The following is a 56,458-nucleotide window of genomic DNA, read 5'->3' on the forward strand; positions in this document are numbered from 1 at the left end:
AAGAACGTCCATTACAGTCGAAATTGTCAGCCCGGGACCGTCTCGGGCTACGATTGAGGCGCGCCCAGAACGGGCCGCCGACCGGGCGCCCGCGCACGGCCGAACGTCCCTGCCCCCGAGAGGGCCCGTTGGGTGCTGCCGGCGCGGGACGCGCCGCCCCCGACGGCTGATAGGAAAGTGCCGGGCAGGCGCCGCGGCTGGTAATGTGAGTGCCGAGGGGGAGGCCATCCGGTCGAACGACTACCGGAAGGATACCACCGTGAAAGCGCCATCCACCAGGCCCGCGGCCGTGCTCGGCCTGGACGTCGGCAAGTCATCGCACTGGGCCCGCCTGGTCGACCGCGACGGGGAGGTGCTGGCCAGCGCCCCCGTCCGCAACAGGGAGGCCGAGCTCGACGCGCTGTTCGCCTCCGCGCCCGCCGGCACGCTCGTCGTCGTCGACCAGTTCCGCAACATAGGGTCCCTCGCCGTGAGGCGGGCCCGCGCCGCGGGGCTCGGGGTCGCCCACCTGCCCGGGCTCGCCGCCAGCCGCGCCGCCGGCCTGTTCGCCGGCGAGGCCAAGACCGACGAGCGCGACCGGGTGCCCTACCGGGAGTAGCCCCGACGGTTGACAAAACTATAGGAACACCCAATGACTAGATTGAAAAGCTGTACGTCAGCATCCAAAGATGTCGGAAAATGTCGACTTTGGATGCTGGCGTACATGTTTGGTTCGTATGGGTTCGGCTCGGTTGGCGCGAACTGGCCGCAGTGCGCGTGCTAGAGCAGGTTCTTCTGCACCCACGCGATGATGTCGCTCGACTCGTAGAGCGGTTTACCGTCGATGAACAGGCAAGGAACCTGGCGTTTTCCGCCGACGGCGATGAGCGTCTGCTCGGCATCGGAATCGGTCGAGATATTGCGCTCGGGAATGGTCACGTCGTTATCGGCCAAAAAGCGCTTGACCTTTATGCAATACGGGCAGCCAGTCATAACGTAGAGCGCGAGTTCATGATCAGTAGCCATGGTGTCTCCAATCGGTTGAGGTTTCGATTGAAATACCCAAAGCCGCTGCGGTCTATGCGTGAGCCGACGGCGACTCGATCGCCTGAACCAGAAACGCCGTGGCACCGGCGCCGCAGGGCTTGTCGTAGTAGTCGATAAAGCGCTGATCGGCAAGATAGCCGCGGGCGAGGCCCAGGTATGCTTCGTCTTGGGGTTCGTGTCCCCAGTTAAGGCCAATCCATCGACGGTGCATTGCGACAAGCTTGCGCGCCTCGCTTCCATCCGGTTCGCCGTCGCCCATGGCGATCGAGAGCTGGCCCAGAATAGCGCGTTCAAGTTCCTTCATGTCGTTCCATGTCTTGGGGTCCATGTCCAGCAGTGCCTCGTTTGCTGCATCGACGGCCTCGTCGCCATAGCGCGCTCGCGCCTCGGCACCGTAGCGCTCCTCGTTTTCCTGCACGGTACGCCAGCGCTCCAGTTGCGGCAGCACGGCGCCCATGAGCGAGACGGCTTCGTCGAGCGACATACCGGTGTTTTGTGCCAGGCGCGGGGCGCAATCCTCAATCATGGCCTCCATCGTGGTCTCGTAGGTGTACTTGCCGCGGTCGTAGCACCACTTGCAGTAATGGTCGGTCGTGGCGCCCGCGGCATCGGTGCCGCAGTCGTCGGGCGTGAGCACCATGCCGCAGCTCTGACAATAGTGCTCGGGCATTTCGAGCAGGTGCGACAGTGGCTCTCCGGTAACGGCGGCAATGAGCTTCATCATGTCGATGCCCGGGGTGACTTCGCCGCGCTCCCAACGGCTCACGGCTTGGCGCGTGACGTAGAGCTTGGCGGCGAGCTGCTCTTGGGTAAGGTTGTTGGCGCGGCGGACGGCGATGAGTTTTTCTGCAAAGGCCATGACGGCTCCTTTCTGGTGCTTGTTGGCTTAAGCATACGCGGCAGCCGATGTCCTTCCAAGCAACCGTTGGTTGCACGACGGGGACCGCGGCGAAGAATTGCGCGCAACGCCCCACACCTCCATGCCGTACAATGACCGGCATGGAACCTATCGCACACATATATACCGACCTGCCGCAGAAGTTCGGCATTCCGCGCAACAGCTTTTTGGCGCCTCATCTGCAGGGACGCATCGTCTTTGAGCCGGAATTTGCCTCCAATGCAGCGGTTGAAGGCTTGGACTCCTTCTCTCACCTATGGCTGCTGTGGCGCTTCGAAAACGGAACGCCCGGCGGCACGGCTAAGGACATAGCCGCCGATGCCAAAACGCAGGACAGGTCCGGCACCAACGCAAAATGGTCGAAAACCGTGCGCCCGCCGCGTCTGGGTGGAGCCGAGCGTGTGGGCGTGTTTGCCACACGCAGTCCGTTTCGCCCTAATCCCATCGGGCTCACCTGCGTCAAGCTCAGCCGTGTCGAGCTCACCGACGATGGCCCCATCATTCATGTGCTGGGGGCCGATCTGCGCGACGGCACGCCCATCTACGACATTAAGCCCTACATTCCATTTGCCGACTGTCACCCGGATGCGACGGGCGGCTGGATTGAGGACGCGCCGTGGCAAGAGCTCGACATCGAGTTCCCGCAGACGCTGCAGGATATGGTCCCGCCCACAAAGCTCCCCGGCCTGGTCGAGGTCCTGCGCCAAGACCCACGCCGCGCAGGCAGCAAGCACGAGCCGAACCGCGTCTATCATCTGGCCTTCGCCGGGCTCGACATATCTTTTACGGTTGATGAAACCCAGCTAACCGTAGCCGCCGTCAACGACGCGCGGGGCTAACCTGCCATTCGTCTGCACCCGTCAAATTAAGCGCCAAACCCCGCGCCAAAACCGCTCACGCTGTTGGACAATAACGCCTACCAAAACAATCACTTTGCATGGGAGCTCAGCATGAAATACGACTTTAGCTCGCTAATCGACCGCCATGGCATGGACTCCATCGCCGTTGACTCCTGGGGTGAGATTCCCGGTATGGCTCCGAGCGCACCCGACGAGGGCTTCGACCGCATCCCCATGTGGGTAGCGGACATGAATTTTGCCACGGTGCCCACGGTCCAGGAGTACATCATTCAGCGCGCCCAGCACCCCATGTTTGGCTATTTCGATCCGCGCCCCGAGTACTTCGACCGCATCATCGAATGGCAGAGTCGCCGTAATGGCGTCGAGGGCCTGGCACCTGAGCACATCGGCTACGAAAACGGTGTGCTGGGCGGTGTCGTGTCGACGCTGCGCGCATATGTCCAGCCGGGCGATGCGGTGCTGGTCCACAGTCCCACCTACATCGGCTTTACCAAGTCCATCGAGGCCGCGGGCTATCGCATTGTCCACAGCCCGCTTAAACTCGACGACCAGGGCGTGTGGCGCATGGACTTTGAGGACATGGAGCGCAAGCTCGCCCAAAACCATATCCATGCCGCGGTGTTCTGCTCGCCGCACAATCCCTGCGGCCGCGTATGGGAGCGCGACGAGATCGAGCGCGCCATGGACATCTATCGCCAGCATGATTGCGTGGTGGTCTCGGACGAGATTTGGTCCGATATCATCCTGCCGGGTCACAAGCATATCCCGACGCAGTCGGTGAGCGAGGATGCCCGCATGCGCACGGTTGCCCTCTACGCGCCCAGCAAGACGTTCAACCTGGCGGGCCTGGTCGGCAGCTACCACATCATCTATAACGAGACGCTGCGCGACCGCGTGTGCGCCGTGTCCAACAAGACTCACTACAACGAGATGAACGTCCTTTCGATGCACGCGCTTATCGGCGCCTACCAGCCGCAGGGCTACGAGTGGGTCGATGAGCTCAATCAGGTCATCCAGGGCAACATTGACTACTTCTGCGATTACGTGGACGAGCATTTTGAGGGCGTGGGCTATTCGCGTCCGCAGGGCACGTACATGGTGTTTCTGGACTGCACCGAGTGGTGCCTCGAGCATGGCCGCGATATTCAGTGGCTGCTCGACGAGGGGGCGCGCGTGGGCGTGGGGTATCAGGACGGCCGCCCGTTCCACGGGCCCTGTCACATCCGCGTGAATCTGGCACTGCCGCTTTCGCGGGTAAGGGAGGCGTGTGAGCGCCTGGACCGCTACGTTTTTGGGGTATAGGGGGCGCTCGATTCGAGTGCTGCCCCATGTGCCCACGCCGTCAAAATGCGTGGGCACATGGGGTGCAGAGGGTAGCGAGCGCGTTTTCCGCATTCGCTACTTTTCATGAATCTGCTTTCCGCAAAGATGTTCAATCGAAATCTCGTAGAGTTGGACGCCCTTTATGTCTTTGGCGATCTCCTCCTCGACTTCTTCGGCAGAAGGGTAGTACTTAAGCGCGAGCTGACGGACTTTGTCCTCGATAAACGCGGGCGCTTCATCTACCAGGCGACAACGACCAAAGACAACGGTACTCATAACGTAGGGAGCCCAGTCGCCGTCCTTGTACCACTCGTTGCCGTAAACGGTAAAGCAGACTTTATCATCATGCTTGAGTGAATCGACCTTGTGGCCAGCCTTGGCGCCATGGAAATAAATCTTGTCGTGCTCGGCGTCAAAGAAGTAGTTGACGGGAATGGCATAGGGGTAGCCATCATCGCCGTTGACGGCAAAGACGCCGCGCTTGCAGGTAGCGAGCAGTTCGCGCGCTTTCTCGTCGGTGATGGCGCGTTTCTTTCGACGTAAGGGCCTAAACATCGTTGGCTTCCTTTCTACTGCGCATGGTGGTTGAGCACAAACTATAGCGAAACAGCCCCGTTTTTCTTGATACAGGCGAGTATGTTTTTGAGCTTGCTAAAGTCGAGCGGTTTGGGCAGATGGGCGTTCATGCCGGCGTCGTGTGCCGCCTTGGCGTCTTCGGCAAAGGCGTTGGCGGTGAGCGCGATGATGGGGATGTCGGCCGCATCGGCCTTTTCGCTCAGGCGGATCGCCCGGGTTGCCTCGTAGCCGTCCATGCCCGGCATCATGATGTCCATCAGGATTGCATCGAAGCTGCCGGCGGGACGGCTAACGTATAGGTCGACTGTCTCGTTGCCGTCGGCGGCGCGAGTCACGACGATGCCTTCGCTTTCGAGCAGAGCTTGGGCAATCTCGGCATTGAGTTCGTTATCTTCTGCCAAAAGGACGTTCATGCCGGCGAGCGAGCAGCTGCTTACCTGCGTGTCTGCACATTCTTTTATCTGAGGGTTCTTGTCGATATCGAGCGGAATCCGGACGTCAAACGTACTCCCCACGCCAACCTCACTCGAAATCTCAATCGTGCCGCCCATCATATCGATGAGCGATTTGACGATAGACATGCCAATGCCGGTTCCTTGGAACTTGCTGCGCGCATCGGCGCCTTCCTGGGCAAACGGCTCGTAAATGTGCGTCAAAAACTCGGGCGTCATACCAATGCCGGTATCCGAGACGCTAAAGCAAAACACGGCGTGCTCGTCGTCGACCGGTTTGATGGTCGATGAGAACGTGACGGTGCCTCCGTGCTTGTTGTACTTGATGCTGTTGTCGAGCAGGTTGACAAGGATCTGCCGAATATGGGTGGGGCTGCCGATCATATATTGGTCGACAGCGTAGGGCTCGCTGGTGTCGAGCATGGTTATGCCGCGGTCCGATGCGCGGAGCTTGCACAGTACGAGCGCATTGTCGCACAGCTCTTTAAGGTTGAATGATTCGTGCTCGAGCGTCACTTTGCACTCCTCGATCCTGCCCATCTCGAGGATGTCGTTAATCAGTGACAGCAGGTGATTGGCGGCAACGCGCGCCTTGGCGCGGCTTTCGCGGGCGACCTGCATGTCGCCTTCTCTCAATTCCTCAATTTCGATAAGGCCTAGGATGCCGTTGAGCGGCGTGCGGATGTCGTGGCTCATGCGCGTGAGGAAAGCGGTTTTGGCGGCGTTGGCGGCATCGGCTTTCTGCCGTTCCTCCTGTGCGCGGTAAAGCGACCAGACAAGGATGACGATGCCGGTGAGCAAAATGCAAATGACGACTGCCGCAATGACGATGCGGTTGCGGTAGAGAAGTCGGAACGCATCCGATTCTTGCGCCGAGTACGATGTGGGGAAATAGCTGTTTGCAGAGAGCGATTCACCTGCATTGACGATGCCCTTATTGATGATTCCCAGCAGCTCGGGCTTGCCGCGCGAAATTAAACACGATAGTTGTGCCGTGTTGGTGAGTTCCTGTGTTTCGAAATCCTCGATGTCGTAGATGTCGCGGAGAGTTTCCAGGCGCGTGCTGGGGACAATGATGCAACGTGCCTTCCCCTCATCGAGGGCTTTGAGCACCTCGCCGTCATTCGAATACTCGGTTACCGTTGCGTTCGGAAAGAGACTTTCGAGCTCAAAACGGTTAACGATTGTGCTCTTTGTACAAGCGATGTTCTTAAGGTCGCTGTTCAGGTTTTTGCCACTGTGAATGGCGGTCAGCGAAACCGTTCCCATCGAGTTTGACTGGATGACCCCTGTCTGCTCGGCGAGCCAGTAGTCGCGAAACAACGGCAGGGCGACATCGATGGTTCCGTTGGAAAGGGCTTTGATCATTTGCTTGTTGTTCGAGAGTGCGATTGTTTTGACCGTAATGTCAAACTTGTCGTGCAACGTCGTTGCAAGCGAGGCGAGCGACCCTTCCATCTCGCCGTCGTCATTTTGCGTACAGTAGGGAAGTTGGTTTTTAAGATAGCCGAGCGTGATGGTATTGCCGTTTTCTTTGAGCCAGGTGGTCTCGGTGCCGGTGAGCGATGACGAGCCACTGTTTTGGGTCGAGTAACTCGTTTTGACTTCCTCGTTATAGCGCGGGTTATCGCGGGCGATGGTCGTCATGGCGGCGTTGATGTCGTTCATCAGGTCAGGGCGGCTTTTGGGAACGGCAAAATAGTAGTCGCTCGAGCCTACGTAGAACATGGGTGACGCATCGGGCGACGAAATGGTGTCGTTCATGATGACGGCGTCGACCTCGCCGTCTGCAAGCGCCTCAAAGAGGGCGCTGCCGGTGTCGATTTCTTTATAGGTGCAGGTAACGTCTTCGTTGGCGAGCCACTGCTGGCCGACGATAGTTTGCATAACGCCAGAGTTGCAGCCGATGGTGAGGCCTTGGAGCGCCTGAGGGTCACCCTTGGCCAGATCGTCGCGGTCGGGCCTGGCGTAGATATAGTAGCGCTCGGTGCCCTCGGGATTTGAGGAAAAGAGCAGCTTCTGCTCGCGTTCTGCCGAATACGAGATGTTGGGCATGAGGTCGATTTCGCCCGCCTCGAGCATGTCCATAAGCTCGGAGAAGGTGCCGCTAACGTATTCGTATTGCCAGCCCTTTGTGTAATACGAGAGGGTCTGGAGGTACTCGTAGCCCCATCCCGAGAGGCGCTCGCCCGGCGTGCCTTCCTGGAAGCCTTTGTTGTTGACGAGCCAGCCAACGCGGACCGTCTTGACCTGGTGGTCGGAGTCGGCGGCAAAGGCGGGGGCAGGCATGACGGCGCTCAGTACGGTGAGTACGGCAACCGCAACGGCTAGGGTGCGATATAGAGCCAAACGAAGGATGGCGGAAGGTTTCACATGAAATCCTATCGAGTCGAGACAGTATCACATAAGGATACCAGCTCAACCTGCCCACTCAGCCACCGCACCGCTAAACGGTCAGGTAGTCATTGGGGACGTTCTTGTTTGACTAGTCATTTAAGAACGTCCAATGACTAGTTCCGTTTGCGGGGGAGGCGTGGGACAATACCGAGCGAATGTGATTGGGCGTCTGGGAAAAGGGGTCGCGATGAACAAGTTGAGGACGCTTGCCGACGTGTTGCGCCAGGCTGGCTTTGCGCGCATCACGGGCCTGTTTCTTGTGTTCTATCTGCTGTGCTCGACGGCCGTCTGGCTGTCCGAGCCCACGACCCTCACCTTTGGCGATGGACTTTGGTTTAGCTTTGAGACGGTCTCGACCATCGGCTTTGGTGACATTCCGGCCGAGACACCGGTTGCCCGCGCGATTACCGTCGTCTTGAGCGTCATCAGCATCTTCTACATCGCCATGCTTACGGGCGTGGCGGTGAACTACTGCAATACGCTCATCAAGATGCGCCAAAAGGACACCATGGCGCGCTTTATGGACGATCTTGAGCATTTGGAAGAGCTCGATCGTGACGAGCTCGCCGATCTTTCGCGTCGCGTGCGCGAGTATCGTCGACGCCAGCGCTAGAACGGGCGCCGTGCGTCACGATGAGGGGGACTGAATATGAATATCACCGTGTATCTGGGTGCCAGCGTCGGTAATGACCCGGCGTTTCTGCCCGCGGTGCAGGAGCTGGGCAACTGGATTGGCGCTAACGGACACGCGTTGGTATACGGCGGGTCCAAGTCGGGCTTGATGGGCGCGCTCGCCGATAGCGTGCTCGATGCCGGTGGACACGTGACGGGCGTGGAGCCGAGCTTTTTTATCGAGGCCGAGTTTCAGCACGATGGCATCGACGACCTCATCGTGACGAGCGACATGGCCGAGCGCAAGGCCAAGATGATCGAGCTTGGTGATGCCTTCATTGCCTTTCCCGGCGGGACGGGTACGCTCGAGGAGATTGCCGAGGTCATGTCGGCCGTGTCGCTGGGGCATCTGAGCGCGCCGTGCATCCTGTATAACCTGGACGGTTACTACAACGATCTCAAGGCGCTGCTCGGACGCATGATTGATAAAGGGCTTTCGAGCCCGAGGCGCCAGCACGGCATCTACTTTGCCGACGATTTGCGCGAGATTGCCTCGATTATCAACGGATAAGTCTTGAGCCTGCCCCACTATGACTCCCAATGGTGCCGTTTGCGGCGCAGACGGTTGGCTCGTTCGGGTAACGCTCGCTCTACAATAAAACGTATCCTTGTCGATTTTGACCACGGGAGGCCCCGATGGACAACCTTGCAAAACCCAAAAACCGTGCGCTGTTTTTAGTTAGCGTAGCCGTGACCGGTGCGTTTGCAGGCGCCGCGGTCTGGCTGTTTTTCTTTGCGATGGAGCACGGTATCGACTATCTATGGACCGAGATTCCGCATATGCTGGGCGTCGCTTCGCCCGAGCTCGCGAGCGGTCCGTTCGGTTTTTTGCCGTATCCGTTTTCCGTCTGCCTGCTGGGCGGCCTGCTGATCGGTCTGTACGAAAAGCTTACGGGCACCAAGACCGATGACCTCAACCAAGTGATGGCCAAGGTAAAGCGCGACGGCCGCTACCCGTACGACAACTTGGGCAAGCTTTCGCTTGCGGCATTGCTGCCGCTGCTGTTTGGCGGAAGCATTGGACCGGAGGCCGGCCTGACCGGCGTTATCGCAGGTCTGTGCAGCTGGGTCGGCGACCGCATGCGTCGCTTTGGCGCCGAGTTTAGGCAGCTCACACTGCTGGGTACTCAGGCTGCCCTGACGGCGCTCTTCACCGCGCCCGTGTTTGGCTTTGTGGCGCCGCTCGCCGGTAGCGCCGACGGCCAGGGCGCTAATGACGATGAGTCCGCGTCCGATGAGATCACGATCAAGCTTCCCAAGGCGCAAAAGACCGTGGTCTACGGCATTGCGATTGCCGGCGGTCTGGGTACCTACCTGCTGCTCGGCCAGCTTATGGGCGGCGGCATGGGCATGCCCAGGTTCGAGTCCGCTCAGGTGGGCAACCTGGAACTTGTCTGGCTCATTCCGCTGGCGTTGGTCGGCACCGTATGCGGCTGGCTGTACTTTGTCTCTGAGCATGCAAGCGAGGCACTGTCCCATGCCATAGGGGAGCGCCCTGTCGTCAAGGCCATGCTAGCCGGTCTGGCGCTCGCCATCTGTGGCACGGTCCTGCCCTACACCATGTTTGCCGGCGAGACCCAAGCCGACGTGCTCATGGAGACCTATCTGACCATTCCCGCCGGCGTGCTTATCGCGACCGGTCTGGTCAAGGCCATGCTGACGCCCGCCCTCATCAACCTGGGCTGGCGCGGCGGTCACTTCTTCCCGGTTATCTTTTCGGGCGTGAGCTTGGGCTACGGCTTCGCTATCCTTACCGGCGCCGATCCGGTCTTTTGCGTCGCCGTCTGCACGGCCTCGACGATGGGCGCCGTTATGCGTCAGCCGGTCATGGTTGTGGGCTTGCTGCTCATGTGTTTCCCGCTCAAGGGTATCGTCTGCATGATCATCGCCGCCGTTATCGCCGCTGGCATTCCGCTGCCCAAGCCGCTGCGCAAGTAGCACGGCGGCGCACGGTCAATACAAACATCTCAAGCCCGGTGTGAGGGTGTTCAACTTGAGCTTGTGCCCTTTGACGGGTCGTTATTTTCAAAATGCTGCTGTAATCCACGACACGGGTTGAGCGCCTTCCCAATAATGGGCCACGCCGATCTGTGGCGCATGTCCGATGATACCGCGCCTGCCTACAGGTCGCGTGCTCGATAGACCTTGGTACTGATGGCGCAACTCAGTGCAAAGAGCACGAGGGCCAGTACGGCAATTCCTGCGCACAGGCAGCCGAGGACGGCGGGATCGGGATTTGCTCCGGCAATCGACATAAGCCAGTTGCTAATGGGGTTGGAGGAGCTCAGCGTGGCCATGGCAAAGCACCCGAGCAGGGCAAACAGGCCAACGGATAGGCGCAGCGCCTCCATGTGTCCAAGGCGAAAGAACAGCGGCTGCGCCAAAAACACCATCATGAGGGAGATGAGCATCGATGCTGCCGAGGCTATTGCGATCTCAAAGACCGTCTGTCCCGTCGAAGGAATGCCCGCGCTGTTGAAGAGCGGGATGGCGACGATACTCAAAAGCGTAGCTGCACATGCCATGGCGGCGGAGAAGACAATAACGCTCAGGTAGCGGGCACAAATAATGTCTTTGCGCGAGAAGGGCAGCGTTGCCCGATAACGCTCCCATCCGTTTTGATTGTCGAAGCCGGCCAGCGAGCTCATGACCATGATGGGTGACATGGCGCTGACCGCGCAGGCGCCGGCGCTCATGCCGGAATCGCCGTCCGATGCGTTGGCAAGGGTCAGCAAGACGAATATGAACAAGCCGACACCCGCAATGCTCGGGACAAGTGAGCGAACGATGGCGAGCTCGGACATAAAGGCGCGTTTCATTTCGAAGCCCCTTTCAGCGTGAGGCGCAGATAGTCATCAATGGTTGCCCGGTCGCAGGGAATCTCGGGAAAGGCCTCGAGCGCCTCGCGACGGTTGGGCACGAGCACGTCCACGCTATAGGCGTGGTGGGCGGCGCGAGCGCCTTCGACGCAAGCCATAAGCTCGGCGGCCTGTGCTTGGGTGCAGTGGGCGATGCCGGCGCGGTCGGTAATGTCCTCGCGCGGCAGGTCAAACACAATCGAACCGTTATCGATGCAGATGACGCGGTCGGCGGCGCGATCGAGGTCGGACGTAATGTGGCTCGAGAGCAGCACACTGTGCTGGCCGTCGGCGACAAAGGCGAGCAGCTCATCGAGCAGCTCCTCGCGCGCCATGGGATCGAGGCCCGCAGTGGCTTCGTCCAAAACGAGCAGCTTGGCATTGTGGCTGAGCGCGCAGGCGAGCTGCAGCTTCATGCCCATGCCGCGGGAGAGGTCTTTTACCTTGGCTTTGGGATCAAGGCCAAATCGGTCGATAAATCTGGCGAATGTTTCGCGACTCCATGTGGGGTACGCCGGGCCTACGAGCGTCTCGATCTGGCCCACCTTGAGCGTGGAGGGGAAAGGACACGTGTCCAGGACAAGACCGACGCGGGAGCGCAGGTGACGCTGTGCCTCGCCGGGCGCGTTGGCGTCGCAGTGCTGTCCAAACAGATGCACCTCGCCGGCATCGAGCTTTATAAGCCCGAGCGCGGCGCGAATGGTCGTTGTCTTGCCGGCGCCGTTTGCGCCCACAAAGCCGACAATCTGGCCGGGCTCCACGGTGAGTGTGACATCGCGTAGCGAAAAGCGGTCGCTTACGCGGCGTGAAACGCCTTTGAGTTCTAGCAAGTTTTGCATGGTATAGCCTTTCTTGCAGATGGCTACTGCATGGTCTCGGGGGCTACAAGGTCGAGCATCTCGTGCAATTTGTCGCGCGTGACGCCCAGGGTTTCGGCCTGCGTAGCGGCCTGCGCAAGCAACTCTTCGATATGGCAGAGCTGGTTTTCGCGCAAGAGTTCCTGGTTTCCCTCGGCGACAAAGCAGCCCTTGCCCTGCACGGTGCAGATAAAACCGAGTTGCTCCAGGTCGGCATAGGCGCGCTTGGTGGTGATGACGCTCACGCCCAGGTCGCTCGCCAGCGCGCGGATACTGGGGAGCTTGGCTCCCGCAGCGAGTGAGCCCGAAAGGATCTGGGCTTTGACCTGCGAGGTTATCTGCTCGTAGATGGGCTTGTCGCTCGAATTGGATAGGATGATGTCCACAGCGGCTCCTTAGCTGTTGGGCTACACGTGTATATAACCGGTAAGCACAGTATATATACACTATGCACAGTTGCGCAAGAGGGAAATATGGGCTCGTCTGTCCCTCCGTTCGTTTATCTCGATCTGTAACATCTGAAGTCAATTTTGGCGGCTAGATGTTACAGATCGAGACAGCCTCGATCTTCCTGCTGGTTTATCTCAATCTGTAACACTTAGGCCTGATTTTGATGGCTAGATGTTACAGATTGAGACATTGGCTGCCCGCCTGCCAGTTTGTCTCGATCTGTAACAGGTAGGGGCTCAAAACCCGTCTTACTGTTACAGATCGAGACAATCCTTGAGGCGGCTGCCCGCTACAGAGCGAGCTCAGCTGATGAATTTGTCCTGATAGGCGCCCTAGAGCGGGATTTCGCGGCTACAATAGTACGGTTACATCGACGTAATGCACTCAATGCAAGAAAGGATCCGCATGGCAAGCCTGTCGGATGAAATCTCGTCGCGCCGCACATTCGCGATCATCAGCCACCCGGACGCCGGTAAGACCACACTTACCGAGAAGCTGCTGCTCTATACCGGCAGCATCCAGACTGCCGGTTCGGTCAAGGGCAAGAGCTCGGCCAAGCACGCCGTCTCGGACTGGATGGACATCGAGAAGGAGCGCGGCATTTCCGTTACCTCCTCGGTGCTGCAGTTCACCTATAATGGCGCCTGCGTCAACATCCTCGATACCCCCGGCCACCAGGACTTCTCGGAGGATACCTACCGTACCCTTATGGCCGCCGACGCTGCAGTCATGGTCATCGACGGCGCTAAGGGCGTCGAGGCCCAGACCAAAAAGCTCTTTAAGGTCTGTACGCTGCGCCACATTCCCATCTTCACCTTTGTGAACAAGCTCGACCACGAGGCTCGCGATCCGTTTGAGCTCATGGAAGAGATCGAGAATGTCCTGGGAATCAATACGTATCCCATGAACTGGCCGATCGGCAGCGGCCGCAACTTCCGCGGCGTGTTCGACCGTCAGACCCGTCGCGTTATCGCCTTTGAGGGCGACGGTCATGCCAATGCCACCAAGAAGGTCGCCGAGGTCGAGGCCGAGCTGGGCGATCCTTCCATGGACGAGCTCATCGGCGAGGAGAACCACAAGAACCTGATGGACGACATCGAGCTGCTCGACGGCGCCGGCGACGAGCTCGACTTGGATGCTGTGGCCTGCGGCAAGCTGAGCCCGGCGTTCTTTGGCTCGGCGCTCACCAACTTTGGTGTGGAGCCCTTCCTCAAGGAGTTCCTGCGTCTGGCCCCGACGCCGCGCGCCTATACCGATACGTTCACCAGCGAGCCGGTCGATCCCTGCCGCGACGACTTTAGCGGCTTTGTGTTTAAGATCCAGGCCAATATGGACAAGAACCACCGAGACCGCATCGCCTTTGTGCGCATTTGCTCGGGCAAGTTCGAGCGTGGCATGGACGCCTTCCACGTGCAGGGCAACCGTAAACTCAAGCTTGCCACGGGCACGTCGATGATGGCCGATGACCGCGCCATCGTGGACGAGGCGTACGCTGGCGATATCGTGGGCCTGTTCGATCCGGGTATCTTTAGCATCGGTGACACCGTGTGCTCTGGCAAGCGCCATGTGCAGTATCCGCAGATCCCGACGTTTGCCCCCGAGATGTTCGCCCGCATTACGCAGGTCGATACGCTCAAGCGCAAGCAGTTTGTGAAGGGCATGGAGGAGCTTGCCCAGGAGGGCGCCATCCAGATCTTCCGCGAGCTGGGTGCCGGCATGGAGAGCGTCATCGTGGGCGTGGTCGGCGTACTGCAGTTTGAGGTGCTCGAGCGCCGCCTCAAGGCCGAATATCGTGTTGAGGTTCGTCGCCAGCCGCTGCCCTATACGGACATCCGCTGGATCCAGAACGAGCCCGATACCATCGATATCCCGGGCCTTTCGCTCACGCGCGACACGCTGCGCGTCGAGGACATGCGCGGCGGTAAGCTGCTGCTGTTCACGAGCCCGTGGAACGTGGATTGGGCAACCGATCACAACCCCGATCTTATCCTGTCGGAGTTTGGCAACGTAGCCTTTTAATGCATCGGCGCGGTGGCCCTGTGGGGCTGCCGCGCCGTTTGCTTGCCTGATGCCGTGTGAGCGGCTATTATACCCATCGTCGTCTCAAGACCGTGACGTCCGAGCAGTTCGGGTCCGATATCCTGCTCGTTAAACCTAAAACCAAAGGAGTACATAATGATCAAGAAGGTCATGGAGGACTACAAGGTCCTGTTGCGGAGCATTCCCGCGGCAACGGTTTCGCTGTTTTTCGTGAGCGTCATCATGATGAACCTGCTGGCCAACAAAGAGCTCATCAGCCTGCCGTATCTGGCACTCGATTGCGGCTTTGTGGTGAGCTGGGTTTCGTTTTTGTGCCAGGACATGATCTGCAAGCGCTTTGGCGCCAAGGCATCCATCAAAATCTCTATCCTCGCGCTGCTGGTCAATCTGGCCGTGAGTCTGTGCTTTTGGGCATGCTCGCTCACGCCCGGCATGTGGGGCGCCTACTACGACACGGGTATGATCGAGGTCAACACCGCCCTTAACGCCACCATCGGCGGCACCTGGTACGTGGTGCTGGGCTCTTCGCTGGCAATGCTCGTTTCTGCCGTGGTTAACTCCACACTCAACCAGTCGCTCGGTCGTATGCTCAAAAAGAATAACTTTGCGAGCTTTGCCTTCCGCTCTTATGTGTCCACGGGTGTTGGCCAGTTTATCGACAACTTGGTCTTTGCCATTGTGGTGAGCCACACGTTCTTTGGTTGGACCTGGGTGCAGGTCCTTATGTGCTCGCTGACCGGCGCTGTTGCCGAGCTGCTGTGCGAGGTCTTCCTGAGCCCCGTGGGCTACAAGGTCGTGCGTGGCTGGGAGCGTGAGAATGTGGGCGCCGAGTACCTCGAGCGCCACGCAACCGCCTAAGGAGCAAGTATGCGGGTTTTGATCACGGGCGCTTCGGGCGGTATCGGAGCCGCGTGCGTGCAGCGCTTTTTGGACGAGGGCCACGAGGTCGTGGGCTTTGACCTGCTGCCGACGGCGGTCGAGCACGAGCGCTACCGCCATCTGATCGTTGATGTCCGCGAACCGGACTTGTTTCCAGACGACCTTGAACCCCAGGTAATCGTAAACGTTGCCGGTGCGCAGGATTCGGCCGACGATATCGCCGCCAACCTGTGTGGCACCATCAACGTGACCGAGCGCTACGCCTTTGTGGGAGAGGGGCTTGCCGCCAAGCCGGCGCCGACTATCAAATCCGTGGTCAATGTGGGGTCCGCGAGCGGACATACGGGATCGGAGTTTCCCGCCTATGCCGCCAGCAAGGGCGGCGTTATCGCCTACACCAAGAACCTTGCAAACCGCCTGGCACCGCAGGCCATCGCCAACAGTGTGGACCCGGGCGGCGTTATCACGCCGCTCAACCGTTGCGTGATGGAAGACGAGCGCCTGTGGAACCAGATTATGGAGCTCACGCCGCTTAAGCGCTGGGCCACCGCCCAAGAGATCGCCGAGTGGATCTACTTTGTGGGCGTGACCAACCGGTTTATGACCGGGCAGAGCCTGCTGATCGATGGCGGCGAGGCCGGCCGCACACAATTTATTTGGCCCGAATAGGAAACGCGCCCGATGGAAAGCCGTCGGGCGCGTTTTTGATGTATCGGTTTTTAGCCGAGGCAAGTCCAGTTGACGGGGGTCGAGCCGTGCTGTTCGAGTAGCCGATTGGCAGCGGAGAAGGGGCGCGACCCTATAAAGGCGGGGAGTTCTGCCGTGGCACGGTTGGCCGAAAGCGGCGAGGGGTGCGTAGAGGCCAGGCAGAACTTGCCGGTTGCCTTGCCCGCGCCGATCGCGTCGAGCTTGCCCTCAACCATTTGCTGGGCAAAGCGTCCCCATGCCAAAAAGACGACCGGCTGGGGCAGCTGGCAGCAGCGTTCGATAACGTAGTCGGTGAGTGTGCTCCAGCCCAGCTTGGCGTGCGAATTCGCGGCATGCTCACGCACGGTGAGCGTAGTGTTGAGGAGCAAGACGCCCTGCTGTGCCCATGGGGTTAGGTCTCCCGTGGCGGGAATGGGGCAGCCCAGATCGGCGTTGAGTTCCTTATAGATGTTGCGCAGGCTCGGCGGTAACTTGGTTTGCGACGCGGGGACCGAGAACGACAGCCCCATGGCCTGGTTGGGTCCGTGATAGGGGTCCTGACCCAAGATGACAACCTTGACCTGGTCGGCCGGCGTGTAGGCGAGGGCATTGAGGATGTCGTCTTGTGCCGGGTAGATGGTCTGCTCGGCACGCAAAAGGGCGATGCGCTCGAGCAGCTGGTTCGTCGTGTCGCGTACCGGCTGCGGCGCATCGCCCAACCAAGTTGCTATGTTGCGGTCGCGGGTCGCGGCGTCCATGGGGCTCCTTTACGTCAGATGCTCTGTTGGCATCTATTATAAAGGCGCACCGGTTGCCTTTATGCCGCGGCTGTATAAGGAGTGGGGTCTACGAGACGCGCTCGGGCGCTCCTGCCATGCGAGCGTGCCCGTGTGCACGAAGACGCGGGAGCTCGACGGTTGCCACCATGACGCCGGTGAGGATGAGGGCGGCGCCAAAGAAGGCGATGGGGCTCAGGACCTCGCCGACCAGGAAGAACGAGAAGACGGCGGAGCAGACCGGCTCGAGCGAGAAGGCAAAGCCGGTGGTCTCGGCGGGCACGTGGGGCTGCACGAGCGTCTGGGTGATAAAGCCGTAGGCAGAGCAGATGAGTGCGAGCGCGACGACGACCGCGACCTCGCTCGGCGTGCTGGGAAGCGTAAAGCCGCCAAAGGCAAATGCGGCGATGCCCGAGAACAGGCCGCCAAAGCCCAGCTGCCAAACACCCAAGGCCAGTGGGTCGACTTCTTCGACAAAGCGCTTGGCTACGATAATGTGGCTGGCATAGATAAAGGCTGAGAGCAACATGATGATCGCGCCGGGATTCAGGCTGGTAAAGTCGGCGCCCGAGAGCAGCAGCATACCGCAGGTGACGATGGCGGTGCCGACGAGCACCTTGCGCTCGGGGGCGCGACGCAGCAGGGCGGCGTTGGCAAACGGCACGATCACGACCGTCAGGCTCTGCAAAAAGCCGGCGGTGGAGGCGGAAGTAAGGCTGGAGCCCAAGCACATGCAGGTGAGCTCGGTTGCCATGATGGCGCCGATGATGGCGGCGCGAACCATAAGGTCGCGATTGATGCGGAAAGCGCGCTTGTGGAAGAGCAGCAGGCAGGCCACAAAGGCGATGATGCAGCGCAGCGCAACGATGCTCGTGGCGTTCATGCTGTCCATGCCGATCTTCATGAGGGGGTACGAAAAGCCCCATGCGACGGGAACGGAAAATGAGAGCGCGATTGCTTTTTTGCGATCCATGGGACTCCTTTTGTTACAGAACGGTTTCGCAAAAAGGATTCTGCTCCCAGATGTGGATGTAGTAAAGCGAATGTATCTTCAGTATGATTAAGAAATACTAATGTTGCTAGAAAAAGCGCTGGCAAAACGTTTTACGGCTACATCGATGTGGAGGCACGATGGCATCGCGATATCAGATTGTATGTATGGTGGTCGATTGCGGCAGTCTGAAGGGCGCGGCCGACGAGCTGGGCTATACGCAAAGCGCGGTGAGCCAGGCCGTCAAGGCGCTCGAGCGCGAGCTGGGCACCACGATTATCGAGCGCGGTAAGCAGGGCGTATCGCTTACGCGCGACGGCAAACAGTATCTGCCGTATCTGCGCCAGATTGTAACTGCCGAGGCCGAGCTTGAGGGCAAGCGTCAGGAGTTGCTGGGGCTTTCGTCGACTGACATTCGCATTGCGACGTTTACCAACGTGAGTCGTACCGTGCTGCCGCGCGTGATCCGCGACTTTGGGGCCCTGCACCCGGGCGTTCACTTTACGCTCAAGCAGGGCGATTACACGCGCAACGCCCAGTGGGTGCACGATGGCGTGGTTGACTTTTGCTTTACGGCACGCGGATTTACCGCGGGGCTCGAGAAGCGCGTGGTCTATCATGACGAGTTGGTAGCATTGTTGCCGGCCGCGCATCCGCTGGCGGCAAAGGAAAAGGTGACACTCGCCGACCTAGCGTCCGAGCCGTTTGTGCTGCTGGATGAGGGCGAACAGAGCCTGGTGCTCGATGCATTTGCGGCGCATGGGCTGTCACCGCACGTGACGAGCGAGGTGACCGACGACTACACCATCATGGCGATGGTGGAGGAGGGCCTAGGCGTGAGTATGCTGTATCGCCGTACCGTCGAGGGCATGCGGGCCGATATTCGCGTACGACCCATCGTGCATGCTCCTTCGCGTGACGTGGTTGCAGCCTGGCGCAGCTGGGACACCATGCCTGTCGCCACGAGGCACTTTATCGACTATATGAGCTCGCATATTGTCAATTAATGATTGGCGTGGCGTTGAGAGTGGTGATTAGCGGGCTGTCGCTTTGGCTTGGGCGGCGCGATAGGTGCGTGCCGGGTGGCAGAGTAGTACCGCCACGACCATAAAGAACGCCGTGGTGCCCAGGCTGATGGGGTAGACCATCATGATGTTCGCAAAGGTGCGGAAGTGCGGGAACACGCAGAATACCCAATAGAAGCGAATACCGCAGACGCAGATCATGGTGATGAGGGCGGGCATGAGCGAGATGCCAAAGCCGCGCAGGTAGCCGGACATGTTTTCGTAGAACATGCTAAAGGCGTAGGCAGGGAAGATCGAGCACACGCGGATATAGCCGATCGAGACGATGTTGGGGTCGCTGTTGAACAGCGCCAGGATTTCGCGTCCCAAGCCTACGATGATGACGATGGTGGTGAGCGCGACGATACCGCCTTCGACCAGGCAGACCTTGAGCGTCTTGGTGCAGCGGTCGATTTGGCGGGCACCGTGGTTTTGTCCCACAAAGGTGGTGCAAGCCTGGCTAAAACTGTTGAGCAGGTTGTAGCACACGTACTCCAGGCTCATGGCGGCGCTGGATGCCGCCATGACCTCGGTGCCCAAGCTGTTGATGGCGGACTGGATGATGATGTTAGCGACGGCAAAGACGGCGCTTTGGATGCCGGCGGGCAGGCCGATCTTAACGATGCGCTTGAGGGCGACGGGGTCTAAGCCTAAGTCGCGTGGGGTGACGCGGACGACGGAATCGGTCTTGAGCAGACGGATAAAGAGCGTGACTGCGCTGACGGTATAGGCGATGGCGGTGGCGATGGTGACACCCGCGACGCCCCAGTGGAGCACGGGGACAAAGATGAGGTCCAGGCCAATGTTGAGGACGGTGGACACGGCAAGCGCCTGCAGCGGCATGCGGGTGATGCCGACGGAGCGGAAGATTGCGGCCTCAAAGTTGTAGAGCAAGATCGAGGGCATGCTGAGCAAAAAGACGCGCAGGTAGAGCGATGCGAGCGGCATGGTTTCGTCAGGGACGTTGAGCGCGGCGAGCATGGGCTCGGCAAAGATCTCGCCCAGTGCGATGACGACAAAGCCCACGAGTGCCATCAGAATCGAGGTATGGACGGCGCGCTTGACCATGTTCTGATCGTTGCGGCCGATGGCGTTGGCGATGACCACGTTGGAGCCAAGCGACAGCCCAATAAACAGGTTGATCATAAGACTGGTAAGCGGAACATTGGAGCCGACCGCCGCCATGGCGAGGGTTCCCTGGTCGCCCGAGAAGTTACCGATGATGACCGTGGCGATGAGGTTCGACAGCTGCTCAAGGATGCTCGTGGCGGCGACGGGAAAGGCGAACAGGGGAATATTGCGCCACAGCGAGCCGGTAGTCATGTCAATGTGCTTGGACGCGGTATCAGTCATACGCTCTCAATCTCTAATATGCGATTCGCTCCTTATTTGCGCAGACGATGATACTCCTATTGGGTAGTCTTTTTGGGACGGGGCTCTTTATCGACTATATGAGCTCGCATATCGTCAATTAGCTGTCGATCGACATTTTGAGTTACCTGATCTTGCGTATCTCCTGTACGAGGTCGGTAATCACAATGGGCTTGGACAGGAAGCCGTTCATACCGCTTTCCAAGGCGTTGCGGCGGTCCTCATCAAAGGCATTCGCCGTCATGGCAAGAATGGGGACGCCTGCCAACGCGGGGTTTTCCAGTTCGCGGATGCGGCGGGTGGCGGTGTAGCCGTCCATGATGGGCATCTGCACGTCCATCAGTACCAAATCGTACTGCCCGGGCGCTGCAGAGCTGACCTTATCCACGGCGATAGCGCCGTTTTCGGCGGTGTCGACCTCAAGGCCGTAGGCCTTCATAATCTCTTCGGCAATCTCGCGGTTCAGCTCGTTATCCTCGACAAGCAGAACATGCATGCCCTTGAGGTCGGTGGCATTTTGGGGCAATATGCTCTGCTCCTCTTTCGCCTGTTCCTGCCCGATGACGGTCATCAGCGTGTCGCGCAAGTCGGACATAAACATCGGTTTGGAACAGAACGCCGTGACACCGGCTGCCTTTGCCTCCACCTCAATGTCAGACCAGTCATAGGCGGTCAGGATAATAATGGGCGTATCGTCGTTCAGGGCGCGAATCTGGCGGGTTACCTCAATGCCATTCATATCCGGCAGGCGCCAGTCGATGATATAGGCCTTAAAGGTATCGCCCATCTCGAGGGACTGCCGTGCGCGCAACACGGCCTCCTTGCCGGAAAGCGTCCATTCGGCGCGCATCCCCACCTTGACCAGCATCTTGGTCACGCTGTCGCAGGTGTTGAAATCGTCGTCAACCACCAGCGCCTTCAGCCCTTCCAGCTCGACGATTTTTACCTCCCTACGGCGTTCTGTCTGGGCGCGCAGCGGAACACGGACGATAAATTCAGAGCCTTTTCCGGCGCGGACTGTACCTCAATGGTGCCGCCCATCATATCTACAATGTTTTTGGTAATGGCCATACCCAACCCAGCGCCCTGTATTCTGCTTACCGTTGAGGAGCGCTCGCGCTCAAAGGGTTCAAATACCTTTTTGGCAAAATCCGGGTCCATACCGATACCGCTGTCCTTGACACGGAACTCATACTGCCCGCATCCGCCGACCTTGCCTGCAAGCTGGCGCACCCGCACCGACACCGTGCCGCCCGCGGGAGTGAACTTGATGGCATTGGACAAAAGGTTCATCAGAATCTGATTGAGCCGGGTCTTGTCGCAATAGACGTCCTCGTCGGTAACGTCTATCGCGTCCATATACAATTCCAGTTGCTTTGCGTAAATCTGCCCGCTGACGATGGTTTTAATATCGTGCAGTACATCGGAGAGATTGACCTCGGTTTCGTCCAGCTGTATTTTTCCGCTTTCGATACGGCTCATATCCAGGATGTCATTGATAAGCGAGAGCAGATGGTTGCTGGAGGCAAGGATCTTGGCAAGGTAGTCCTTCACGCGCTCCTTATCGTCCAGATGGCTGACCGCCAGCGTGGCAAAGCCAATGATGGCGTTCATAGGCGTGCGGATATCGTGGGACATGCTGGAAAGGAAGGTGCTTTTGGCGCGGTTGGCGTTTTCGGCGGCGGCAACGGCATCCGAAAGTGCCTGGTTCACCTGCTTGTCGGCGGTGCGGTCAGACAAAACCAGAATGTACTTGGTTTGCCCCTCGACCTCGCTGCCCATGGCGACCACATGGAACCAGCGCCGTTCCCCCGTTTGCTGATGGATATATTCCATATCCCATTCGCGTTGCTCGCCGCCGGCGAGTCCCGCCAGATGGTCTTTGGCAGGTTCGACGGTATCTTTCGGGTGCAGCGTGGCCAGCGTATCGATGTTTTTACGCACGCTCTCCTGCGTCAGTCCCAGCAAGCGTTCCATGTTCGGGCTAATATAATCTGCCTTGTAGGTATTTGCATCCAGCATCAAAAAGACGTCGTTCACGTTTTGGGACAGCTTCCGGAACAGCTCTTCGCGGTACAAGATTTCGGTATTCTTACGGCGCAGCTTGACGCGGCCCCTGTTAATAACCAGCAGAATGGTCATGAGCGAAAGACCGCCTGTAATGCCCACGATTATTTGTACCGTTCTCTGCCAAAGCTGATTCATACTGGCATTGACGACATCCACGGGGACAAGTTCCACCAAGATCCAGTCCTGGATGCCGGTACTTTCGTACGCCAGATAGTATCTTGTGCTGCCCAGCGTTACCTCATAGTTTCCGCTGGCACCTTTTGCAAAATCATTGGCGAGGTCTTGCACCTGCGCCTCGCTGAGGTCGGAATGTTCGCGCAGCACTGCAAGCAGGTTATAGATGTTTTGCTCGCCCTCTGCGATATTCTCAATCACGACCTGCCCGTCCGCGTAGACGACATAAGTGCTGGCAGTTCCGCTGAACGCCGAATTGCCCACGGCTTTCATCACATCGTCGTTGTAGCGACTGATGGCAATGGCATCGTAGGAAAAACCGCGGTAGACGCCCTTTGTTTCGGGGCAGATAAACACCAGTGTCGGCTTCTGCCCGGGCAAGGCCGCGTTCATCACAACGTCGTTTTGATCGGCAAGCTTTTCGTCGAGGTTGCTCTGCAAACCAAGATAGCCCGTTTCCCCGTGGGGCGTCATGTAGTTGCCGTCATAAGTAAGAAAGTAGAATTCGGCAAAGCCAAGCTCCTGCTTTGCGGATTCCAGATACATCTGAACTCCGTCATCGTCGGGGTTGCTGTCCAGAAAGCCGTTCCACAAATGCAGATAAGAGATGTTTTTGTTGGCGATCATGCTCAGCATGCTGTTGGATTTATGCAGAACTTCCTCTAAATGCGAGGTGCTCTCTTCGTAGACGGTCCTGGACACAAACGAAAGGTACTGCACGCCAAGGCCGATAAAGCACGTTATCGTCAGCACGACAGCGGCAACGGTCAGCCTTTTGCGCGGTAAGTGCCGTGTTCTTTTGGTTTTACGCTTGTCTATTTCCACGCCGCTTACTCCAACGTAATGTAGCTTTCCGGTGCGGCAAGCACCACGCCGCCGTCGGAAAGTGCCTTGCTCCAGAGGTCTTTGACCGTATCCTCTCCGCGCTCAAACGCATGGGGCTCGTCCTGTAGCAACGGTGTCATCTGCTTTTCCGTTGCCAGGCAGGTCACGGTAACGGTGTCATCGTCTCGCAGGGCCTTTCCGTTGCGGGTAACGCCGGTCAGCTCGTAGCCGCCGTCGTTCTCTTTTACCTGCACGGTAATACCGCTGACCACCGGCAGAGAGCCGCGGTTGAACGGGGTAAAGCCGCCCTCGCACCCTTTCACAAAGCCGCGCAGGGTGTCCTTGAGCTCGGCGCCCGTCATGGTTCGTTGGTACGACAAAAGTCCGTTAGGCATGATCATGGCGCGTGCCGTTGTTTGGGTATAGTCGGCCTGCAGCACGCTGCCGGTAAAGCTGCTGGCGGCTGCCACCAGCACGTCGGTGTCGTAAAGGCCGCGCAGCGTGTTTGCCATAACCGAGAAGGACTCATTGCCGCCGTTTTTGTGGAACACGTTGGAATAGGCCTTTTTGCTGCTCAGCACAGTATCGCCCGTGTCGGGCGTTTCCTCTGACAAAAGAGCGGCATTGAACGCGCTGTAGGCTTGCGCGGCGTCATACTCGCCCGCAATCATTTTGGAAACCACATCCTGCGAGATGGCAAAGAAATCGTTGGAGGCGATGCGGATATACATATGGTTTTCTTCTACCACCGGGCGCACATCCTCCATGGTGTCGGACAGGCGGTAGTCGACGTTTTGGCTGTAGCTGAGCAGGTCCTGTCCTTCTGCGAGAATCTGCTCCTGCGCGTCCTGCGACAGCATAACGTTCAAAACCTGCATCGCCTTTGCGCGCCGCGCGTCGTTCTGCTCTAAATCACGGTTCAGCGCCACCTGGAAGTAGGGCGTGGTCACCAGCCACTTTTCACCGTTTTGGCCAAAGATTGGCAAAAAGGTTGCGTCAATGCCTTGGTCTTGGAACATCTTTACGCCGGCAGAGCTGCTAAAGTACATGGCAAGCTGTCCGTTGCCGAACATCTCGGTCACGTCATCGTAATTGAGCTCTAGATCGGCCGCGGTAAGACCCGTGTCCTGAATGAACTGCTCCATGCGCTCGAAGTTGCCCGGCCACACGGTGTCGTCCAGCCCGACGCGGGCGTCGTTGGCGGGGTCGCTATAGGCGGTGCGCCATTTGCGCCCGTCTATGGTCGTAAGCTCGGCGGCAGAAAGCCCCTGCAGCGTTTCCATGCAGGTGTAGTCGTACATATAATCGGCGGTATAGCCGCGGATACCCACTTCCTCAAAGGCTTTACAGGCTGCTACAAAGCTGGCGTAATCGGTGGGCATCGGAATGTCGTACTGCTCAAAAAGGTCGCGGTTGACCACAAGACCGTGGGAATCGGCGCATACGGGCAGCCAGTTTACGCTACCGTCCTCATTTTTGAAGTTGTTGAGGTAGGTGTTGTAGATGGCGCCTGCCTCGTTGGTGGCGGCAAGGTCCATCAGGCTGTCCTTTAAGGGGGCAGCATCGTGCAGGGAGAAACGACAGCAGGTAATAATGTCCGGCAAACCGCCGTTTTGCTTCAAGAACTTATAGAAGTCCAAATCGTTGTTGCCGACGATGAACTCAATGTTTACATCCGGCAGCTGCGCCTGCACATAGGGGGCGTACTTCTCGTACAGGTTGGCGGTCCACAGGTATACCTGAATGGTCTCTTTATCCTCCTGCGCCTCCTGCGATTCGGTGCCTTTTTCGACGCAGCCGCTCAGCAGGGATACACCCAGCACCATGGCAGCAAGCAGTGCAAAAGCGATGCACAGTTGTTTCTTCTTCATGCGACCCTTTTCCTCCCGAACCGAAGGCGGCCTGCCCGTATACAGAACTGCTCATACATGCTTTGCAAGTCCATTTCGGGTAGTGCGTCGATTGTTGGCGTAAGCCGTCCTGGTGCGGAACAGCCGAAGGCTGCCCGAGCGGGCGGCATCTTGGTCCGGATCGATTAGATCGCGCCCTAGAATGTTTGCATGATACCACCGCTACGCTGCCATTCTGAGCGCGTCGCAGCACTCATTGCGGCACTTAGGGACGTTCCTTTTCTGCCGGCAGTTGGGGACACTCCTTCCAAGGTGCGGGTAGTCATTGGGGACGTTCTTAAATGACTAGTCGAACAAGAACGTCCCCAATGACGAGGTGGGGGAGGCGTGCGACAATGGTGGGCGTTGTGTTGTCCGCGCTAAGGAGTTGCCATGTTGTTGTGTCCCGTTTGCCATGAGCCGTTGGTGGACGATGAGCGCGGTGCTGCATGCGCGGGCGGACATCGGTTTGACCGTGCGCGCGAGGGCTATCTGTATCTGCTGCGCTCGTCCAAGAGCGGCGACTCCATGGGCGATCCCAAGTCGCAGGCGCGCAGTCGTCGCGACTTTTTGAACCGCGGCTACTACGCGCCGTTGCGCGATGCGATGGTCGAGCTGGTGCGCGAGCAGGCGTCTGAGCGTGCGGCGTCTACGGGCGGCCCCATGACCTTGCTCGATATTTGCTGTGGCGAGGGCTACTACACCAGCGCCATGGGTGCGGTGCCGGGCGTGGATGCTTATGGGTTCGACCTGGGCAAAGAGATGGTGCGTCTGGCCGCCAAGCGCGGCGATGCGACCTACTTCGTGGCCAACATGAAGGACATCCCCGTGGCCGATGGCACCTTCGATATGGTGACCGAGCTCTTTGCCCCCTTTAACGAGCGCGAGTTTGCCCGCGTGCTGGCGCCCGAGGGCTCGCTCTACACCGTGGTGCCGGGCGCCCGTCATCTCTTTGGGCTCAAGGAGGTGCTCTACGACACGCCGTACCTTAACGACGAGAAGCTGCCGAAGACGACCGAGCTCGAGTTGGTGGGAACGCAGCGGGTGTCTGCGAACATTACGCTCCAGACGCAGGCCGACATCGAGGCGGTGTTCCAGATGACGCCGTACTACTACCGCACGCGCCCTGCCGACAAAGAGCGCATGGCAAACCTGGACACCCTTCAGACCGATATCGACTTCATCATCGCCGAGTACCGCCACTAACCTACCAAAAAGGGACAGGTTTATTTTGGCAGGTTTTATCTGGGCAAACGTAAAGGGCTGACCGCGGAGATGCGCGATCGGCCCTTTTTAGTTGCTTGGCTGCAGAGGCTATGAGAAGCGAGCGCTTACAGGCGGTCCTTGTTCTCGGCCTTGATGGCGTGCGCCTGCTGAACAAAGAACAGGTCGTACACCACGATGACAAAGGCGCCAAAGTTGATGGCGTCGCCGCCAAACGCGGGAAGCGTGAGCACCGCCTGGGCAAGCGTGGCGACTGCAGCAACGATACCGAGCTTAAACGCGCCGTCAACCTGCGAAGGCTTGTTGGCACCCTTGATGCCCGCAACGCCCGCGGCAAGATCGATGAGGCCCTTGGCGATAATCACGGCCGCGGCGAGCATGGCGTTCGATCCGTAGGTGGACTCGAACTTGCCGGTCGCGATGCCGGCGATTCCAATGACGAGACTGGCGATGCCCAGAACAAAATAAATCAGGGCAAGGATTTTGAGAGTCTTGCGAGTGAAGCTCATGGCTGGTCCTTTCGATACGAGTACGCCAACCTGGCGCACCCTATGTGCTGCACATATGGTGAAGCACATTGTAGTTCAACGCGGCGATGCATGCGCCTGAAAGCGTCTCTTGCCTGCACGGTTCAACCTTTCAAAAAGGAAAGCTGGACGTAAGTCAAATCGATGGCAGCGCATGCGCGGCGCTGCGATGATGAGGCCATGGTAAGAGCTGGACCGAAGGAGGAGCCATGATGTACGGAGTCAAGCAAGTGGATGAGCCGCGGTCACTGGGAAGGCGCATGAGTGATTCTGTGATCGCTGCCGTGTGCACGGTATTGATGGCTGTGCTTTGCATTGGGATGCTGTGGACCATGTCGCATGTGGGACAATAACGGACGGTTGGGTGCCAACTGAGGTGGCGCTCACGTATTCGTTTTGCTTGCTAAGGAGTGTCCATGGGCGTCGTCGATCCCTTTTCTGTTGCTCGGGCTGCTGGGCTCGAGCTCGTGCGGACGTCCGAGGGCCTTACGCTCACCGACGGCACGATGGAGTTGCGTGCCGATTTTGGCCGCATGCTTCCACGGCTCAAGCAGGGCCGTTTGCAGCAAGAGCTACTGGTTAAGGCCGCGCGCACAAAAGGCATCGAGCAGCCATGGGCGATTGACGCCACGGCAGGCTTTGGCGAGGATTCGCTGCTGCTGGCGGCAGCGGGCTTTACCGTCGATCTGTATGAACAGGACTGCGTGATCGCGGCGCTCCTCAAGGATGCCTTGGACCGCGCGGCGGATGATCCGGCGCTTGCGACTGCCGTGGCGCGTATGCGCTTACATGCGGGCGAGGACAGCATTGCCGGCCTTCGCCATACGGCTGAGCTGGTCGAGCGCGGTGAGCTCGCGGCTCCCGACGTGGTGTATCTGGACCCCATGTTTCCCGAGCGCACCAAGAGCGCGGCGGTTAAAAAGAAGTTCCAGCTCTTGCACCATTTGGAGCAGCCGTGCGCCGATGAGGAGACGCTGGTCGAAGCTGCGCTTGCACCGCACCCGCGCAAGGTCGTTATCAAGCGGCCGGTGAAGGGGCCGCTGCTTGCCGGCGTTAAGCCGAGCTATCAGCTTGCGGGCAAGGCCGTCCGCTACGATGTTTTGGTGCCGCCGCGCCCGTAGTTTGCGTGCGATGGCCGGCGATGTGTCGGTGCCGCGCCGCTGCGTGAGTGTCGCGCCGATGCGGCGCCTATTTCCAAGGGTGCGACGTCAGGTGCCACCCGCCGCAGTATTCACATTTGTAGCAGGCCAAGCCACGTCGTCCACGGTTTTCGCAGTCGGCCATAACGGCCTCGGCCTCGGCGCGTGTGTCGTAGCGGTTTTTGCGCTCGCACGACTTGTAGCGCCAAGCCTCATCGCGCTCGGCGTCCAGGGCATCGCGGCGCTCGTCCTCGCGCGCAAACAGGTCGCTCATATCGCCGCCGGTGGCAGCGCCCAAAAACTCGCTTTTGGCCTTTGACCAGGCGGCTCGCTTTTTGCTTCCCATCCGCTCCTTGCCCTTTCCAAACGTTGGTATCATTGCTCAATCAAAGTGATACCAATAAACGTGAGGTCGCCGCGTGATGATCAGAAAAACCCTCGATACCGACATTCCCGCCGTCATGGCTATCTATGACGCGGCCCGCGCCTTTATGCGCGCGCATGGCAACGCCACGCAGTGGCCCGAGGGCACGCCTTCGGCCGAGCAGCTGGCTGCCGATATTGCCGCTGGTGGCAGTTACGTGTGCGAAGTCGACGGCCGCGTGGTGGCGACGTTTGCCTTTTTACCGGGTCCGGACGAGTGCTATGACGTGATTGAGGACGGTCAATGGCGCAGCGACACTCCGTATGCCGTGCTGCATCGCGTGGCATCCGACGGCACCGTGCACGGTATCGCGGCGGCGATGTTTGCCTTTGCCAAGGAATGCGCCGACCATCTGCGTATTGACACGCACGAGGACAACTTGCCCATGCAGGGCGCCATCGCCAAGGCGGGGTTCGAGCGTGTCGGTATCGTCTATGTGTCCGACGGCACGGCGCGTGTCGCGTTTGATTGGCTGCGCGAGGCGTAGGAGCCAAGGCACGTATCATCACCCAGCTCAAATAAAAAATGGCCCCGAGTGGGGCCATTTTTGGTAAAACGCGTCGTTGTGGGACTCGCATTGTTACCGCCCCAGATGAACCCGGGCAGACAAAAAGGGGAGGTGCCGGCTTTCGCAAGGCGCGAACCTACGAAAATCGCCGCGCGGCAACGCGGGGCGATGAGCTCGGTCGGGGGATAGGGCCCGCTTCGCCCACCGGCCCGTAAATTGTATCATCCAGTGTGGAGCGTGAACGCCCGTTGCCGCGTGCGATGGGCTTGCAATAAGAGGAGAGCCATGTCGAAGCAAGCGGTCGTTGGAATCTTGGCGCATGTCGATGCCGGCAAGACCACGTTGGCCGAGGCCATGCTGTTCAACGCGGGCCGCCTTCGCAAGCGTGGCCGCGTGGACGATGGCGATTCGCATCTGGACACTAACACGATCGAGCGCGAGCGCGGTATCACGATTTTCTCGTCGCAGGCCGTGCTCGACCACGGCGATACCCACGTCATGCTCGTGGATGCTCCCGGCCATGTCGATTTTTCTGCCGAGGCGGAGCGCACACTGCGTGCCCTGGACTACGCGATTCTGGTGGTGGGCGCCAACGATGGCGTGCAGGGGCACACCGAAACCCTGTGGCGCCTGCTTGCACGCTATGACATCCCGACGTTCATCTTCATCAACAAGATCGATTTGGAGAATCCCGGCCGCGATGTTTTGCTGGCACAACTCGGGCAGCGTCTTTCCGAGGGCTGCCTGGATGCCAACGAGCTGCTGGCGGGCGCCGCCGTTCAGGAGGACGCTGCTGCGTTGGACGAAGCGGCGCTCGAGGAGTTTCTTGAAGCGGGTGAGCTTTCTGTCGCAACGCTGTCGCGCATGGTTGCCGAGCGCAAGCTCTTTCCCTGCTTTGCCGGCTCGGCGCTCAAGGACCAAGGCGTTGACGAGCTACTGGATGGTATATGCGCGCTGATGCGTGAGCAGGCGTGGCTCCCGGAGTTTGCCGCGCGCGTCTATCGTGTCAGCCGCGGGGATCGTGGCGAGCGCTTGGCTTGGGTTAAAGTGACCGGCGGCACGCTGCGCGCAAAACAGATGATCAGCGGGCATTCCAGTGCCGAGGCGTGGGAACAGAAGGTCGATCAGGTACGCATCTATAACGGCGAGAAGTATGAGCTTGCCCAAGAAGTTGCTGCTGGCGGTATTTGCGCCGTGACGGGTCTTGCGCACGTTCGCCCAGGGGACGCCCTGGGCACGGAGCCCGCGGGCGATGCGCCCGTCATCGCTCCGGTCCTCACCTATACGGTGCTGCCGGGCGAACACGACGTTCATGCGGTGTTTAAAGCGCTGAGTGAGTTGGCGGACGAAGATCCCATGCTCGGCGTAAGCTGGAATACGCATCTTGAGCAGATCCATTTGCAGTTGATGGGCGCCGTGCAACTCGAGGTCGTGCAGCGGGTGTTGGCCGATCGCTTTGGCCTTTCGGTTGCGTTTGAGCCCGGCGGCATTCTCTATAAGGAGACTATTTCGCGGCCGGTCGAGGGTGTGGGCCACTTTGAGCCGCTGCGCCACTATGCCGAGGTGCATTTGCGCTTGGAGCCGTTGCCGGCGGGTTCGGGCGTGCAGTTTGGCACCGTCACCTCGACCGATGAGCTCGATCTTAACTGGCAGCGTTTGGCGCTCACCAACGCTATGGAGCGCGATCACCTGGGCGTGTTGACGGGCTCGCCCATCACCGATGTGCGCATTACGCTCACGGGCGGCCGCGCGCATGCCAAACACACCGAGGGCGGCGATTTTCGCCAGGCCACGTACCGCGCGATTCGCCAGGGTTTGATGCAGGCGCGCGAGGCCGGCGCGGCGGTGTTGTTGGAGCCGTGGTATCGCTTTGAGCTCGAGGTGCCGGGGGAGTGCGTGGGCCGGGCGCTTTCGGATGTCACGCGCATGGGCGCCGAGTACAAGCCGCCGGCGATGGCGGGCGACCGGGCGAAGCTTGTGGGTCGCGTGCCAGCATCCGAGGTACAGGATTATGCGCTGGAGGTGGCTGCCTACACGAGCGGCCGCGGACATCTGTACCTTGAGTTCGCCGGTTATGCGGCATGCCATGATGCCGAGCGCGTCATCGAGGCGGCCGCCTATGAGCCCGAGGCCGATCTGCCCAACACGCCCGACTCGGTCTTTTGCGCCCACGGCGCCGGCTACACGGTCAAATGGTACGACGTACCCGCCGCGGCGCACGTAAAGGTCGATCCCGCCACTTTCCGCCCCTATCGCTCCGCCGACGCGGAATTTTTCGGCCACATGTGACAAAGGGACAGTCCCTTTGTCACATTGAGTTGGTATAACTCGGTATAAGTTGGTATAACTATTACCAGCGTTTGCTAATCCGAGGAGGCCGACATGAACCCAAATCCCTTTAAGCCAACGGCTGGTAAACGACCTCCGATACTCATCGGTCGCGAGTCGGTCATCGAAGATTTTGAGGAAGGGCTCGATAACGGTGCCGGAGCGCCGGGCAGACTCATGCTCATTACAGGAAACCGCGGCTGTGGCAAAACAGTTCTCCTGCGGGAGCTGCAACGTCTGGCCAGTGAGCGCGGATGGGCGGTTGTCTCCGATTCCGCTTCGCTTGGCTTATGTGACCGCTTGGCCGACGCGCTTCGCTCGAATAAGCCCGTTGTGACGTCAATGGAGTTTGGCCCATCGTTTGGACGGATGTCGGTTGAGGCGGCGCGGGCAAAAGGCGAGACGTTGCGGGGGCTGGTCAACGAGCGTCTCAAGAAGCTCGGTCCAGGTAAGGGCATCCTGTTTGCGATTGACGAGGCTCAATCTGCGTCTATCGAGGAACTGGCGGCTCTCGCCGTTCTCTATCAGCAGGTGCTCGGAGATCAGGATGCTACGGGCTTGCCCGATAGCGAGCAACGCGGTCTTGCGCTGGTCTTTGCCGGCTTGCCCAGCATGGTTGACGATTTGCTCGAAGAGCCGAGCGTGACGTTTTTGCGGCGTGCCCAGCAGCGTACGTTGGGGGCGATTTCTTTGCCCCAGGTGCGTGATTCATATATCCAGACGGTCGAATGTGCTGGCCTTTGCGTTGATGCAGGGACGGCGGGCCTTGCAGCGCACAAGAGCATGGGGCATCCCTATATGGTTCAGCTGGTGGGATATTACATGTGGCGGTCTGCTGTCCGGCGTGGCTCGCAAGTCATTGAAAGGCGCGATGTCGAGGATGGCCATGCGGATGCCGTCTCCGAGTTCTACGAAGCGGTTGACGCGCCTCTGTATTACGGGCTGCGCAGTCCGCAGCGCCTCTTTATCGAGGCCATGGCGGTAGACGAGGGCAAGCCGACGCGCATGGCGGATATCATTGAGCGCTGCGACCGTACCCAGAGTTGGGCGAGCAAATACCGCGCGAGCCTGATTCGCGAGCGCGTCATCGAGGCTGCCGGATACGGCCTCGTCCGGTTTAGCGTGCCTATGCTGGGCAAGTACATTCGCGATCACATTTTATGGCACGAGTAATGTGACATGAGGGACTGTCCCTTTGTCACATTCGATCAATAGGAAGGGGAGCGATGGCGGTGTCGCAACAGCCAAGTGCTATCGAGGTGCGCGGTGCACGTGTCCACAACCTCAAGGACATCGATATCGATATTCCGCTGGGAAAGCTCGTGGGTATTGCCGGCGTGTCGGGTTCGGGCAAGAGCTCGCTGGCGCTGGGGGTTCTGTATGCCGAGGGCTCGCGTCGTTATCTGGAGGCGCTCAGCACTTATACCCGCCGTCGGCTGACACAGGCAGAGCATGCTCAGGTGGACGAGGTGTTGCACGTGCCGGCGGCACTCGCATTGCATCAGCGTCCTAGTGTGCCAGGCGTGCGCTCGACCTTTGGCACCATGACCGAGCTCAACAATAGTCTGCGTCTGCTCTTTAGCCGTTGCGCCCATCACGTGTGCCCACATTGCGGGGCGCGCGTGGAGCCGAGCCTTAACGTGGCTGCAGGCCTGTCGCTCACGTGTCCGACATGTGGCCGCGAGTTCTACGCGCCGAGTGCCGAGGATTTGGCTTTCAATAGCGGCGGTGCATGTCCCACCTGTGGCGGTACCGGCGTCATGCGCGAGGTGGACGAGGCGAGCCTGGTGCCCGACGAGTCCAAGACTATCAACGAGGGCGCGGTGCTTCCTTGGGGCACACTCATGTGGGATCTGATGAAGCAGGTGGCTGGCGAGATGGGCGTGCGCACCGACGTGCCGTTTAACCAGCTCACGCCTCAAGAGCGCGACATCGTGTTCCACGGTCCGGCGGTTAAAAAGCACATTCTCTACGTTCCCAAAAACGGCGAGGGCGCCACGCCGCTCGATTTTACCTATTACAACGCTGTCTATACCGTCGAGAATGCGCTCGCCAAGGTTAAGGACGACAAGGGCCTCAAGCGCGTGGCGCGCTTTTTGCGCGAGGGGCCATGCCGTGACTGTGGCGGCACGCGTCTCTCCGAGGCCGCACGCCATCCCCAGGTGCGCGGTATCAATCTGGCGCAGGCCGCGGCTATGACGCTGGGTGAGGCGATTGAGTGGGTGCGCGGGGTGCCCGCATCCTTGCCGGCCGAGATGCAGCCCATGGCGACGGATATCTGCGATTCGTTTTTGAGCACGGCCCGTCGACTGGTCGATCTGGGCCTCGATTACCTTTCGCTCGACCGCGCCGGTGCCACGCTCTCCACGGGCGAGCGTCAGCGCGTGCAGCTCGCCCGCGTGGTGCGTAACCGATCGACGGGCGTGCTCTATGTGCTGGACGAGCCCTCGATTGGCTTGCATCCTGCCAATGTCGACGGCCTGGTAGGCGTGATGCGCGATTTGGTGGATGACGGCAACACCGTGGTCGTTGTCGACCACGACACGCGCGTACTGGCGGAAGCCGACTATCTGGTCGAGATGGGCCCCGTTGCCGGAGCAGGCGGCGGCAATGTGATCGCCGCGGGCGCGGTAGGCGAGGTCGAAGAATCGCAGGGCAGCCGCATCGCCCCATTTTTGCGCTCGGAGCCTGAGCGCTTGCGTCCGCAGGTGCCTGACGACGAAATGTTTGACCGGGGCCATATCCGCATGGCGACCGATGCCATCCATACCGTCAAACCGCTCGAAGTCGATATCCCGCGCGGTCGCCTTGTCGCGGTGACGGGCGTTTCGGGTTCGGGTAAGACGACGTTGGTGCTCGAGACACTCATCCCGGCACTTAAGGCGCAGGCAGCCGGCGAGCGCCTGCCAAAACACGTGCGTTGGGTCGATGCCGAGGGCATTGCACGTGCCAACCTGATAGACGCCACGCCCATCGGTGCCAACGTGCGTTCGACGGTAGCGACTTATGCCGACATCCATGATGAACTGCGTCGCGCCTTCGCCCGCACGCCCGAGGCCAAGGCAGCCGGCTACAAGGCAGGCGCATTTAGCTACAACACTGGCGCTTTGCGCTGCCCTACGTGCGATGGCACGGGTTCGATATCGCTCGACGTGCAGTTTTTGCCCGACGTCGAGATCGTCTGCCCGGCATGTCGCGGCTCACGTTATGCAGATGCGGCTTCGCATATCCATCGCGAGGGCAAGGACGGGAGCTTGCTGACGTTGCCGCAGCTTATGGACATGAGTGTGGACGAGGCCCTCGACGCCACGGTGGGACTCAAGAAGGTTCAGGCGCGCTTGCAGACCTTGCACGACCTGGGCTTGGGTTATCTCACACTTGGCGAGCCCACACCGGCGCTTTCGGGCGGCGAGGCGCAGCGTCTTAAGCTCGCGAGCGAGATGGGCCGCGTGCAGGATGATGCCGTGTTTGTGTTCGACGAGCCCACGATCGGCCTGCACCCGCTCGATGTTCAGGTGCTGCTGAGCGTGTTCGACGGTCTCGTTGCCAAGGGCGCCACGGTTATCGTGATCGAACACGACCTCGATCTTATCCGTAATGCCGATTACGTGATCGACATGGGCCCGGGCGGCGGCGACGCAGGCGGACAAATCGTCTGTGTCGGCACGCCGGGCGACATCGCTGCCTGCTCCGCAAGCATCACCGGCCGCTACCTCTAACCGAATGTGACAAAGGGACTGTCCCTTTGTCACATTCCCGTTAAAGCCAGCATCTGTCGGCATGGCGCTTGAACAGTTTTCGCGTGAGGGTCAAAATGGCCTCAACCCATTCGCGAAATTTGCACGCCCTATAGTGAGTGGGCTCTCGCTTGAGCTGATGCTGCCAAGAGGCAGCCGATAGGGGCAATTATGGACAATCGAATCTTTGGGTATGCGCGTGTCTCTTCCGCAGACCAGAACCTGGGCCGCCAATTAGACGCGCTGGCAAGGTTTCCCGTGCAACGGAGCCAGATTTATGCTGACAAGGCAAGCGGTAAGGACTTTAAGCGTCCCCAGTACCAGCGTCTTCTTCGCAGGCTGCGCGAAGGCGACGTTCTCGTGATCAAAAGTATCGATCGTTTGGGCCGCAATTATCGTGAAGTCCTCGATGAGTGGCGACGCATCACGGTGGATAGGAATGCTGCCATCGTGGTGCTTGATATGCCATTGCTCGATACGCGCGAGCAGCCTGATGGCATTACGGGAACGTTCATGGCGGATCTGGTTCTTCAAATCTTGAGCTATGTGGCGCAGCTAGAGCGCGAAAACATCAAGCAACGCCAGGCGGAGGGCATCGCGTCGGCGCGTTTGCGTGGCGTGAAATTTGGAAGGCCGGCATTCGAACGCCCAGATAGCTATCGCGATGTCATCAAATTATTCGAAGGGGGAGAGGTTACGAGGCGAGAGGCTGCTGCGCTTTTGAACGTCAGCGTCTCGACGTTCGATCGTTGGAGACGGGCGGACGCGACCAGTTTTGACCGTTTGTCGTCTGCTCGTCCTCTTTAGCTAGACATTTTGACGAGGGGAGTTAATTACACAGAGCCCACTCCTTCCCTCGATGTTTATCCAGTTCACGCCCTTGAACCAAATAGTGCCACCGCGTTGCCAATTCGTCTGCTTTTTGACGAGGGCTATATATCGTGTTTTGTTTTGTATTTAAAGGAGGACGAAATGAAAAGGCGTTATGGAATGGCTCTGGTGACCGCGCTATTTGCGATGGTGTTTTGTGGGGCGCTTCTGCTGAGCGGCTGTTCGCAGTCTGAGAAGAAAAATGATGAACCTGATTATGCCGATGACCGTGCAATGGCTGTGATTGCTCAAGGTTATCAAAAGCGGTCGGATTATATCGAATCGCTTGGAGAAGATGCTGATCTAAGCTCGAATAAAGTGCGAAAAGAGATAATTAAAACCGAGATCGATAACGACAAAGAACTCAAAAAGGCGCCTTTTAAAGACGCTAAGATGCAGGAAGATGTCATCGCCTATCTCAACCTGCTTGACAATCAGCTTGATGTTACCAAGAAGTATGCGGAATCTGATCCTAAGTACTACGAGGAATGGGAAAAGGCCTACGACGCACGATCCGCACAGCTTAAGAAACTGGTCGATCGATATGACTTAACAGTCGATGACGAGTATCAAGATGAGTTTGACGAGCTAATTAAGAACGGTAGGACCGTAGAGGAGAAGACGCATAACGATGAGGTTATCAACGGTTTGCTCTCATCGGCGAATTTTGAGAAAAGTGATGATGGCTACGGTCTCTATACGTACACCGCAATCGTCGAAAATACCTCTGACATATCGTTCGAAAACGTTTATCTAAACGTTGCCCTTTACGATGCCGATGGTGTGAGGGCGGAAGAATGCTACGCAGATACATCTGCCTGGGCGCCTGGCGAGAAGGTGAAGTTTGAGGTAATGAGCGAGGTTGACGCCTCGAGGCTTGCGCCGACGGTGTCGGGTTACAGCGTCAAGGAATAGTTCGCGGGAATTGAAAAGAAAGCGCGGCCGTTTTCTTTGAACGGTCGCGCTTTGCATTGAGCCGTTGACGGAATGATTCGTGCCATCATGCTCGCGCTGGAAGATGATGGGAACGTCGGGGCAATAAAGGAAAGGTGAAACAGGATGGCAAAAACAAAATTTCTTACAACGATACCGCAAAAGGTTGCCTTTGGCGGGTTAGTCGTTGTTACGGTTCTAGCGGTTGCCTGGGGTATCTGGATGTCATTGACGCGTAATCCTACAACGATCAGCGATGATTCGATTCGCGAGGAGATCACGCCAGTCGTTAAGCTCGTGACGTACGAGTACAACTTCACCCAGCTGCTTTCAATTGATGAGGCGGGCAATCCGCTTGGGTGGGAAAACCCCTTTACGTCTAAGCGATATGTCGCAACGATTGACGGCAAAGCTGACATCGGGATCGATGCCGATAAGATGAAGGTTACAATCGTACGGGCTAATATGGCCGATAAGAATTCAGAGGTCAAGAGCGTAAAGGTTATACTGCCTCACTCGGAGATCACCTCGTTCTCGACAGACCCCAATACGCTTAAGAAATATGTTGAGGACAATGGCTTTCTTAACTGGAATCAAGTAAGCACGGATGATCTAAACACGTTATTGAAACAGGCAAAGAAAGAGCAGACCAAGAAGGTCAAGGAAAGCAATATGCTCCAAGAATCTGATGATAGAGCCTGCGCCCTTATCGAAAAACAGGTCAAAGCCTTATGCGGCGATGACGTCAATGTTGACGTTGCGTTTGAGTAGGGGTGAATAGCATGTTGGATAAACGGCAACAGATCGCTGGGGCCGGCTCGCTTCTGATCGGGCACTACACCACCTTTCTCGACACTACCTTCAACTCGGCATTTGGCGATGAATATACGGTTGATTTCGACTATCGGAAATAGGAGGTCACAATGGAGGATAAAGACGATCTGGCTGTTGTCGAAAGGGAGGAGCCGCCGCGACATAAGCAGAGTTTTGATATCCGTAAGGCCGCTGCCGGGTTGGTTGATGGCGCCGGAAGCGCGATGGCGGGCGCGGTTGCAACCGTACAGAAAGTTGCCGATGGTGCAATGCGTGCTGCAACTCCGCTGGTCGATGACGCCTTGGCAGCTATTGCTGATGCGGCCGATGGTGCGGCAGGTACTGCTGCGGATATCGGTGACGCGGTCAACGATTGGGCATACCAGCAGCAGCTTAATAGATACAGGCCGGTAACCAAGGAGACCTATCAGAGTCCTTCATTCCATTTGCCGAACATGATTCGAATTGTTGACGGAAATGAGCGCCGGGGCATCGACGCCTGTAGAGATGCTATTGGTTGGCTGGATACTGTTAAGGGCACGCAGATTTTCAATCTGTACCGCGAGGCAATCGGGGATAGCGAATTGTCTTTCTATCCTAAACCATCTCTTTACTCCACATATTACATAGATGCTTTTGATCGGTCTCGCTTTGTTGACCTTGACTCTTATTTTGCAACCATGCAACAAGACAAGATGGCCGAGTTGAGACGGATTGCGTTCATGCTTGGCGCGAAGCGCTGCAAGCTGGAGGTGACGGAGTACGAGGAAACTCGGCGAGGCCGCCAGGTTAAGGGAAATGCCAAGGCGGGAAAGAAGGGCTCGGTTCGAATCGACGGTTCCTTGAGCGATTCAACGAGAAGCGAGAAGAAAATTCTGTTTACACAGGAATTTGAGGGCGACATGGTTCCACAGCGCCCTGAGCTCCATTGGTATGCCCATGACTCAGATGTTCTCTTGTTAATTGAGACGAGATGTGGTGGAGAGGATAAAAACAAGGCGAAGAGCTATCGGGTCGAATTGAAAAGTGAAACGGCCATGACCATGTCTGTATCACTTGCTATGGCTATCGACGAGGCATGCAGCAAACTGAACATAAGGGCGAATTCGAGCCTGACAAGCCAAGCTAAGCGAGAACTCCGGCAATCATTTGTATTTGAAGTTGAATTCTGATGTGTGGGGACCATTTGCTGCGGGGTTCCTGTCCTTTACGGGGTAGAAGCATAGAAACCCATACGGTGCAACTCAGTAAAAGTTAGTAATATACTGGCATCTTTTCTAGTTAAAAGCGTTTAAAACCGGTTAATTCCATTTAAATCAGTAGGTGCAATATGTGACAAAGGGACAGTCCCTTTGTCACATGCCGGGGAAGCCTGTCTGGCGGAGGGCCTCGTAGAGGACGATGGCGGCGCTGTTGGAGAGGTTGAGGGCGCTGATGCGGTAGTCGTCCGGGTCTACAAAGTTGCCGCAGATATCCTGCTGAAGGATGGCCTCGTGGCTGTCCTCGGTATGTCCGAGCGACTCTTCGTGGGCTCCCCAGGCCTCGGCATTATCGAGTGAGTCGCAATCGCGCAGCATAGGAATGCGCTCGCAGCGCTCAGGCGCCGCTGCGAGCAGCTCTTCGGGAATCCCCGAGCTCTCGCTGCCAAAGACCAGATAGTCACCGTCGCGGTAGGTGCTTTGCGCATAGGTGCGGCGTGCCTTTTTGGTCAGCAGATGCAGGCACTCGTCGGCGGGGGAGAGGCCGTTGCGCGCAAGAAAATCCTCCCAGCCGGCATAGGTCGTCACGTCCAAGTTTTGCCAGTAGCCCAGGCCGGCGCGACGCACCGTCTTGTCGTCGAGCGAAAAGCCCAGTGGCTCCACCAGATGCAGGCGGGCGCCGGTAACCACGCAGGTGCGGCCGATATTGCCCGTATTGGCCGGAATCTCGGGCGCATACAGCACGATATTGAACATGAATCTCCTTGGCTCAGAATGAAAAACCACCACGAAGGGGACAGGCACCTTCGTGGTGGTTAGGCGGTTACGTGGGCGGAAAACGCTCGCTTCGATAACCCTAGGCGCGGTGCCAGTCGGTCAGGCAGGCATCGAGGGCGGCGATGAGCGCGTCCTTGTCCATGTGACGGCCGATGATGCACAGGCTCGTCATGCGGTCGCCCGTCTCGTCGTCCCAAATCTGCATGATCTCGGGGTTCTCGTCGATAATCTTCTGCTTTTCGCCCTCAGGCGCAGAATCGACAAACAGACCGTTCTCCATCAGGCGCATCTGGTGGCCGGCCTGCTCAAACATGTAGCACATGTCCGGATTGCCGTTCTGCCACAGCGGGCCCTTGACGCGAATGACCTCGTCGGGCCACTCCTGCTCAACAAAATCGGTGAACTTCTGCAGGTCAAACGGCTTGCGGCGCGAGTACACAAAGGTCTCGATGTCGTACTCGAGCACCTCGGGGTCGTCGTGCTCCTCGGGATGCTCCATGGCCTCGATCCAAGCGGCGGAGTTGTAGGCGCGCATAAAGTCGAAGCGGCCGGTGTCGAGCAGCTCCTCCATGGGGACCTCGCCGTTTTGGGCTTCGACGATCACGGCGTCCTTCTGCAGGCTGCGCACAATGGCCTTGAGCTCTGCGATCTGCTCGGGGGTGACGGTGTCAGTCTTATTAAGAATCAGCGTGGAGCAAAACTCGATCTGCTGGATGAGCAGGCTCTCGATGTCGTCCTCGTCGATATCCTCGGCCAGCAGGTCGCGGCCGCCGTTGAACTCGTCGTACATGCGGGCGCAGTCGACCACGGCCACGATGTTGTCGAGCGCGAGCTTGGGCTCGCCGCCCACCTTGGCCTCGTCGCAGAAGCTCGAGATGGTGTAGGCGATGGGGATAGGCTCGCAAATACCCGAGGCCTCGATGATGATGTAGTCGAACTTGCCCGAATCGGCGATGCCCTGCAGCTGGTTGGCCAGGTCGTCCGAAAGCGTGCAGCAGATGCAGCCGTTGGTAAGCGGGATAAGGTCGTCGGTCTCGGAAAGGCCGCCGTCGGCGATAAGGCTGGCGTCGACGTTGATCTCGCCGATATCGTTGACGATCACGGCGGCGCGGATGCCGCCGTCGTTGGCGAGGATGTGGTTGAGCAGCGTGGTCTTGCCGGCACCGAGGTATCCGGTAAGCATGATGATCTTCACGGGTTTGTTGGGCATGTGCCCTCCTTTGTTAGACATGGCTTACAGTTGAATCTTATGCCAAACGCCTGCTCTTATACCCACGCGCCGACAAATAACACAGGCTACTCCCAGGCTCCCCACACGTCGGGACAATAACCGACGGTGGCCTTTTTGCCGTTGCGCACGATGGGCTCGGCCAGAACCTGCTGGTTTTCGAGCAACTTGTCGAAGCGCTGGCTAGGGGTGAGGTGCTGGATGAGCGCGAGCGTCTCCTCGTCTTTGGCCTTGGGGTTGAGCAGCTTGTCGATGCCGCCGACCTCCTGCATCACGCTCGTGAGCTCGCCCTTGCTCATCTCCTTTTCTTTAAGGTCGATAAACTGCACCTTAATGCGGCGCTCCTTAAAATAGCGCTGGGCCTTCTTGGTGTCGAAGGACTTCTTAGTCCCGAAAATTTGAATATTCATATCTATGTTCCGCCGTTCTACCTGATGAAGTTGGTCCTAGCGCGATCGGCCTGGGGGGCTTCGATGCCGGCGGCCTTTCCAGCCTCGATGCAACGTAGGAGCCAGGCCATGTTTTTGCCGATGTTTCGCATGGTGGCAAGGCCTTCGGCGTCCTGGGCGGCCTCGCCCGGCATGGCGCCAAAGACGTTGTTCCAGTAGGTGGATGCCACCACGGGCATCTGGTTGATGGTGAAGTACTTGTTGAGCACATCGAAGGTGGTCGACGTGCCACCGCGACGGGCAACGGCGACAGCGGCGCCCGGCTTGTGCGCAAAGGCCTTGCTGCCGGCATAGAATGCGCGGTCGAGTGCCGAGAGGATGCGTCCGCTGGGGTGCGCATAGTAGACGGGCGAGCCAAAGACAAAGCCGTCTGCCTGCTCGGCAGCGGCAATCAGCTCGTTGACTACATCGTCGTCAAAGGTGCAGCGGCAATCGAGCTTGCCGCACTGGCCGCACCCGATGCAATCGCGAATAGGCTTGGCGCCCAGCTGAAACATCTCGGTATCGATACCCTCGGCGTTGAGCTGCTTGGCGACCTCGGCGAGTGCGCGGGCGGTGTTGCCGTTTGCCTTGGGGCTGCCATTGACCAAAAGAACCTTCATCACTAACTCCCTCTGCTGTCGGTGACTTCTGCGGAGGATTATCGCACGAGCGGGCAGATGGCGTGGGGTGCGATGCGAAACGGGCTGTGTTTCGCATCGCGCTCCATAACGCTAGTCCAGCTTGGTGCCCGGTACCTGTGGCGCCTCTCTAATCAGCGCATTAAGTTCGTTCAAAATGGAAACGGGCTGTCGGTCGACGGCGTCCAGATGAAGCGTCGCCACGCGAAGGGGCGGCTGATATTCAAATGAGCCGAGGAGCACGGGCGATCCCAAGAACCGTTCGATTTCGTCTGCAACCGCGTCGGTCTCTTCGGGATCAAGCTCGTCAAAGAGCGCCACGAACATCGGTCCGGTCGAGCGGAACAGACGACCCTTGCCGCGCGAGCAATCCATGAGGCAGGCGGCGCTTTCTGCCAAAACGCGGTCGCCTGCATCAAAGCCAAAGCGGGCATTGACCTGTGCGATTTCGTCGATTTTAATGGCGATCAAGCCCGCGTTTCGTGCCACGCGACGCATCTCGCCAATGGCGTTGACCAGGGCATGGATATCGCCCAGACCGGTCACGGAATCGGTCGTATCTGCCAAGCTTCGGTTGGTGACAATGCCCACATACATGTTGGGCTCGGTATCGGTGCCGTCCAGGCGGTAACCTGTGCAGTCGCAAAGCGCGTATTTTCCGGCGGTATTCATGACGCGATACTGCATGCAGTGGAAGTGCCACGTGCCGTTTACCACCATATCGAGCTCGGCACGTACGTTGTCGCGGTCCTCGGGGTGAACACGGGCAAGCCATATATCGAGCGAGTTGTAGGGATGCTGGGAGGGTAGGTCAAAATCGCGCACGGCATTAACCGACCATTGCGATTCGCCGGTGTCGAGGTTAATGATGAACGGATAGCGTGTCTCGGAGCTCATGGAGATCGCTTGGAACACTCGATCGTTGCAGGGGGGGGGTTGTTCGGTGACCGGGCGTTGCGGCGCATCGCCTTCTTCCGGTTGTTGCACACGGTACATGAGCTTGTAGCGATACATTTTGCGGTCGGCGTCCTTTGTCATCTGGCGACGCGTATCGCCTGCAAGCGGGTCGACGCGCGAGCAGCCAAAACTAAAGCTGGCGATCATGGGCGCCTTGTCGCCTGATGTTGCCTCGATAAGATTGGCACGCGTCCGCTCCAGGCGCTGCTCGAGCTCGGCTTCGTCTGTCGTGGGGGATATAAGTACAAATTCGTCTCCACCGATACGGAACAGCAGCTCATCGTGCTCCATTGTCTCGGTGAGCGCGCGGCAGATGCTCAGAATGTAGCGATTGCCCTCGGCGTGGCCAAACTTATCGTTGCAATGCTTGAGGCGATCGATGTCAATATAGGCACAGGTGAAGGGGGTGCCTTTGCGCCAGAGCTGATCGACATGGCGGTCGAGTCCGCCACGGTTGCCAAGATTGGTGAGCGAGTCGATATAGGCGCCGCGCTCAAGCAGCTCGCGTTCTTGTTGCAGGATGGCGAGCGTTTTCTGCAGTTGCTCACCGATGGCACGCAACTCCGGGGGCAGCGCGGCAACATCGAGCTCGGTGGTTGAGGCCCCGTTCGCAAGTCGCTGAAGATGAGCGATGATTGATTGCTCGCCCAGGTGATACGACTCGTTCATGATGGATGACCTCCTTGGATGGAACAATGGTTTGTATCTTACTCCCAATTCGGCTTAGATTGGGGTATTAGTTAGCTCATGGGAACAAACGCTCCCTCGACGGTGGCGTTTGCGCACGAGCGTATTAGTTGCTGTCGGCACCATCGAGCAGTGCCTCAAAATCCTCCGCCTGCATGGGACGGTAGTAGAGGAAGCCCTGAGCGTAGCGGGCGCCCATTTGGCGTAGCATGTTTGCCTGCTCATTGGTCTCGATGCCTTCGACCACAACGGGCAGATGGAGCGACTGCGCCATCTCGAGCATCGATGAAATGATTTGCACGCTGCGGCCATGATCGCCGTCGACGGGCACAAACGTGCGGTCGAGCTTGATGACGTCGACGTTGACGTTCTTGAGCATCGCGAGCGTGGACTGGCCGGTGCCAAAATCGTCCATGTAGGTCGAGAAGCCGCGGTTGTGCAGGTCGGCCGTCAGCTTATCCACAGCTTCGGACTCTCCCGTATAAGCCGTCTCGGTGATCTCGATGCGCATGAGCTCGGGCGGCAGATTGTATTGGTCGGCGAGTGCCCCCATATGCTCGGCAACGTCGCAGGCAAGGATATCCACGCGCGACACGTTGAGCGAGATCGGAACCACGCGAAGCCCTCGATCGATGCGCCCGCGCAGCCACGAGGCAACGCCCTGCCAAACGTATTTGTCGAGCGTCACCACAAAACCGCTTTCCTCGAGAGCGGGGATAAAGGTGACGGGTGAAATGAGGGAGCCGTCCTTGTCAATCCAGCGCGTGAGCGCCTCGGCGCCAGTGATCTCGCCGGTTTTCATGTCGACCTGGGGCTGCAGGTAGTAGGTAATGCGGCCGTTTGAGAGCGCGTACTGGAATTCGGTCAGCGTTTGGTGGAACGAGATTTCGCGTTCGTACTCCTCGGGGCGGAAAATGGCAATGCGCTCCTTAAAGTCGTTTTTTGCACGCCGATTGGTAAACATGGCCTTGGCCTGCGCATCGATGGTGATTTCCTCGTTGGAGTCGATGGGGTAGACGCCCATGGACGGCCAGAAACCCACGCCGTCATCGTGCTTGGCCACGGCCTCGTGAACGTGGCTATAGATTTGATGGACGGTGTCGTGCTCAAAGGGGATGAGTATGCAGAAGTCGTCTTGGCCCCAGTACCCTGCGACGCCCATGTCGGCATTCTCGATGTCCTTGAGGACCGTGCCCACATCGGCGAGCATGCGGTCGCCCTCGGTCTGTCCGTGCCATTCGTTGAACAATCGCATGTGTCCCATGTCGACGGTGGCGATGCACCAGGCGCCGTCACGCCTTGTCTCGAGAAATGCGTTGGCGCGCCGCATAAACTCGCTGGGGCGATAGAGTCCCGTGAGCGAGTCGATACGTTCGGCGATGGCGCTTTTGCGCTCCGCCTCGGGTATGGGGAGGCTGTCGTTGGGAACAAGCCCGCCAGCCGTGCGAAGGCGACGGTCGAGTTCGCCTAAAACGGCGGTCGCTTGATTGGTTAGGCGCTCGTAAAAAGTCGGGACGACTAGACAGACGGGGGTAATGGTGTCGCCTGCGATTTGAACAGGAGCGAAAACGGCCTCTTTTAGATGATGGACCAGTTGCTCGAATGCCTCGTGGTCCAGGTCGTTGCTGAGCACGACGAACTGGACGCTTCGTGAACGGTAGACCCGGCTCCTGCCGCGGGTGATCGACAGCATACGGCCTGCGTATTCGGCAAGCAGGTTGTCGACAGCCTCGGCCCCGTAGAGCTCGTTGAGCTTTGTCGTGCCACGAACGCGCACCGCTATAAGCCCTGTCTCGCAACGATCGCGGCGGCAGGCATCGATAGCGTTGAGCAACATGCGCTGCGTTCCGAGACCCGTGGCGGCGTCGACGGTCTCGGCAAGCGAGTGGTTGACAAGTTCGCCGACATAGAGCGAGGGGGCATTTCCGTCGCCGTCGATGCGAAACCCGCGAGCACGGCAGAGAACGTAGTCACCTGCGGCATTGCGCATGCGGTACTGCATGACGCGGCGGTGTTTGGAGCCGTTAAAGATCTGGTTGATGTCGTTGGCGTAGGCCTCGAGGTCATCGGGATGGACGCGCGTCTTCCAGAAATCGCGGCAGCTGTCTATGTGCTCCGAAGGAAGACCGAGATCGCGCAAGGCACCTTGCGACCAAAGGGTGCGGTCCTTGTCCAAGTTCTCGATAAAGAAATAACGGCCTTCGTTGAGCATCGAAAAGGCGTCGAAAATACGGTCGCTTATTTCGAAGTCGTCGGTGTGGACTTGCGCGATATTACGTCGATCAAGATGCATGGCATGACGTAGCTTGTAATCGTACATGCGATGGTCGGCATCGAGCGTCATGCGATTGGAAGCTTCGCCCAGGGCGGGGCGGCATGTGACACTCCGTAGCTAAACGAGTGAGGCATCTCGGAATCGTTATTTTTGAGCAGGACCGTTCGGCAGTGTTCCAGACGCTCGGCAAGGTCGTCCTCGGTTGCAATCGTAGATAGGATGGCAAACTCGTCGCCGCCTATGCGAAACGCCGCCTCGTCCACTTTCATATACAGCTTGAGATAGAGGCTTACCTGCAAGATATAGCGGTTGCCCTCGTCATGCCCAAAGACGTCGTTGCAGTGCTTGAGATTGTCGATATCGATGAACGCCATGGTAACGGGGGCGTCCTGCTCCCAGAGCTCCTCGAGGGAGCGGGTAAAGCCGCCGCGGTTGCCAAGTCCGGTGAGCTGGTCGGTAAAGGCAGTCCTGATCAGGTCATCCTGACGCTCGAGAAGGTCACGGATGGTCTTTTCGAGCGTCTCGGTGTAATTGCTGGCGATATCCATGCTGTAAGCGGCTTTCTGAGGTCGGGGTGTATTGCGTCGGGCGAGCTCGTTGTACACACGCGTTGCTGCTCAACGCTTTGCGTGTATCCAGGCCCCCGCCTTGCTGCGTTGTTGGGTTACTTTGCCGGTCCGTGTTCGCTATTGATGAATGCCCAATAGTATAAACAACAATATTGGATTGCATATGGCTGTCCCTGCTGCGGGCGGCTCTTATTTGCCAAACGGTAGCGCGACGATGCGATGTTCGATATAAATGCGACCGAGGCGATATATGTTGACGGGTATACTTGTTCCGGTATAAAACGCAGGAACGGAGATGGTTGCATGGCACAGCCGGATACGACGCGCACGGTGGGGCTGGCGCTCGAGGGAGGCGGCTACCGCGGTATGTATACGGCGGGCGTGCTCGACGTATGGATGGAGCATGGCTTAACCTGCGACCATATGGTGGGCGTCTCGGCGGGCGCGGCGTTTGGCTACAACTTTAAATCGCGCCAGATCGGCCGCGCCATTCGCTACAACAAGGCCTATTGCGCCGACAAGCGCTATGCGAGCGTGACGAGCTGGTTGCGAACCGGCGATATGTTCAATGCCGAGTTTGCCTATCATGAGGTGCCCATCGAGCGCGATCCTATTGACCTGGAGGCATATCGCGCCTGCCCTATGCGGTTTACCTGTGTGTGCACCGATATCGAGACGGGCAAGGCCGTCTACCACGACCTGCCCTATGGCGACGAGCGGGATATCGAGTGGATCCGGGCATCGTCGGCGATTCCCGTGGCGACGCGTCCCGTTGCTATTGACGGGCATAAGTATCTGGATGGTGGCGTGGCCGATTCTATTCCCAGTGCATGGCTGTTTGCGCAGGGGTATGACCGCAATATCGTGGTGCTCACGCAGCCGGCGGGCTTTGTGAAGCAGCCCAACAGCGTGATGCCCATGCTGCGTCGCGTGTTCCGTCACTATCCGGAGTTTGTCGCAGCGCTTGAGCGTCGACATGAGGTCTACAATGCCACGCTCGATGACCTGGCACGTCGCGAGGCTGCCGGCGAGATCTTTGTGGTGCGGCCGAGCGAATCGGTGAAGGTGCCGTCGCTGTGTCGCGAGCCCGATGAACTTGAACGCATCTACCAGATTGGTCGCCGCGATGCGGAGGCGACCTTGCCGGCGTTGGAATCGTATCTGGCGGGGTAGGGCAAGCTGCCGTGGACTCGGCGGAAAGCGCGTCCCAGAATGAGCGCTCAGAACGGGTTACAGTTTCCCAAGCGGTGGGGTTTCGGAAAGTACGTCCCGGAATATGCGTTCAGACTGGGATGCGGTTTCTCGTTGAGCCTCTATATGGAAAGCGCATCCCGGAATGGAGGTCCAAACTGGGATGCGCTTTCCGCTATTGAAGATATGAGGCTGCGAATCAGCTGTTCGGCCTATGCCTATGCCTGCTGCCAGGTGTCGACGAGCTCCTTGGCCGCGGCGTAGGGATCATCGGCGCTGCAGACGGCGCTCACCACAAAGAAGCCGTCGACGCCGGTGGCCTTAAGCTGCGGCAGGTCGGCCGTCTTGACGCCGCCGCCCACCACGATGGGCACGGGGCTTGCCGCGTGGAGTGCGGCCAGGTCCTCAAAGCTCTTGGTGATGATGGAGCCGTCGGCCGCGCGTCCGCAGTCGCGCTTGGTCTCGGTCTCGTGGAGCGGGCCGATGCCAAGGTAGTCGACCAAACTCATGTCGGCGGTCTTGACGTACTCGAGCATCTCCTCGCAACGGGCCGAAAGGCCCACGATGGCATCGGGGCCCAAAAGTTTGCGGCAGACCTCGACGGGAATATCGCTCTGGCCCACGTGCACGCCGTCGACAGCAATGCCCTGCTCGCGCGCGGCGAGTACGCAGTCCAGGCGGTCGTCGATCAGCAAAGCGACCTGACCGGTCTTGCCAGCCTGTGCGATTGCCTGCGCGGCGTCGCCGGTCAGCGCGATGATCTCGCGGGCGCTTGCCACCTTGGAGCGCACCTGGATGCAGGTAAAGCCGGCATCGAGTGCCTGGGCCACCACATCGCCCACGGGGCGCCCGAGCGTGTTTTCGGGGCCGAGTACCAGATAGGCCGAGATATCAAGGTTGTCGCGGATGCTCATCGTGCTTCCTCCTGCTTTTTGATCTGTGCTTCCATGCGCTCGAGTTTGCCGGTCATGGTGTCGGTAAATCCGGGTCGAATATCGGCTTTGAGCACAACTTCGGTGCGGATGCCCTTGCTCGCCAACACAAAGGTCGCGTCGCGCACGACCTGCATGACCTCGTCCCAGTCGCCCTCGATCTCGGTGAACATCGAGGTGGTGCGGTTGGGAAGGCCGCTCTCGCGAATGACACGCACGACCTCGGCGACCTCGGCGGACAGCTCATCGCCGGTACCGCATGGGGCGATGGCCACGGCGACGAGTGTGTTCATGCCGGCATCGGTTGCGGGCTCGGACATGGCTTATGCCTCCTCGAGCTCGAGTCGGTTATCGGCAATGTCCTGGGCGGTCGCGCGGTAGAGCTCGTCGATAAAGGCGACCTTAAAGCTTGCCGGGGCATCGGCGACGGCGGCGGCACGCGTGCCGGCAACGTTGTAGACGGCGGCACCGCAGACGGCTGCCGTAAACGGATCGGCGGCGCAGGCATACACGGCCAGCACGCCGCCCTGCGAGCAGCCGCAACCGGTGATCTTGGACATGAGCGGGCTGCCGCCGTGGGACTTGGCCACGGTTGTGCCGTCGGTAATCAGGTCGACTTCGCCCGAGACCACAACGGCGCCGCCGGTGTAGCGGGCGAGCGCCACGGCGGCATCGCGGGCAGCGTCTACCGTGTCGGTGGTATCGACACCGCGCACGCGGCTCAGATCGGCCGCCTCACCCTCAAGACCCCACAGGCCGGCGAGCGCGATGATCTCGGAGGCGTTGCCGCGCACGATGGCGGGCTTGTACTGCTTGAGTTCGTTTACCAACTGGGTGCGCAGGCTACCGATGCCCAGGCCAACCGGATCGAGCACCCAGGGCTTGCCGGCGTCGTGTGCCGCCTTGGCCGCGCGGGGAATCGTCTGCTCGTAGATGGGGAAGAGTGTGCCCATGTTCAGATAGATGGCGCCGCCGCCGGCAACGAGCGCCTCGCCCTCGTCGGGCAGATAGACCATGGCGGCCGATCCGCCCACGGCGAGCTGCGCGTTGGCGACAAAGTCAATCGTCACCGTGTTGGTGATGGAGCCCGCCATCGGATTGTTGGCACGAATCTCCTCCACGGCCTTGACCACGTTTTGCTTGAGCTGTTTCGAATCGATCACTGCACATGCCTCCTTGGCATAGAAAAGGGGCGCTGTGCATAGACAGCGCCCCTAAAAAGGCGGCATGCTCCCTACGCCAGCATTAACTGACAGGTTCAAAGGATTGGGCCCCATGCCCTCTCAGCCTTGTGGTTTGCACCGCCGGCACTCCCGCATCGAATCTGTTGTTCCCTATACTAGCGCACCTGCCAAAAAGGGACAGGTTTATTTTGGCAGGTAACAACTGGGGCTTTGCGTTTTCCCAGATAAAACCTGCCAATATAAACCTGTCTCTTTTTGGCAGGTCGGTACAATAGACGGGATTAAGAATGACTGAGGGGATCTTATGATCAAACTTGTGCTGACCGATATGGACGATACGCTGATTCCAGCCGGGCATGATGGCGCCAGTGACTACGCCATCGAGGGCATTCATGCCATGCAGGCGGCGGGTCTGCACTTTGGCCCGGTTTCGGGTCGCCAGCCCTCCGCGATGGGCTGGATGTTCCGCAATCGCGCCGAGTGCTTTTCGACCGGCGCGTTCTGCAACGGCCAGGTCATGTTTGTGGACGGCGAGGTGGTAGCCTCGCATGCGACCGACAACGCCGCCCTTATGCGCTTGGCTGACTACTTGGAGCAAGAGACCGACGATACGTATCTGAAGGTCTACAGCCTGGGCGATGACTTTTGGGGCAACGATGCCTATTGTGTGACGAGCGATCCCGAGCGTGTGCGCCGCGCCATGGAGTCGGGCGGCAACGCATGGCTCAAGGGCGAAGAGGCCCCGTGCCGTCCTGTCGTCGATGACGCGCCGGTGTTCAAGGCGAATATCTGGAGTGCTCGTTCGCGTGAGGAGCTCGCGGAGCTACGCGAGCGCGTTGCCGCCGAGGTGCCGGAACTCTCGCTCGTGTTTCCCAACAATCGTGTGCGCCTGTTCGACATTCTTCCAGCAGGTTGGGACAAGGGTTGCGCTGCGCTGGAGCTGGCGCGCGCTTTGGACCTGACGTCCGACGAGGTGGCCGTATTTGGCGATTCCGATAACGACCTGCCCATGATCGGTGCCGTCCCCAACTCCGTTGCAGTCGCCAATGCCAACGAGGCCGTCACGGCTGCCGCGCGCTGGCATATCGGCGCTGCGGCAGACGATGCGGTTGCCGGGGCTCTGCACCAGATTGCCGCCTGCGCCGCGACGGGGGAGATGCCGTCGTTTATGCGTCAGATGGATGCGACGGGTTTCGACGTCACGAACGTCTAGGGAGAAAGCCATGAAGCTTCAACAGCTCAGGTATGTCGTCAAAGTTGCCGAATGCGGCAGCATCACCGAGGCCTCGCGCCGGCTCTTTGTGTCGCAGCCTTCGATTACCGCGTCGATCCGCGATCTCGAAAACGAGATGGGTGTGCACATCTTTGAGCGCACCAACAAGGGTGTTATTGTGTCCGAGGAAGGCGAGACCTTCTTGGGCTACGCGCGCCAGGTGCTCGATCAGGCGGATCTGCTCGAAGGCAAGTACAAGGGCGAGTCCGAGCAGGTGCCGCACTTTAGTGTGAGCTGCCAGCATTATTCCTTTGCCGTCAACGCGTTTGTCGATGTGATCCGTGAGTTCGATGCCGCGCGCTACGACTTTACCCTGCGCGAGGAGCAGACTCACGAGATTATCGAGGACGTCGCGCACATGAAAAGCGAGCTCGGCATCCTATATCTGTCCGAGCACAACCGCGAGGTCATCGAGCGCATGCTGGTGGCCAACGAGCTCGTGTTCGAAGGGCTCTTCTGCGCCACGCCGCATGTCTTCGTCTGTGCCGACCATCCGCTGGCGGACCGCTCCAGCGTGACGCTCGAGGATCTGGAAGACTACCCGTTCCTGTCCTACGAGCAGGGCAGCTACAACTCGTTTTACTATTCCGAGGAGCTGACCTCGACGTTTGAGCGTCGCAAGAATATCCGCGTGCGCGACCGTGCGACGCTGTTCAACCTGGCCATGGGCCTCAACGGCTACACGGTGTGTTCGGGCGTGATTAGCCACGAACTCAACGGCCCCGGCATTATCTCGATTCCGCTCGATGTGGATGAGTACATGGAGATCGGCATCATCACGCGCAAGAACACGACGCTTACGCGCTACGGCCAGGCCTATATCGACGCGATCCGTCAGCATATCTAGACTGCTGCGTCCTACACGAGTCAAATCTCTTCATGGCAGTCCCAACTGATATAGGAAGCATCTATATCAAACTGTTATAAACGTATATTTTACGATGGCTATATGAGCGCTCATACTCTGTCCCAGTAAAGCAACCAATGCAAAGGGAGATATCTATGAGCACTTCAATTCAACCGAACGCGCCGTTTCGCGCTGATATCGTCGGTAGCTTTCTTCGTCCGCAGGCCGTAAAGGATGCCCGCGCTGCCTATGCGGCAGGCACGCTTGATGCCGAGGGGCTTAAGGCCGTCGAGGATGAGGCTATTCGCGACCTGGTGGACAAGCAAAAGGCCGCTGGCCTGCAGGTGATTACCGATGGCGAGTTTCGCCGCAGTTACTGGCACCTCGACTTTATGTGGGGGCTGAACGGCGTCGAGCGTCGCACCTCGCGTACAGGCTATATGTTCCACGATGAGGAGACTACCGCCGACACTGCCGTGGTAACCGGTCCCATTAACGGCGAGAATCATCCGTTCGTCGAGCACTTCAAATTTGTCAAGGCGCTCGAGGGGGAGGGCCAGATTGCGCGCCAGACCATTCCGGCACCGATCCAGACGTTCTCCGAAGTCACGCTCGACCGCTGCGATGGCCAGCAGGAGAGTCTGCACGCCGTCTACAAGACCGACGAAGAGCTCGCCGATGCCATTGCCGCAGCATACCGCACCGTGATTGCCGGCCTGTATGCCGCGGGCTGCCGCAACATCCAGTTTGATGACTGTACCTGGGGTATCTACTGCGACACCGATTTCGTGGCAAAGACCGGTATGAGCCCGGTTGATCTGCAAAAGGTGAGTGAGCTGGGCGTGGCGCTCAACAACGCCGCCATCGAGGGCAAGCCCGATGACCTTGTCATTAACACGCACGTGTGCCGTGGTAACTACCACTCTACCTATGCCTTCGAGGGCGGCTATGACCCCATCGCGCCGTACCTGTTCGCACACGAGAACGTCGATGCGTTCTATCTTGAGTTCGATACGCCGCGTGCCGGTGGCTTTGAGCCGCTCAAGTACGTTGCCCCCGGCAAGAAGGTCGTGTTGGGCCTGGTGACCACCAAGGCGGCAGAGCTCGAGGACGAGGATGCCATCGTCGAGCGTATTCACGAGGCGGCAAAGTATGTGCCGCTCGAGAACCTGTATCTGTCTCCGCAGTGTGGCTTTGCCAGCTGCGAGATTGGCAACAAGCTGACCGAGGACGAGCAATGGGCAAAGATCGCGCTGGTCAAGCGCGTTGCCGAGCGCGTTTGGAAATAGCGGTAACGTTCGCAGGTGACGGCGCATGCGAGACATGGCGTATCGCGTACAATGGTTCGGATCGTATCGTTCGGGCAGGTTATCCGATATGCCCGATCGCCCTTCCATTCGAAAGGACATCCATGTCCCAGTCTTCGACGCCCGCCGTCACCGATGCCATCTACGATGCATCGTCGCTCGGCCGCCCGCGCATGTTTTTGCTCGGTCTGCAGCACCTGTTTGCCATGTTTGGCGCCACCGTGCTGGTGCCTGTGCTCACCGGCCTCTCGGTATCGGCAACACTATTGTTTGCCGGCTTGGGCACCCTGCTGTTCCACTTCCTGTCGCGCGGTAAGGTCCCTGCATTCCTGGGATCGTCGTTTGCCTTTATCGCAGGCTATGCTGCCATTGCGCCGAACGGTGAAGCCGAGCTTTTGCCCTACGCTTGCCTGGGCGTTGCCTGCGCCGGTCTACTCTATCCGGTACTCGCGGCACTCTTCCGCGCGTTTGGTGCCAAGCGCGTCATGCGCTTCTTCCCGCCGGTGGTGACTGGTCCTATCGTCATTTCCATCGGCTTGATCCTGGCAAGCTCCGCCATTGCCAACTGCCAGACCAATTGGCTCGTCGCCGTTATCGCCGTGGCAGTGATCGTCATCTGCAACATCTGGGGCCGCGGCATGGTCAAGATTGTGCCGATTCTGCTGGGCGTCGTGGTGAGCTATGCCGTTGCGGCCGCGTTGGGTGAGGTTGATTTTTCGGGCGTTGCCGCCGCGCCGTGGGTCGGTCTTCCCATCGTGTGGGACAACACCGTGTTTGCGCTCTTTGGCCCGCAGTTCGATAGCGGTCTTGCCACGACGGCCATCATCACCATCATGCCGCTGGCTTTCGCGACCATGATCGAGCATATCGGTGATATCTCCGCTATTGGCTCCACCTGTGAGCGCAACTACATTGCCGATCCCGGCCTGCATCGCACGCTGCTCGGCGATGGTCTCGCCACGATTCTGGCGTCGCTCTTTGGCGCTCCGGCCAACACCACGTATGGCGAGAACACCGGCGTGCTCGCCCTGACGCGCGTGTTCGACCCGCGCGTGATTCGCATTGCCGCGTGCTGCGCCATCGTGCTTTCGTTCTGCCCCAAGTTCGCTGCCGTAATCGCCGCCATGCCGGCATGCGTTATCGGTGGCGTGTCGCTCGTGCTCTATGGCATGATCAGTGCCGTGGGCGTACGCAACCTCATTGAGAACCAGGTCGATTTCCAGAACAACCGCAACGTGCTGGTGGCCGCTCTGGTACTCGTGCTTTCGCTCGGCATTGCGTACAGCACCGCCGGTGCCATCGTGCTGGAGCTGGGCGGCGTGACGATTTCGCTCTCGGGCCTTGCCGTTGGCTCGCTGGTGGGTATTGTGCTCAACGCGATTCTGCCGGGTAATGACTTCGAGTTTGATGTCTCCGAGCTCGAGGAGGCTGCTAAGTAGCGGCTGCGTTCAGCTAAAACAAAATAAATGGCGCCCATGCGTATGCACGCGTGGGCGCCATTTTTAATGCGTCAGTATCCAGTGGATGCCGCGGGCCATGCGCAAGTCGGTTTGGGCAAAGTGGTTGCCGGGGTTGAGCTCCAGCGTCGTGGGAATACCACGTTCGCCGAGCAGTTTTTCCATGGCGCGCGTGTCGTCGAGTACATGCCGCATCATGCGGTTGGGCGTCTTGGTTTCCTTTTTGCCGAGTGACAGATAGACGGCCTGCGGGTTGCCGGCAAAAGGGGTCGTGCTGGCGCGATCGACAAAGTCGGGAAACCACAACGACCCCGATGCGCTTGCGGCGCGGCTAAAGGCGTCGGTTTGCCAGAGGGACCAGAGCGCGAAGAGGCCCGCGAGCGAGTAGCCGGCAATGCCGCGCCAGGTGGGCGGCTGAGGAAGCGACGACTCGGCCTCTGGGATTATCCAGTTCAACAGCTCATCGAGAAATCCGGATGCCTGACCGCCAAAGGGCTCGGCATCGCGCACGGTTCCGTCGCATCCCCAGGGGCTCAGCTCGCGATTCCAGTTGAGGCTGCCAATGCCGACAAGCGTGAAGGGCGGGCAGTTGAGCTCTCGGCAGCGTTCATAAACCTCCGTGCCGTCGCCCATGACCACGGGAAGATAGATGACTGGTGCGCTTTCGGCATGCTGTGCATGAACGGTTATCTGCTTTTGATACGCTTCCATGACGGGCTTCTCTCGGCGTTGTGATATCGACGGCCCCCATTGTCGCACGCCGGCTCATGCAGATTGGGCTAGACCAAAGACAATCTCGTGCATACCCTGCGGACGCATATGGAAAACGCCACCGCCGGAGGGGAGCTCGGCGGTGGCGTTGTTAAACGGTGCTGGGACTCGGGGCCTTCGCGGGAGCTGCCATGTGCGCAGAGGCGTCTAAGAGCGCTTGCGGCTCGCCATGGTGCCTGCGGCGATAGCAGCTGTTCCCGCAAGGACGGTTGCCACGATGGCCGCACCCGAGGTGTCGCCGGTTGCCGCGAGCGCGCCGGTAGTCTTGGCTTTCGTGATTGAAGCCGCAACGGCCTTGGTCGGCTTTGAGCCCTCAGGCTTGGGGTTCTGCTTGGACTCCGCGGGCTTGCTTTCTGCGGGCTTGGTCTCGTCGGGCTTGGGGTCTTCCGGCTTGGCTACCTCGGGAGGTGCGATGACCATGCTCTTGGCGACAGCTTCGTTATAGGGGGAGTCGATCACAGCGTCGCCCGTGCCGATGGCTTGGCCTGCCTCGTAGATGCCGTCACGGAGCTTGCGATAGTCAATGACCTTGCCGCCTTCGGGCGTCTGGATGGCGGCGTTCTCAATCTTGATGGTGCCGATTGTCTTGCCGTCAGCGCTCATGGCACGGGCAAAGATTGCCGCTGTATCTCCTTCGGCCGTTACCTTGCTGCGGATGATCGAGATGACTGCGGGTGTGACGCCCTCGCTGGTCTGGGCGATGATGCCGATGTTCTCGCCTTGGGGCTCGGGGCTCGTCTCACCATCTTGGTTTTCGCTGTAGGGGATGGGGCCGTCGCCGTTCTCGACATAGCGGGCTATGGCCTTGACAACGGAGTCGCTGATGTAGATGTGGCCACCCTCCTCGTTGGGTCGATCGTTTCTGGTGGAGAATGCAGCCGAAACCTCGCCTTCCGCAAACGCGTCCACGGTGGAGCCGTTCTTGACGACGATATCGTCTTGGTAGGTGAAGAGGGCAATGGCGCCACCGTATCTGCCTTTACTTGTGCGGACTGTCACGTTTGCATGATCGAGTGTGATGCCCTTGTGGGCATAGACGCCATATTCAACACCGTTTGCGTTGAGGGAGGCGTTTGTGGCTGCGAGGCTGCCCTTGG

The 56,458-nt window shown here is 59.0% G+C and carries 53 protein-coding genes and 1 riboswitch (1 of these 54 cut by a window edge); of the genes, 26 read left to right on the plus strand and 27 right to left on the minus strand.

Annotated features, from left to right (window positions below; translation table 11 throughout):
* Positions 1–259: 259 nt before the first annotated feature.
* A complete protein-coding gene (locus tag DXB53_RS00005; protein WP_199409641.1) occupies positions 260–598 on the plus strand; it encodes a transposase in 339 nt (112 codons plus the stop codon).
* A 161-nt stretch (positions 599–759) separates the two neighbouring features.
* On the opposite strand, the gene DXB53_RS00010 is transcribed toward DXB53_RS00005, so the two are convergent.
* On the minus strand, positions 760–1,005 hold the full coding sequence (locus DXB53_RS00010; protein ID WP_117582828.1) for a glutaredoxin: 246 nt from the start codon (positions 1,003–1,005) through the stop codon (positions 760–762).
* 52 nt (positions 1,006–1,057) lie between these two features.
* A complete protein-coding gene (locus tag DXB53_RS00015; protein ID WP_117582829.1) occupies positions 1,058–1,885 on the minus strand; it encodes a TipAS antibiotic-recognition domain-containing protein in 828 nt (275 codons plus the stop codon).
* Between the two features lie 140 nt (positions 1,886–2,025).
* Between DXB53_RS00015 and DXB53_RS00020 the strand changes: the two genes are divergently transcribed.
* The gene (locus DXB53_RS00020; protein WP_233503761.1) at positions 2,026–2,763 is read left to right on the plus strand and encodes a tRNA (N6-threonylcarbamoyladenosine(37)-N6)-methyltransferase TrmO; all 738 of its coding nucleotides are present in this window, start codon (positions 2,026–2,028) and stop codon (positions 2,761–2,763) included.
* A 111-nt stretch (positions 2,764–2,874) separates the two neighbouring features.
* Positions 2,875–4,086 carry a MalY/PatB family protein gene (locus DXB53_RS00025; RefSeq protein ID WP_117582831.1) on the plus strand — a complete coding sequence of 404 codons (1,212 nt, stop codon included), beginning with the start codon at positions 2,875–2,877 and terminating at the stop codon, positions 4,084–4,086.
* A 96-nt stretch (positions 4,087–4,182) separates the two neighbouring features.
* On the opposite strand, the gene DXB53_RS00030 is transcribed toward DXB53_RS00025, so the two are convergent.
* Positions 4,183–4,662, minus strand: a complete 480-nt coding sequence (locus tag DXB53_RS00030) for a pyridoxamine 5'-phosphate oxidase family protein (protein WP_055252525.1) — start codon at positions 4,660–4,662, stop codon at positions 4,183–4,185.
* A gap of 41 nt (positions 4,663–4,703) precedes the next feature.
* The gene (locus DXB53_RS00035) at positions 4,704–7,508 is read right to left on the minus strand and encodes a transporter substrate-binding domain-containing protein (RefSeq protein WP_117582832.1); all 2,805 of its coding nucleotides are present in this window, start codon (positions 7,506–7,508) and stop codon (positions 4,704–4,706) included.
* A gap of 211 nt (positions 7,509–7,719) precedes the next feature.
* Between DXB53_RS00035 and DXB53_RS00040 the strand changes: the two genes are divergently transcribed.
* From DXB53_RS00040 to DXB53_RS00050, 3 genes are all read left to right on the plus strand, one after another.
* Entirely contained in the window at positions 7,720–8,145 is a 426-nt protein-coding gene (locus DXB53_RS00040; RefSeq protein WP_055252221.1) for a potassium channel family protein, read from the plus strand.
* Positions 8,146–8,181: 36 nt separating this feature from the next.
* Positions 8,182–8,715: a TIGR00730 family Rossman fold protein gene (locus tag DXB53_RS00045; protein ID WP_117582834.1), complete on the plus strand. Its 534-nt coding sequence runs from the start codon at positions 8,182–8,184 to the stop codon at positions 8,713–8,715.
* A gap of 125 nt (positions 8,716–8,840) precedes the next feature.
* Positions 8,841–10,142, plus strand: coding sequence for a chloride channel protein (locus tag DXB53_RS00050; RefSeq protein ID WP_117582835.1), 1,302 nt, complete (start codon positions 8,841–8,843; stop codon positions 10,140–10,142).
* Positions 10,143–10,324: 182 nt separating this feature from the next.
* Here DXB53_RS00050 and DXB53_RS00055 read toward each other — a convergent pair whose 3' ends face one another.
* From DXB53_RS00055 to DXB53_RS00065, 3 genes are read right to left on the minus strand one after another with little or no spacing between them, the layout of a single operon-like run.
* Positions 10,325–11,023 carry an ABC-2 transporter permease gene (locus tag DXB53_RS00055; protein ID WP_117582836.1) on the minus strand — a complete coding sequence of 233 codons (699 nt, stop codon included), beginning with the start codon at positions 11,021–11,023 and terminating at the stop codon, positions 10,325–10,327.
* On the minus strand, positions 11,020–11,901 hold the full coding sequence (locus DXB53_RS00060; protein ID WP_117582837.1) for an ABC transporter ATP-binding protein: 882 nt from the start codon (positions 11,899–11,901) through the stop codon (positions 11,020–11,022). Before DXB53_RS00060 ends, DXB53_RS00055 begins: the two co-directional genes overlap by 4 nt.
* Before the next feature lie 23 nt (positions 11,902–11,924).
* The gene (locus DXB53_RS00065; RefSeq protein ID WP_117582838.1) at positions 11,925–12,305 is read right to left on the minus strand and encodes a GntR family transcriptional regulator; all 381 of its coding nucleotides are present in this window, start codon (positions 12,303–12,305) and stop codon (positions 11,925–11,927) included.
* Positions 12,306–12,774: 469 nt separating this feature from the next.
* On the opposite strand from DXB53_RS00065, the gene DXB53_RS00070 reads away from it, so the two are divergent.
* The 3 genes from DXB53_RS00070 (at position 12,775) to DXB53_RS00080 (ending at position 15,957) form a co-directional block, all read left to right on the plus strand.
* The gene (locus DXB53_RS00070) at positions 12,775–14,388 is read left to right on the plus strand and encodes a peptide chain release factor 3 (RefSeq protein WP_117582839.1); all 1,614 of its coding nucleotides are present in this window, start codon (positions 12,775–12,777) and stop codon (positions 14,386–14,388) included.
* A 156-nt stretch (positions 14,389–14,544) separates the two neighbouring features.
* Positions 14,545–15,267 carry a VUT family protein gene (locus tag DXB53_RS00075; protein ID WP_226812554.1) on the plus strand — a complete coding sequence of 241 codons (723 nt, stop codon included), beginning with the start codon at positions 14,545–14,547 and terminating at the stop codon, positions 15,265–15,267.
* Between the two features lie 9 nt (positions 15,268–15,276).
* The gene (locus DXB53_RS00080) at positions 15,277–15,957 is read left to right on the plus strand and encodes an SDR family NAD(P)-dependent oxidoreductase (RefSeq protein ID WP_117582840.1); all 681 of its coding nucleotides are present in this window, start codon (positions 15,277–15,279) and stop codon (positions 15,955–15,957) included.
* A gap of 50 nt (positions 15,958–16,007) precedes the next feature.
* On the opposite strand, the gene DXB53_RS00085 is transcribed toward DXB53_RS00080, so the two are convergent.
* A complete protein-coding gene (locus DXB53_RS00085) occupies positions 16,008–16,733 on the minus strand; it encodes a uracil-DNA glycosylase (RefSeq protein ID WP_117582841.1) in 726 nt (241 codons plus the stop codon).
* An 88-nt stretch (positions 16,734–16,821) separates the two neighbouring features.
* Complete coding sequence (locus DXB53_RS00090; RefSeq protein ID WP_117582842.1) at positions 16,822–17,724, minus strand: DMT family transporter; 903 nt, start codon at positions 17,722–17,724, stop codon at positions 16,822–16,824.
* 158 nt (positions 17,725–17,882) lie between these two features.
* Between DXB53_RS00090 and DXB53_RS00095 the strand changes: the two genes are divergently transcribed.
* Entirely contained in the window at positions 17,883–18,749 is an 867-nt protein-coding gene (locus DXB53_RS00095; RefSeq protein ID WP_117582843.1) for a LysR family transcriptional regulator, read from the plus strand.
* Positions 18,750–18,776: 27 nt separating this feature from the next.
* Here DXB53_RS00095 and DXB53_RS00100 read toward each other — a convergent pair whose 3' ends face one another.
* From DXB53_RS00100 to DXB53_RS00110, 4 genes are all read right to left on the minus strand, one after another.
* Entirely contained in the window at positions 18,777–20,159 is a 1,383-nt protein-coding gene (locus DXB53_RS00100; RefSeq protein WP_117582844.1) for an MATE family efflux transporter, read from the minus strand.
* Positions 20,160–20,301: 142 nt separating this feature from the next.
* Positions 20,302–21,087, minus strand: coding sequence for a response regulator (locus DXB53_RS10005; protein WP_199409643.1), 786 nt, complete (start codon positions 21,085–21,087; stop codon positions 20,302–20,304).
* A 32-nt stretch (positions 21,088–21,119) separates the two neighbouring features.
* On the minus strand, positions 21,120–23,246 hold the full coding sequence (locus tag DXB53_RS00105; protein WP_199409644.1) for a PAS domain-containing sensor histidine kinase: 2,127 nt from the start codon (positions 23,244–23,246) through the stop codon (positions 21,120–21,122).
* A 5-nt stretch (positions 23,247–23,251) separates the two neighbouring features.
* The gene (locus DXB53_RS00110) at positions 23,252–25,117 is read right to left on the minus strand and encodes an ABC transporter substrate-binding protein (RefSeq protein ID WP_117582845.1); all 1,866 of its coding nucleotides are present in this window, start codon (positions 25,115–25,117) and stop codon (positions 23,252–23,254) included.
* 411 nt (positions 25,118–25,528) lie between these two features.
* Here DXB53_RS00110 and DXB53_RS00115 point away from each other — a divergent pair, with 411 nt between their 5' ends.
* Positions 25,529–26,341: a putative RNA methyltransferase gene (locus tag DXB53_RS00115; protein ID WP_117582846.1), complete on the plus strand. Its 813-nt coding sequence runs from the start codon at positions 25,529–25,531 to the stop codon at positions 26,339–26,341.
* Positions 26,342–26,466: 125 nt separating this feature from the next.
* On the opposite strand, the gene DXB53_RS00120 is transcribed toward DXB53_RS00115, so the two are convergent.
* On the minus strand, positions 26,467–26,868 hold the full coding sequence (locus DXB53_RS00120; RefSeq protein ID WP_117582847.1) for a hypothetical protein: 402 nt from the start codon (positions 26,866–26,868) through the stop codon (positions 26,467–26,469).
* 434 nt (positions 26,869–27,302) lie between these two features.
* On the opposite strand from DXB53_RS00120, the gene DXB53_RS00125 reads away from it, so the two are divergent.
* Positions 27,303–28,007, plus strand: a complete 705-nt coding sequence (locus DXB53_RS00125) for a class I SAM-dependent methyltransferase (protein ID WP_117582848.1) — start codon at positions 27,303–27,305, stop codon at positions 28,005–28,007.
* A 67-nt stretch (positions 28,008–28,074) separates the two neighbouring features.
* Here the strand turns inward: DXB53_RS00125 and DXB53_RS00130 are convergent, their stop codons facing one another.
* The gene (locus DXB53_RS00130) at positions 28,075–28,371 is read right to left on the minus strand and encodes a hypothetical protein (protein ID WP_055310006.1); all 297 of its coding nucleotides are present in this window, start codon (positions 28,369–28,371) and stop codon (positions 28,075–28,077) included.
* A 76-nt stretch (positions 28,372–28,447) separates the two neighbouring features.
* Here DXB53_RS00130 and DXB53_RS00135 point away from each other — a divergent pair, with 76 nt between their 5' ends.
* The 9 genes from DXB53_RS00135 to DXB53_RS00170 all read left to right on the plus strand — a co-directional run bounded on the left by DXB53_RS00135 (position 28,448) and on the right by DXB53_RS00170 (position 38,810).
* Positions 28,448–28,936 (plus strand): GNAT family N-acetyltransferase, encoded by a 489-nt coding sequence (locus tag DXB53_RS00135; RefSeq protein WP_117582849.1) that lies wholly within the window; start codon positions 28,448–28,450, stop codon positions 28,934–28,936.
* A gap of 306 nt (positions 28,937–29,242) precedes the next feature.
* Positions 29,243–31,246, plus strand: a complete 2,004-nt coding sequence (locus DXB53_RS00140; RefSeq protein WP_117582850.1) for a translation factor GTPase family protein — start codon at positions 29,243–29,245, stop codon at positions 31,244–31,246.
* A gap of 93 nt (positions 31,247–31,339) precedes the next feature.
* The gene (locus DXB53_RS00145; protein ID WP_117582851.1) at positions 31,340–32,458 is read left to right on the plus strand and encodes an ATP-binding protein; all 1,119 of its coding nucleotides are present in this window, start codon (positions 31,340–31,342) and stop codon (positions 32,456–32,458) included.
* Positions 32,459–32,511: 53 nt separating this feature from the next.
* A complete protein-coding gene (locus tag DXB53_RS00150; protein ID WP_117582852.1) occupies positions 32,512–35,004 on the plus strand; it encodes an excinuclease ABC subunit UvrA in 2,493 nt (830 codons plus the stop codon).
* Between the two features lie 189 nt (positions 35,005–35,193).
* The gene (locus DXB53_RS00155; protein ID WP_117582853.1) at positions 35,194–35,829 is read left to right on the plus strand and encodes a recombinase family protein; all 636 of its coding nucleotides are present in this window, start codon (positions 35,194–35,196) and stop codon (positions 35,827–35,829) included.
* 165 nt (positions 35,830–35,994) lie between these two features.
* Complete coding sequence (locus DXB53_RS00160) at positions 35,995–36,807, plus strand: FxLYD domain-containing protein (protein WP_117582854.1); 813 nt, start codon at positions 35,995–35,997, stop codon at positions 36,805–36,807.
* A gap of 144 nt (positions 36,808–36,951) precedes the next feature.
* Entirely contained in the window at positions 36,952–37,596 is a 645-nt protein-coding gene (locus DXB53_RS00165) for a DUF4230 domain-containing protein (protein WP_117582855.1), read from the plus strand.
* An 11-nt stretch (positions 37,597–37,607) separates the two neighbouring features.
* A complete protein-coding gene (locus DXB53_RS10170) occupies positions 37,608–37,739 on the plus strand; it encodes a hypothetical protein (protein WP_255413187.1) in 132 nt (43 codons plus the stop codon).
* A 9-nt stretch (positions 37,740–37,748) separates the two neighbouring features.
* A complete protein-coding gene (locus tag DXB53_RS00170; RefSeq protein ID WP_117582856.1) occupies positions 37,749–38,810 on the plus strand; it encodes a hypothetical protein in 1,062 nt (353 codons plus the stop codon).
* A 183-nt stretch (positions 38,811–38,993) separates the two neighbouring features.
* On the opposite strand, the gene DXB53_RS00175 is transcribed toward DXB53_RS00170, so the two are convergent.
* From DXB53_RS00175 to DXB53_RS00205, 7 genes are all read right to left on the minus strand, one after another.
* Positions 38,994–39,593, minus strand: coding sequence for a tRNA (cytidine(34)-2'-O)-methyltransferase (locus tag DXB53_RS00175; RefSeq protein ID WP_117582857.1), 600 nt, complete (start codon positions 39,591–39,593; stop codon positions 38,994–38,996).
* Between the two features lie 100 nt (positions 39,594–39,693).
* Positions 39,694–40,824, minus strand: a complete 1,131-nt coding sequence (locus DXB53_RS00180) for a GTP-binding protein (protein ID WP_117582858.1) — start codon at positions 40,822–40,824, stop codon at positions 39,694–39,696.
* Between the two features lie 86 nt (positions 40,825–40,910).
* Positions 40,911–41,252: an arsenate reductase family protein gene (locus DXB53_RS00185; protein WP_117582859.1), complete on the minus strand. Its 342-nt coding sequence runs from the start codon at positions 41,250–41,252 to the stop codon at positions 40,911–40,913.
* Between the two features lie 17 nt (positions 41,253–41,269).
* Positions 41,270–41,893 (minus strand): flavodoxin family protein, encoded by a 624-nt coding sequence (locus DXB53_RS00190; protein ID WP_117582860.1) that lies wholly within the window; start codon positions 41,891–41,893, stop codon positions 41,270–41,272.
* A 111-nt stretch (positions 41,894–42,004) separates the two neighbouring features.
* Positions 42,005–43,537 (minus strand): diguanylate cyclase domain-containing protein, encoded by a 1,533-nt coding sequence (locus DXB53_RS00195; protein WP_117582861.1) that lies wholly within the window; start codon positions 43,535–43,537, stop codon positions 42,005–42,007.
* 124 nt (positions 43,538–43,661) lie between these two features.
* Positions 43,662–45,899 carry an EAL domain-containing protein gene (locus DXB53_RS00200; protein ID WP_117582862.1) on the minus strand — a complete coding sequence of 746 codons (2,238 nt, stop codon included), beginning with the start codon at positions 45,897–45,899 and terminating at the stop codon, positions 43,662–43,664.
* Positions 45,896–46,378, minus strand: a complete 483-nt coding sequence (locus DXB53_RS00205; RefSeq protein ID WP_117582863.1) for a GGDEF domain-containing protein — start codon at positions 46,376–46,378, stop codon at positions 45,896–45,898. Before DXB53_RS00205 ends, DXB53_RS00200 begins: the two co-directional genes overlap by 4 nt.
* Positions 46,379–46,702: 324 nt before the next feature.
* Here DXB53_RS00205 and DXB53_RS00210 point away from each other — a divergent pair, with 324 nt between their 5' ends.
* On the plus strand, positions 46,703–47,572 hold the full coding sequence (locus DXB53_RS00210; RefSeq protein WP_199409645.1) for a patatin family protein: 870 nt from the start codon (positions 46,703–46,705) through the stop codon (positions 47,570–47,572).
* Between the two features lie 236 nt (positions 47,573–47,808).
* Here the strand turns inward: DXB53_RS00210 and DXB53_RS00215 are convergent, their stop codons facing one another.
* From DXB53_RS00215 to thiM, 3 genes are read right to left on the minus strand one after another with little or no spacing between them, the layout of a single operon-like run.
* Positions 47,809–48,504, minus strand: coding sequence for a thiamine phosphate synthase (locus DXB53_RS00215; RefSeq protein ID WP_006234517.1), 696 nt, complete (start codon positions 48,502–48,504; stop codon positions 47,809–47,811).
* Positions 48,501–48,842: a thiamine-binding protein gene (locus tag DXB53_RS00220; RefSeq protein WP_233503104.1), complete on the minus strand. Its 342-nt coding sequence runs from the start codon at positions 48,840–48,842 to the stop codon at positions 48,501–48,503. Before DXB53_RS00220 ends, DXB53_RS00215 begins: the two co-directional genes overlap by 4 nt.
* Positions 48,843–48,845: 3 nt before the next feature.
* Positions 48,846–49,685: a hydroxyethylthiazole kinase gene (gene thiM / locus DXB53_RS00225; protein ID WP_117582864.1), complete on the minus strand. Its 840-nt coding sequence runs from the start codon at positions 49,683–49,685 to the stop codon at positions 48,846–48,848.
* A 51-nt stretch (positions 49,686–49,736) separates the two neighbouring features.
* Positions 49,737–49,847: riboswitch (TPP riboswitch) on the minus strand.
* Positions 49,848–50,010: 163 nt separating this feature from the next.
* Between thiM and DXB53_RS00230 the strand changes: the two genes are divergently transcribed.
* The 4 genes from DXB53_RS00230 to DXB53_RS00245 all read left to right on the plus strand — a co-directional run bounded on the left by DXB53_RS00230 (position 50,011) and on the right by DXB53_RS00245 (position 54,572).
* The gene (locus DXB53_RS00230) at positions 50,011–50,919 is read left to right on the plus strand and encodes an HAD-IIB family hydrolase (protein WP_117582865.1); all 909 of its coding nucleotides are present in this window, start codon (positions 50,011–50,013) and stop codon (positions 50,917–50,919) included.
* 10 nt (positions 50,920–50,929) lie between these two features.
* Positions 50,930–51,826 (plus strand): LysR family transcriptional regulator, encoded by an 897-nt coding sequence (locus DXB53_RS00235; protein WP_117582866.1) that lies wholly within the window; start codon positions 50,930–50,932, stop codon positions 51,824–51,826.
* 155 nt (positions 51,827–51,981) lie between these two features.
* Positions 51,982–53,115, plus strand: a complete 1,134-nt coding sequence (locus DXB53_RS00240; RefSeq protein WP_233503762.1) for a 5-methyltetrahydropteroyltriglutamate--homocysteine S-methyltransferase — start codon at positions 51,982–51,984, stop codon at positions 53,113–53,115.
* Between the two features lie 122 nt (positions 53,116–53,237).
* Positions 53,238–54,572, plus strand: a complete 1,335-nt coding sequence (locus DXB53_RS00245; RefSeq protein WP_117582868.1) for a uracil-xanthine permease family protein — start codon at positions 53,238–53,240, stop codon at positions 54,570–54,572.
* Positions 54,573–54,635: 63 nt separating this feature from the next.
* On the opposite strand, the gene DXB53_RS00250 is transcribed toward DXB53_RS00245, so the two are convergent.
* Both DXB53_RS00250 and DXB53_RS00255 read right to left on the minus strand, forming a co-directional pair.
* Positions 54,636–55,301 carry an alpha/beta hydrolase gene (locus DXB53_RS00250; RefSeq protein WP_117582869.1) on the minus strand — a complete coding sequence of 222 codons (666 nt, stop codon included), beginning with the start codon at positions 55,299–55,301 and terminating at the stop codon, positions 54,636–54,638.
* Between the two features lie 207 nt (positions 55,302–55,508).
* Positions 55,509–56,458, minus strand: partial view of a carbohydrate-binding domain-containing protein gene (locus tag DXB53_RS00255; protein WP_158556469.1) — the 3' portion only. It continues 841 nt past the right edge of the window; the window shows 950 of its 1,791 coding nt (coding positions 842–1,791); its start codon lies beyond the right edge, outside the window; the stop codon is at positions 55,509–55,511.

The organism is Collinsella sp. OM04-5 (assembly GCF_003439125.1).
In the GTDB taxonomy this organism is placed as follows: domain Bacteria; phylum Actinomycetota; class Coriobacteriia; order Coriobacteriales; family Coriobacteriaceae; genus Collinsella.

Excerpts from the sequence above, each read along its gene's own strand:
- DXB53_RS00010 (WP_117582828.1), bottom strand. The coding sequence starts at position 1,005 with ATGGCTACTGATCATGAACTCGCGCTCTACGTTATGACTGGCTGCCCG.
- DXB53_RS00015 (WP_117582829.1), bottom strand. The coding sequence starts at position 1,885 with ATGGCCTTTGCAGAAAAACTCATCGCCGTCCGCCGCGCCAACAACCTT.
- DXB53_RS00020 (WP_233503761.1), top strand. The coding sequence starts at position 2,026 with ATGGAACCTATCGCACACATATATACCGACCTGCCGCAGAAGTTCGGC.
- DXB53_RS00025 (WP_117582831.1), top strand. The coding sequence starts at position 2,875 with ATGAAATACGACTTTAGCTCGCTAATCGACCGCCATGGCATGGACTCC.
- DXB53_RS00030 (WP_055252525.1), bottom strand. The coding sequence starts at position 4,662 with ATGTTTAGGCCCTTACGTCGAAAGAAACGCGCCATCACCGACGAGAAA.
- DXB53_RS00040 (WP_055252221.1), top strand. The coding sequence starts at position 7,720 with ATGAACAAGTTGAGGACGCTTGCCGACGTGTTGCGCCAGGCTGGCTTT.
- DXB53_RS00045 (WP_117582834.1), top strand. The coding sequence starts at position 8,182 with ATGAATATCACCGTGTATCTGGGTGCCAGCGTCGGTAATGACCCGGCG.
- DXB53_RS00050 (WP_117582835.1), top strand. The coding sequence starts at position 8,841 with ATGGACAACCTTGCAAAACCCAAAAACCGTGCGCTGTTTTTAGTTAGC.
- DXB53_RS00055 (WP_117582836.1), bottom strand. The coding sequence starts at position 11,023 with ATGAAACGCGCCTTTATGTCCGAGCTCGCCATCGTTCGCTCACTTGTC.
- DXB53_RS00060 (WP_117582837.1), bottom strand. The coding sequence starts at position 11,901 with ATGCAAAACTTGCTAGAACTCAAAGGCGTTTCACGCCGCGTAAGCGAC.
- DXB53_RS00070 (WP_117582839.1), top strand. The coding sequence starts at position 12,775 with ATGGCAAGCCTGTCGGATGAAATCTCGTCGCGCCGCACATTCGCGATC.
- DXB53_RS00075 (WP_226812554.1), top strand. The coding sequence starts at position 14,545 with ATGATCAAGAAGGTCATGGAGGACTACAAGGTCCTGTTGCGGAGCATT.
- DXB53_RS00080 (WP_117582840.1), top strand. The coding sequence starts at position 15,277 with ATGCGGGTTTTGATCACGGGCGCTTCGGGCGGTATCGGAGCCGCGTGC.
- DXB53_RS00085 (WP_117582841.1), bottom strand. The coding sequence starts at position 16,733 with ATGGACGCCGCGACCCGCGACCGCAACATAGCAACTTGGTTGGGCGAT.
- DXB53_RS00090 (WP_117582842.1), bottom strand. The coding sequence starts at position 17,724 with ATGGATCGCAAAAAAGCAATCGCGCTCTCATTTTCCGTTCCCGTCGCA.
- DXB53_RS00095 (WP_117582843.1), top strand. The coding sequence starts at position 17,883 with ATGGCATCGCGATATCAGATTGTATGTATGGTGGTCGATTGCGGCAGT.
- DXB53_RS00100 (WP_117582844.1), bottom strand. The coding sequence starts at position 20,159 with ATGACTGATACCGCGTCCAAGCACATTGACATGACTACCGGCTCGCTG.
- DXB53_RS00110 (WP_117582845.1), bottom strand. The coding sequence starts at position 25,117 with ATGAAGAAGAAACAACTGTGCATCGCTTTTGCACTGCTTGCTGCCATG.
- DXB53_RS00115 (WP_117582846.1), top strand. The coding sequence starts at position 25,529 with ATGTTGTTGTGTCCCGTTTGCCATGAGCCGTTGGTGGACGATGAGCGC.
- DXB53_RS00120 (WP_117582847.1), bottom strand. The coding sequence starts at position 26,868 with ATGAGCTTCACTCGCAAGACTCTCAAAATCCTTGCCCTGATTTATTTT.
- DXB53_RS00125 (WP_117582848.1), top strand. The coding sequence starts at position 27,303 with ATGGGCGTCGTCGATCCCTTTTCTGTTGCTCGGGCTGCTGGGCTCGAG.
- DXB53_RS00130 (WP_055310006.1), bottom strand. The coding sequence starts at position 28,371 with ATGGGAAGCAAAAAGCGAGCCGCCTGGTCAAAGGCCAAAAGCGAGTTT.
- DXB53_RS00135 (WP_117582849.1), top strand. The coding sequence starts at position 28,448 with ATGATCAGAAAAACCCTCGATACCGACATTCCCGCCGTCATGGCTATC.
- DXB53_RS00140 (WP_117582850.1), top strand. The coding sequence starts at position 29,243 with ATGTCGAAGCAAGCGGTCGTTGGAATCTTGGCGCATGTCGATGCCGGC.
- DXB53_RS00145 (WP_117582851.1), top strand. The coding sequence starts at position 31,340 with ATGAACCCAAATCCCTTTAAGCCAACGGCTGGTAAACGACCTCCGATA.
- DXB53_RS00150 (WP_117582852.1), top strand. The coding sequence starts at position 32,512 with ATGGCGGTGTCGCAACAGCCAAGTGCTATCGAGGTGCGCGGTGCACGT.
- DXB53_RS00155 (WP_117582853.1), top strand. The coding sequence starts at position 35,194 with ATGGACAATCGAATCTTTGGGTATGCGCGTGTCTCTTCCGCAGACCAG.
- DXB53_RS00160 (WP_117582854.1), top strand. The coding sequence starts at position 35,995 with ATGAAAAGGCGTTATGGAATGGCTCTGGTGACCGCGCTATTTGCGATG.
- DXB53_RS00165 (WP_117582855.1), top strand. The coding sequence starts at position 36,952 with ATGGCAAAAACAAAATTTCTTACAACGATACCGCAAAAGGTTGCCTTT.
- DXB53_RS10170 (WP_255413187.1), top strand. The coding sequence starts at position 37,608 with ATGTTGGATAAACGGCAACAGATCGCTGGGGCCGGCTCGCTTCTGATC.
- DXB53_RS00170 (WP_117582856.1), top strand. The coding sequence starts at position 37,749 with ATGGAGGATAAAGACGATCTGGCTGTTGTCGAAAGGGAGGAGCCGCCG.
- DXB53_RS00175 (WP_117582857.1), bottom strand. The coding sequence starts at position 39,593 with ATGTTCAATATCGTGCTGTATGCGCCCGAGATTCCGGCCAATACGGGC.
- DXB53_RS00180 (WP_117582858.1), bottom strand. The coding sequence starts at position 40,824 with ATGCCCAACAAACCCGTGAAGATCATCATGCTTACCGGATACCTCGGT.
- DXB53_RS00185 (WP_117582859.1), bottom strand. The coding sequence starts at position 41,252 with ATGAATATTCAAATTTTCGGGACTAAGAAGTCCTTCGACACCAAGAAG.
- DXB53_RS00190 (WP_117582860.1), bottom strand. The coding sequence starts at position 41,893 with ATGAAGGTTCTTTTGGTCAATGGCAGCCCCAAGGCAAACGGCAACACC.
- DXB53_RS00195 (WP_117582861.1), bottom strand. The coding sequence starts at position 43,537 with ATGAACGAGTCGTATCACCTGGGCGAGCAATCAATCATCGCTCATCTT.
- DXB53_RS00200 (WP_117582862.1), bottom strand. The coding sequence starts at position 45,899 with ATGACGCTCGATGCCGACCATCGCATGTACGATTACAAGCTACGTCAT.
- DXB53_RS00205 (WP_117582863.1), bottom strand. The coding sequence starts at position 46,378 with ATGGATATCGCCAGCAATTACACCGAGACGCTCGAAAAGACCATCCGT.
- DXB53_RS00210 (WP_199409645.1), top strand. The coding sequence starts at position 46,703 with ATGGCACAGCCGGATACGACGCGCACGGTGGGGCTGGCGCTCGAGGGA.
- DXB53_RS00215 (WP_006234517.1), bottom strand. The coding sequence starts at position 48,504 with ATGAGCATCCGCGACAACCTTGATATCTCGGCCTATCTGGTACTCGGC.
- DXB53_RS00220 (WP_233503104.1), bottom strand. The coding sequence starts at position 48,842 with ATGTCCGAGCCCGCAACCGATGCCGGCATGAACACACTCGTCGCCGTG.
- DXB53_RS00230 (WP_117582865.1), top strand. The coding sequence starts at position 50,011 with ATGATCAAACTTGTGCTGACCGATATGGACGATACGCTGATTCCAGCC.
- DXB53_RS00235 (WP_117582866.1), top strand. The coding sequence starts at position 50,930 with ATGAAGCTTCAACAGCTCAGGTATGTCGTCAAAGTTGCCGAATGCGGC.
- DXB53_RS00240 (WP_233503762.1), top strand. The coding sequence starts at position 51,982 with ATGAGCACTTCAATTCAACCGAACGCGCCGTTTCGCGCTGATATCGTC.
- DXB53_RS00245 (WP_117582868.1), top strand. The coding sequence starts at position 53,238 with ATGTCCCAGTCTTCGACGCCCGCCGTCACCGATGCCATCTACGATGCA.
- DXB53_RS00250 (WP_117582869.1), bottom strand. The coding sequence starts at position 55,301 with ATGGAAGCGTATCAAAAGCAGATAACCGTTCATGCACAGCATGCCGAA.